This is a genomic window from Streptomyces sp. NPDC089799, from assembly GCF_040684755.1.
In the GTDB taxonomy this organism is placed as follows: Bacteria; Actinomycetota; Actinomycetes; order Streptomycetales; family Streptomycetaceae; genus Streptomyces.
The window spans coordinates 346,029-403,699 of sequence record NZ_JBFBGR010000001.1; the positions used below are offsets into that span (position 1 = coordinate 346,029).

Annotated in this window: 38 protein-coding genes and 1 tRNA gene (2 of these 39 cut by a window edge); 14 read left to right on the top strand and 25 right to left on the bottom strand. The window is 74.7% G+C overall.

From position 1 onward, the window contains the following. The 4 genes in view from AB0O36_RS01350 to AB0O36_RS01365 are tightly spaced (each overlapping or abutting the next) and all read left to right on the top strand, a layout consistent with a single transcriptional unit that may run on beyond the window. Positions 1–69: the 3' end of a nitrate- and nitrite sensing domain-containing protein gene (locus AB0O36_RS01350; RefSeq protein WP_365102310.1), read on the top strand. It extends 2,517 nt beyond the left edge of the window; the window shows 69 of its 2,586 coding nt (coding positions 2,518–2,586); its start codon lies off the left edge, out of view; the stop codon is at positions 67–69. Then, the gene (locus tag AB0O36_RS01355) at positions 66–479 is read left to right on the top strand and encodes a roadblock/LC7 domain-containing protein (protein WP_365102313.1); all 414 of its coding nucleotides are present in this window, start codon (positions 66–68) and stop codon (positions 477–479) included. Before AB0O36_RS01350 ends, AB0O36_RS01355 begins: the two co-directional genes overlap by 4 nt. Continuing rightward, a complete protein-coding gene (locus AB0O36_RS01360; RefSeq protein WP_365102316.1) occupies positions 479–1,024 on the top strand; it encodes a DUF742 domain-containing protein in 546 nt (181 codons plus the stop codon). The genes AB0O36_RS01355 and AB0O36_RS01360 overlap by 1 nt, the downstream gene beginning before the upstream one ends. Further along, positions 1,011–1,646: an ATP/GTP-binding protein gene (locus AB0O36_RS01365; protein WP_365102318.1), complete on the top strand. Its 636-nt coding sequence runs from the start codon at positions 1,011–1,013 to the stop codon at positions 1,644–1,646. Before AB0O36_RS01360 ends, AB0O36_RS01365 begins: the two co-directional genes overlap by 14 nt. Here AB0O36_RS01365 and AB0O36_RS01370 read toward each other — a convergent pair. Together AB0O36_RS01370 and AB0O36_RS01375 are read right to left on the bottom strand one after the other, a co-directional pair. Continuing rightward, positions 1,639–2,301 carry a response regulator transcription factor gene (locus tag AB0O36_RS01370; RefSeq protein WP_365102321.1) on the bottom strand — a complete coding sequence of 221 codons (663 nt, stop codon included), beginning with the start codon at positions 2,299–2,301 and terminating at the stop codon, positions 1,639–1,641. The genes AB0O36_RS01365 and AB0O36_RS01370 overlap by 8 nt on opposite strands. Positions 2,302–2,312: 11 nt before the next feature. Beyond that, complete coding sequence (locus tag AB0O36_RS01375; protein ID WP_365102324.1) at positions 2,313–2,939, bottom strand: response regulator transcription factor; 627 nt, start codon at positions 2,937–2,939, stop codon at positions 2,313–2,315. A gap of 345 nt (positions 2,940–3,284) precedes the next feature. On the opposite strand from AB0O36_RS01375, the gene AB0O36_RS01380 reads away from it, so the two are divergent. From AB0O36_RS01380 to AB0O36_RS01390, 3 genes are all read left to right on the top strand, one after another. After that, entirely contained in the window at positions 3,285–6,713 is a 3,429-nt protein-coding gene (locus tag AB0O36_RS01380; RefSeq protein ID WP_365102326.1) for a type 2 lanthipeptide synthetase LanM family protein, read from the top strand. Positions 6,714–6,841: 128 nt separating this feature from the next. Further along, positions 6,842–7,063, top strand: coding sequence for a hypothetical protein (locus AB0O36_RS01385; RefSeq protein WP_365102329.1), 222 nt, complete (start codon positions 6,842–6,844; stop codon positions 7,061–7,063). A gap of 73 nt (positions 7,064–7,136) precedes the next feature. Next, the gene (locus tag AB0O36_RS01390; protein ID WP_365102335.1) at positions 7,137–10,040 is read left to right on the top strand and encodes an AAA family ATPase; all 2,904 of its coding nucleotides are present in this window, start codon (positions 7,137–7,139) and stop codon (positions 10,038–10,040) included. Positions 10,041–10,110: 70 nt separating this feature from the next. Here the strand turns inward: AB0O36_RS01390 and AB0O36_RS01395 are convergent, their stop codons facing one another. The 16 genes from AB0O36_RS01395 to AB0O36_RS01470 form a co-directional block, all read right to left on the bottom strand. Further along, the gene (locus AB0O36_RS01395) at positions 10,111–11,283 is read right to left on the bottom strand and encodes a UDP-N-acetylglucosamine--N-acetylmuramyl-(pentapeptide) pyrophosphoryl-undecaprenol N-acetylglucosamine transferase (RefSeq protein ID WP_365102338.1); all 1,173 of its coding nucleotides are present in this window, start codon (positions 11,281–11,283) and stop codon (positions 10,111–10,113) included. Between the two features lie 109 nt (positions 11,284–11,392). Then, positions 11,393–12,049 (bottom strand): contact-dependent growth inhibition system immunity protein, encoded by a 657-nt coding sequence (locus AB0O36_RS01400; protein ID WP_365102341.1) that lies wholly within the window; start codon positions 12,047–12,049, stop codon positions 11,393–11,395. Positions 12,050–12,065: 16 nt separating this feature from the next. Beyond that, the gene (locus AB0O36_RS01405; protein WP_365102344.1) at positions 12,066–12,365 is read right to left on the bottom strand and encodes an RNase A-like domain-containing protein; all 300 of its coding nucleotides are present in this window, start codon (positions 12,363–12,365) and stop codon (positions 12,066–12,068) included. Beyond that, positions 12,359–13,111 carry a hypothetical protein gene (locus AB0O36_RS01410; protein WP_365102346.1) on the bottom strand — a complete coding sequence of 251 codons (753 nt, stop codon included), beginning with the start codon at positions 13,109–13,111 and terminating at the stop codon, positions 12,359–12,361. Before AB0O36_RS01410 ends, AB0O36_RS01405 begins: the two co-directional genes overlap by 7 nt. Positions 13,112–13,127: 16 nt before the next feature. After that, a complete protein-coding gene (locus AB0O36_RS01415; protein ID WP_365102349.1) occupies positions 13,128–14,990 on the bottom strand; it encodes an RNase A-like domain-containing protein in 1,863 nt (620 codons plus the stop codon). After that, positions 14,990–15,262: a WXG100 family type VII secretion target gene (locus tag AB0O36_RS01420; protein WP_365102555.1), complete on the bottom strand. Its 273-nt coding sequence runs from the start codon at positions 15,260–15,262 to the stop codon at positions 14,990–14,992. Before AB0O36_RS01420 ends, AB0O36_RS01415 begins: the two co-directional genes overlap by 1 nt. Positions 15,263–15,339: 77 nt before the next feature. Further along, entirely contained in the window at positions 15,340–15,771 is a 432-nt protein-coding gene (locus AB0O36_RS01425) for a WXG100 family type VII secretion target (protein ID WP_365102351.1), read from the bottom strand. A 120-nt stretch (positions 15,772–15,891) separates the two neighbouring features. Further along, positions 15,892–17,208 (bottom strand): MFS transporter, encoded by a 1,317-nt coding sequence (locus AB0O36_RS01430; protein WP_365102354.1) that lies wholly within the window; start codon positions 17,206–17,208, stop codon positions 15,892–15,894. 44 nt (positions 17,209–17,252) lie between these two features. Further along, a complete protein-coding gene (locus AB0O36_RS01435) occupies positions 17,253–18,590 on the bottom strand; it encodes a cytochrome P450 (RefSeq protein WP_365102356.1) in 1,338 nt (445 codons plus the stop codon). Then, positions 18,587–26,086 (bottom strand): amino acid adenylation domain-containing protein, encoded by a 7,500-nt coding sequence (locus tag AB0O36_RS01440; RefSeq protein WP_365102358.1) that lies wholly within the window; start codon positions 26,084–26,086, stop codon positions 18,587–18,589. Before AB0O36_RS01440 ends, AB0O36_RS01435 begins: the two co-directional genes overlap by 4 nt. A gap of 231 nt (positions 26,087–26,317) precedes the next feature. Continuing rightward, entirely contained in the window at positions 26,318–32,764 is a 6,447-nt protein-coding gene (locus AB0O36_RS01445) for an amino acid adenylation domain-containing protein (protein ID WP_365102361.1), read from the bottom strand. Positions 32,765–32,995: 231 nt separating this feature from the next. After that, positions 32,996–35,317: a lantibiotic dehydratase gene (locus AB0O36_RS01450; RefSeq protein ID WP_365102364.1), complete on the bottom strand. Its 2,322-nt coding sequence runs from the start codon at positions 35,315–35,317 to the stop codon at positions 32,996–32,998. Between the two features lie 10 nt (positions 35,318–35,327). Beyond that, entirely contained in the window at positions 35,328–35,570 is a 243-nt protein-coding gene (locus AB0O36_RS01455) for an acyl carrier protein (RefSeq protein ID WP_365102367.1), read from the bottom strand. A gap of 262 nt (positions 35,571–35,832) precedes the next feature. Then, positions 35,833–36,858, bottom strand: coding sequence for a pyridoxal-phosphate dependent enzyme (locus AB0O36_RS01460; RefSeq protein ID WP_365102370.1), 1,026 nt, complete (start codon positions 36,856–36,858; stop codon positions 35,833–35,835). 524 nt (positions 36,859–37,382) lie between these two features. Next, positions 37,383–38,888, bottom strand: coding sequence for an amino acid adenylation domain-containing protein (locus tag AB0O36_RS01465; RefSeq protein ID WP_365102372.1), 1,506 nt, complete (start codon positions 38,886–38,888; stop codon positions 37,383–37,385). Then, the gene (locus AB0O36_RS01470; RefSeq protein ID WP_365102375.1) at positions 38,888–41,287 is read right to left on the bottom strand and encodes a lantibiotic dehydratase; all 2,400 of its coding nucleotides are present in this window, start codon (positions 41,285–41,287) and stop codon (positions 38,888–38,890) included. The genes AB0O36_RS01465 and AB0O36_RS01470 overlap by 1 nt, the downstream gene beginning before the upstream one ends. Before the next feature lie 182 nt (positions 41,288–41,469). On the opposite strand from AB0O36_RS01470, the gene AB0O36_RS01475 reads away from it, so the two are divergent. The 3 genes from AB0O36_RS01475 (at position 41,470) to AB0O36_RS01485 (ending at position 43,891) form a co-directional block, all read left to right on the top strand. Next, the gene (locus AB0O36_RS01475; protein ID WP_365102378.1) at positions 41,470–41,685 is read left to right on the top strand and encodes an MbtH family NRPS accessory protein; all 216 of its coding nucleotides are present in this window, start codon (positions 41,470–41,472) and stop codon (positions 41,683–41,685) included. A gap of 149 nt (positions 41,686–41,834) precedes the next feature. After that, entirely contained in the window at positions 41,835–43,109 is a 1,275-nt protein-coding gene (locus AB0O36_RS01480) for a VWA domain-containing protein (protein ID WP_365102381.1), read from the top strand. Further along, positions 43,109–43,891, top strand: coding sequence for a hypothetical protein (locus tag AB0O36_RS01485; protein WP_365102383.1), 783 nt, complete (start codon positions 43,109–43,111; stop codon positions 43,889–43,891). Before AB0O36_RS01480 ends, AB0O36_RS01485 begins: the two co-directional genes overlap by 1 nt. 137 nt (positions 43,892–44,028) lie before the next feature. Here the strand turns inward: AB0O36_RS01485 and AB0O36_RS01490 are convergent, their stop codons facing one another. Then, positions 44,029–46,221, bottom strand: a complete 2,193-nt coding sequence (locus tag AB0O36_RS01490) for a M4 family metallopeptidase (protein WP_365102386.1) — start codon at positions 46,219–46,221, stop codon at positions 44,029–44,031. 135 nt (positions 46,222–46,356) lie between these two features. Here AB0O36_RS01490 and AB0O36_RS01495 point away from each other — a divergent pair, with 135 nt between their 5' ends. Then, complete coding sequence (locus tag AB0O36_RS01495) at positions 46,357–47,322, top strand: LysR family transcriptional regulator (RefSeq protein ID WP_365102389.1); 966 nt, start codon at positions 46,357–46,359, stop codon at positions 47,320–47,322. Positions 47,323–47,356: 34 nt separating this feature from the next. Here AB0O36_RS01495 and AB0O36_RS01500 read toward each other — a convergent pair whose 3' ends face one another. Then, positions 47,357–49,096, bottom strand: coding sequence for a DUF4157 domain-containing protein (locus tag AB0O36_RS01500; RefSeq protein ID WP_365102391.1), 1,740 nt, complete (start codon positions 49,094–49,096; stop codon positions 47,357–47,359). A 348-nt stretch (positions 49,097–49,444) separates the two neighbouring features. Between AB0O36_RS01500 and AB0O36_RS01505 the strand changes: the two genes are divergently transcribed. The 3 genes from AB0O36_RS01505 to AB0O36_RS01515 all read left to right on the top strand — a co-directional run bounded on the left by AB0O36_RS01505 (position 49,445) and on the right by AB0O36_RS01515 (position 53,666). Next, positions 49,445–51,505, top strand: a complete 2,061-nt coding sequence (locus AB0O36_RS01505) for a phosphocholine-specific phospholipase C (RefSeq protein WP_365102393.1) — start codon at positions 49,445–49,447, stop codon at positions 51,503–51,505. Between the two features lie 254 nt (positions 51,506–51,759). Beyond that, positions 51,760–52,512, top strand: a complete 753-nt coding sequence (locus tag AB0O36_RS01510) for an alpha/beta hydrolase (protein ID WP_365102396.1) — start codon at positions 51,760–51,762, stop codon at positions 52,510–52,512. Positions 52,513–52,688: 176 nt separating this feature from the next. Next, positions 52,689–53,666 (top strand): class I SAM-dependent methyltransferase, encoded by a 978-nt coding sequence (locus tag AB0O36_RS01515; RefSeq protein WP_365102399.1) that lies wholly within the window; start codon positions 52,689–52,691, stop codon positions 53,664–53,666. A gap of 97 nt (positions 53,667–53,763) precedes the next feature. Here AB0O36_RS01515 and AB0O36_RS01520 read toward each other — a convergent pair whose 3' ends face one another. The 5 genes from AB0O36_RS01520 to treZ all read right to left on the bottom strand — a co-directional run. After that, positions 53,764–54,879: an alpha/beta hydrolase-fold protein gene (locus AB0O36_RS01520; protein WP_365102402.1), complete on the bottom strand. Its 1,116-nt coding sequence runs from the start codon at positions 54,877–54,879 to the stop codon at positions 53,764–53,766. Positions 54,880–55,012: 133 nt separating this feature from the next. Further along, positions 55,013–55,085 (bottom strand) — tRNA-His (locus AB0O36_RS01525). A 211-nt stretch (positions 55,086–55,296) separates the two neighbouring features. Continuing rightward, a complete protein-coding gene (locus AB0O36_RS01530) occupies positions 55,297–56,055 on the bottom strand; it encodes a hypothetical protein (RefSeq protein ID WP_365102405.1) in 759 nt (252 codons plus the stop codon). A gap of 101 nt (positions 56,056–56,156) precedes the next feature. Then, positions 56,157–57,023 (bottom strand): LysR family transcriptional regulator, encoded by an 867-nt coding sequence (locus AB0O36_RS01535; protein ID WP_365102408.1) that lies wholly within the window; start codon positions 57,021–57,023, stop codon positions 56,157–56,159. 369 nt (positions 57,024–57,392) lie between these two features. Further along, positions 57,393–57,671: the 3' portion of a malto-oligosyltrehalose trehalohydrolase gene (treZ, locus tag AB0O36_RS01540; protein ID WP_365102558.1), read on the bottom strand. The gene runs 1,527 nt beyond the window's last position; only the last 279 of its 1,806 coding nucleotides appear in the window; its start codon lies beyond the right edge, outside the window; its stop codon occupies positions 57,393–57,395.

Here is a 57,671-nt window from a genome sequence, read left to right on the forward strand (position 1 = left end):
GACGCCTGGGCGGACTACGAACACGGGACCCAGACAGTGGAAGAAGAGCTCCGACAGGATCAGGGATGACGACGACACCCAACGACATGATCTACAGCGTCCTGGACAACAACCTGAGCAGGATCGCCGGCATCCAGGGCGCCGTGCTCCTGTCCAACGACGGGATCGGGCTCAGTGCCTACCTCCTCGAACGGGACCAGGCGGAGCGCGTCGCCGCGGCCTGCTCCGGCGTCGCCTCCACCATGAAGGCGATATCCCGGGAGATCGACGGCGGCCGCGTGATCCGCCAGCTGGTCGAGATGGACGACCGCTACCTCTGCATCGTCGGGTGCGGGGAGGGCAGCACGCTCATCGTGGTGACCTCCCGGAAGGCGCGCCTGGGCGAGCTGGGCGGGGAGGCCGTACGGACGGCCCAGGCGCTCGGCGAGTGGCTGGGCACCCCGGAGCGGGGGCAGACACCTCCCGCCTCCACCGCGTAATGCCGGACGAGGACCCGACGGGCGGCGTCGCCGACGCCGCCCCGGAGGGTGCCGCCGGGCCGGGTGACACCGCCGGACCGGACGGAGGCGCCGACCCGGAGGACACCGTGGAGTTCCGCCAGCCGGACGAGCCGCAGCCGGACGATCGGCAGTCCGACGAGCCGCTGCCCGACGAGCCGCTGCCCGACGGGCAGCGGCCCCGGGCGCGGCGGCGGACGCGCCTGTACGCCCTCACCGACGGCCGTACCGCCGCGCCGCAGACCGTCCTCACCATGGACACCACGATCACGGCGGCGGTCGGCGAGGACGCGTGGAGCGGGCTGCCCACCGAGTGGCGGGCCATCCTCGCGATGTGCCCGGCACCGGACGGCCGGGCGGTCGCCGAGATCGCCGCGCGGATGCACATCCGCCTCACCCCGATGCTGCTGCTCCTCGGCGAACTCGCGGAGCGCGGCCTGGTCCACCACCGGCCGCCCCTGGACGGGGCCGAGACCACCAATGTCCACCTGCTCATGAGAATCAGGGACAACCTTGCCCGGATATGACCAGTCCGCCTCCACCCAGGCGGCCCCCGTCAAGATCCTCATCGCCGGGGGGTTCGGAGTCGGCAAGACCACCCTCGTCGAGACGGTCTCCGAGATCGAGCCGCTGCGCACGGAGGAGCGGCTGACGGCCGCCGGGGTCGGCGTCGACGACCTCGACGGCATCGAGTCCAAGGCGGTCACCACCGTGGCCATGGACTTCGGCCGGATCACGCTCACCGAGGCCGGGGTGGTGCTCTACCTGTTCGGTACGCCCGGCCAGGAGCGCTTCTGGTTCATGTGGGACGACCTGCTGAACGGGGCGCTCGGCGCGGTCGTCCTGGTCGACACCCGGCGCCTGGACCGCAGCTTCGCGGCCGTCGACTTCTTCGAGAGCCGGGGCCTTCCGTTCGTGGTCGGCGCCAACTGCTTCCACGGCGAACAGCCCTACACCGCGGAGGAGATCGCCGCCGCCCTCCACCTGCGGAACCCGGACACCCCCGTGCTGATGCTGGACGCCCGCGACCGCGGCGACGTCCGCGGGATCCTCCTCGCCCTGCTGGACCTGCTCATCGCCGCGGCGAGCGCAGGCGCGGGGCCGCCGGGCGCCGGAACGGGCGCGGTGGCCGGAGCCGCCGCTAGATGAGGCTGTGGCGCACCGCGCGGGCCACCGCGTGGGCGCGGTTGCGGGCCTGGAGGCGGCCCATCAGCTCGTAGATGACGTTCTTGACCGTGTGCTCCGAGCAGGACAGGGTGCGGGCGATCGCCGCGTTGGGATGCCCCTCCGCCATCAGCTGGAGGACGGCCGTCTGGCGTGCCGTCAGCAGGGGAGCCTCCGGAAGGGCCGAGGCACGGGGAACCGCCGGGGCCGGTCCGGAGCCCAGGAGGCGGACCAGCGCCGCGTACGGCATCCGGCCGTCGCCCTGGTGCGCGCAGTGCACCGCCGCGACCAGCTGCGCCGGGGTGAGGTCGTCCGTACGCAGGATCGCCAGCACGCCGGCCTCGATGGCCCGGCGCAGTCCCGCCGGGGTGACCGTGTCGCAGATGGCCAGCAGCCGGTGCCCGCGGCCGGCGGGGCAGGCCGCGAGGGCCTCCTCGACGGTCGCGGCCACCGCCACCACCACGGTGTCCGGCTCCGGTTCGGCGGTCGGGGCCAGGCCGATGCCCGGCGCGGCGAGGATCCGGGCGAGCGGCTCGGGGGCGGTGCCGCCGGGACCGCCGGCGACGACGTGCACCCGTACGCGGTCGGCGGCGGGGCCGTCCGGACCGGTGACGGCCGCCGGTGCGGCTGCGGGCGTCATGACCGGGGCGCTCACAGCAGGCCCGTCCGGAGCGCGTAGGCCACGGCATGGGCGCGGTTGCGGAGCCGGAACCGCTGGGTGATGTCGTGGACGACGGTGGTCACGGTGCGCGGCGAATAGCACAGCCGCTGGGCGATCTCGCTGGTCTCGTGCCCGTCGGCGACCATCCGCAGCACGGACCGCTCGCGGTCGGTGAGGCCGGCGTCGGCCCACGGGGCGCCGGCCGGGTCCTCGTCCCGCCCGCCCGCGCCGGTGTGTCTGAGCAGCAGGTCGAGCAGGTCGGGGGGCAGGGTGCAGTCGCCCCTGGCCGCGGCCAGCACCGCCCGGGACAGCCGGGCGGGGTCCGCCTCCCGGCGGCGCAGCAGCCCGCGGGCGCCGGCGGCTATGGCGTGCAGTGCGCCGCCCGGGGCCAGTTCGGCGGCGACCAGGACCACGTCGGGGCGGTGCGGGGCCTCGCGGATGGAGCGCAGGACGTCGAGCTCGGGGTGGCCGACCTGGTCCACCGTCATGACGACGACCCGCGGCTCACCGCCGGGCGGTGCCAGGGACACCTCGGGGCAGCTGAACAGGGTGGACTTGGTGCCTGCCTCCAGCACCGGGTCCAGGGCGACGACGTCGACAGGGACGGGGTTTCCCACCGGGTCCTCCGTGTGGTCATGGGTGAGGGGTGACGGGAAGCAGACTGGCCGCGGACGCCGGGCCGTCGCATCGGGCCCCGTCCCCCACATTTGTGAAGGAGGCGTGAGAGGGCCCCGCAGATCGCGTGCGGGGTGGTCGTACGGGCTCGGTGCGGGTACGGGGCGGGGGCCGCGCGCCGGCGCGGCACCACGGGCGGACACGGTCCAGGGCGGGGCCGGCGGGGCCGTGGAGGGGGCCCGCGCCCCCGGGTGCGTACGTACGTGGGGGCGGGTGGGGGAGGGCTCGCAGAATATGGGGGAGTTCCCCCCATGTGGGGGGCGGCGGGCTCTGCGAACTTTCTTCACGTGACTGATACCGCCACTGACCGAGAGACCCGGGTCGGCGCCCTCCCCCGCTGGTGGTGGGCCCGGGGCCTGACCCTGAGGGAGAGGCTCGACGCCCCGGACGCGCCCACCGCGCCGGGCGCCGGAGCGGCCTCCGCCGGGGGCCGGCCCGCGCCGTGGGACTGCGGGGACCCGGCAGGGTTCGCCGCCAGGCTCGCGAGTCTGGGGATCGACGAGCAGGTGGCGCACGCCCTCGCGGAGGAGTCGCCGGCCCGGCTCGGGGCCCGCGCGGCGGAGCCGCACTGGGCGGCGTACATCGAGCGGGCGGTCGCGGCGGCCCAAGGGGCCGAAGGGGCCGATGGGGCCGAAGGGGCCGATGGGGTCAATGGGGTCGAAGGGCTCCACCGGCCGGGGCAGTCCGCCGACTCGACCGGGTCGGGCGGGTCGGCCGGTTCCACCGCGTCCGCCGGTTCTGCTCAGTCCACCGAGGCCGTTCGGCCGGGCGTCGCGGGGGCGGCCGGCGGGGACCGTACGGAAGACGCCGACGGGGCCGCGCTGTTCCTCCCCGTCCTGTACCCGCTCATCGGCCTCGCCTGGGCCGGGGTGGCCGCGGCGCCCGGCGCCTCCGGCGCGACCCCGGCCGAACTGGCCGCCGTGCGCGCCGGGTTCGAGCAGCGCCTCGGCGAGCAGCTGACCCGGCAGGCGGCCCGCACCCTGGTCCGCGAGCTCAACCTGGCCCGCGCCGAAGGGCGGTTGCCGGGACGGACCCCGCAGGACCGGTTCGCGTCCTTCCTCGACGGCCTCCGCACCGGCACCGGCCTGGCCGGCCTGTTCACCCGCTACCCGGTGCTCGCCCGGATGCTCGGCCAGGCCTGCGCCTACGCCGCGGAGGCCACCGCGGAGCTGGTCGACCGGTACACCGCCGACCGCCCCGAGATCGTCAAGGAGCTGCTCCACGGCACCGACCCCGGCCCGCTGGTCCGGGTGGACCTCGGCCGCGGCGACGCCCACCAGGGCAACCGCTCCGTGGCGGTCCTGCACTTCGCCGACGGCGCCGCCGTGGTGTACAAGCCCCGCCCGCTCGCCCAGCACGCCCTGCTCGACGGGGCGGTGGCCTGGCTCAACGCGAAGGTGCCCGGCCTGGGCCTGCGGACCCCGCGCTCGGTGCACGGGACCGGCCACGGCTGGCTGGAGTTCATCGAACACAGCGGCTGCGGCACGGTCACCGAACTCGACCGCTTCTACCGGCGCCAGGGCGCGCTGCTCGCCCTGCTCTACGCGGTCGACGGCGTGGACATGCACTACGAGAACGTCATCGCCTGCGGGGACCAGCCGGTCCTGGTCGACGCCGAGACCCTGCTGCACTCCGGGCTGCCGCCCGCCATGACCGCCGGGCCCGACCCGGCAGCGGAGGCCCTGGCCGCGTCCGTGCACCGCACCTGCCTGCTGCCCAGCCTGCTGATCGGGGAGAACGGCGCCCTGGACATCTCCTCCCTCGGCGGCGGGGACGGCGGCGCCTACCCCAGCGACGAGGTCTGCTGGGAGGGCGCCGGCACCGACGAGATGCGCGTCCGCCGGGCGCCCGTCACCTGCGGGGCCGGCAGGAACCGGCCGGAGGGAACCGGCCCGGCCACCGGCCACGCCGACCACCGGGCGGCGCTGCTCGAAGGCTTCCGCGCCGGGTACGAGGCGATCGCCGGGCACCGGGACGAGCTCCTGGGCTCCCCGGCCGCCGGCACCGACCGTACGGGTGCGGCCCGCGCCGCCCGCGGCGGTCTGCTCGACCGCTGGGCGGAGACCGGTGCCGGCCGGCTGATCGCGCGGTCCACCCGCCTGTACGTAACGCTGCTGGAGGAGTCCGCGCACCCGGACGTGCTGGGCGACGCCCTGGCCCGCGAGTCGGTGTTCGCCCTGCTGTGGTCGGAGTCCGCGTACGACCCGGCCCGGCAGCGGCTGATCGAGGACGAGATCGCCGACCTGTGGTGCGGGGACGTGCCGCTGTTCTTCCACCTGCCGGCCGGGACCGCGGTGCTCACCGCCCGCGGCCGGCGCCTCGACGGGGTCCTGCCGGTCGCCGGACTCCGCGCCGCACGCGACAAGATCGCCGCGATGAGCGAGGTGGACCGCTACGACCAGGAGTGGGTGATCTCCGCGACGCTGGCGGTCACCGGGAGCAACCTCGGTTCGTCCGGGCCCCGTTCGGAACTCGCCGGCTCGTACGCGCCCGCCGCGGTCCCCGAGCCGTCCCGGCTGCTGACCGCCGCCTGCGGGATCGCCGACGAGATCGCCGCCCGTGCCGTACGCGGCTCCGGCCGTGCCAACTGGCTCGGCCTGGAGCAGGTGGCCGGCGAGCACTGGGCCGTACTGCCGATGGGCGGCGGACTGGCCCAGGGGTACTCCGGCGTCGCCCTGTTCCTGGCGCAGATCGGAGTCCTGGCGGGCGCGGAACGGTACACCGTGCTGGCCCGGGAGGCGGCCCGCCCGCTGCCCGCCCTGCTCTCCGCCCTCGCCTCCGACCCGGAGCTGAGCGCGGCCGTCGGGCCGGGCGCCCTGCACGGCATCGGCGGCATCGTCTACGCGGTGGCCCGGCTGTCCGCCCTGCTGGACGGAGAGGACGCGGAATCCGCCGGCGGGGACCCCATCGGCCGGTGCCTGCCGGACGCGCTGACCGCGCTCGGCCGGGCGGCGCTCGGCGAAGCCGGCGACGGTGACGGTGCATACGGTGCCGACGACGACGGTGCCGACGCCGCGGTCCCCTGCGACCTGGCCGACGGCCTGGCCGGCGCGCTCGCCGCCGCCGTCGCGGTGTGCGGCACCCCCGGCCGGGCCGGGGAAGCCGCCTCGGCCCTCGCGGCCCGCATCGCCGACCGGCTGCTCGCCCGGCTCGGCGGGCACACCCCGGCCCCCGGCTTCGCCCACGGTGACGCCGGCATCGGCTGGGCGCTGCTCCGGTACGCCCGGACCCTCCCCGGGACGGACGCCCGGCCGTACGCCGAACAGGGCGCGGCCCTGCTGCGGTCCGCGCTGGACACCGCCCTGATCCGCCCGGGCGAAAGCGACCCCGGCTGGTACGCCGGCCTCTCCGGCACCGTACTGGCCGCGGCGGACGCCCTGCCCTCCGCCGGAGCCGAATTCGAGCGGTGTACGCAGCTGCTGGGCGAGGCGCCGTACGCCTCCGACCTCGGCCTGCACAGCGGCGTCCTCGGCGCCCTGGAGCCCCTCTCGGTGCTCGCGGCACGGGGCCGTGCCGGAGCGCGCAGCGCCCTCACCCGGCGCACCGCGCACGTCCTCGGCCGGCTCCTGGAGCACGGCCACCGGTGCGGCACCCCCGACCGGGTGCCGTCCCCGGGACTGCTGACCGGACTGTCCGGCATCGGATACGGGCTGCTCCGGCTCGGCTTCCCGGAGTCGGTCCCCTCGGTACAGCTCCTCGACCACACGCCCCGCTGAACCACACGGCCCGCTGAACCGCCCGCGCCATCCGAACCGCCCGCACCACCCGAGCGCCGGCACCACCCGAACCGCTCGCGCCATCCGTCCCGTTCCGCCCGGCTCCACTCCACGGAAGGTCCCACACCATGCAGAAGCACACCGTCTCCGCCGAGTCCGCCGCCACCTCCGCCACCGCCTCCACCCCCTCCGCCGAGGACGGCATGGGCGCCGGCCGGATCACGCTCTCCGGCCGGAACAAGATGTGCGCCCGCGCCCGCGCCCTCTCCGGAATGGTCCTGGCCAGCGGAATCGTCATCAGCCTCGGTCAGCTCGACACCTCGGTCTCCTTCATCAAGGCGAGCGCGTGACGCAATTCCGACCTCGGGGAAAAGGCCAACTTCGGCGGGACATCGAACAGTTCGTATGAACTAGCATCGCGCCATGCGTTCCCGTGCGCGGTACCTCGTGGGTCGCGACCCCCAAGTCGCCGAGATCAGACAGGTTCTGTCCGATGCGCGCGAGGGGCGTGGCGGAGTCGTCTTCCTCGTCGGGGAAGCGGGCATCGGCAAGTCCCGGCTCGCCGCCGAGGCCGTGGGAATCGCCTTCGACTCCGGCATGAGCGTCCTGCGCGGCCGGAGCAGCACCACCGGGCCGACCGTGCCCTTCCGGCCGCTGACCGAGGCACTGATGTCGCTGTTCCGCAGCGGGCGGCCGATGGACGACCTGCCGCTCGGACCCTACCGGCCGGCCCTCGGCCGGCTCATACCGGACTGGAGCAGCGAGGCCCAGGACAGCAGCTCGATGATCATCCTGGGGGAGGCGGTGCTGCGGCTACTGATCGCCACGGCCCCGCCCGAGGGGCAACTCCTGCTCCTGGAGGACCTGCACGACGCCGACCCCGAGACCCTCGCGGTCGTCGAATACCTGGTGGACAACCTGGAGTACACACCCGTCGTCCTGCTGGCCACCATCCGCTCCGAACCGTGCGACGCGCTCGACATGGCCGACTCGGCCCGGCGGCGCGGCACCGGCGCCGTCCTCGAACTGGCCCCGCTCACCCGCCCCGAGGTGGGCGCCGTGATCGCCGCACAGCTCGGGACCGAACCCGACGGGGTGCCGGCGGCAGCGCTGGAACGGCTCTGGGACGACAGCGCCGGCAGCCCGTTCCTCGTCGAGGAACTCCTGCAGAGCATGATCAGCGGCGGGGCGCTGGTGCAGGGCGAGGACGGCTGGCGGGTCGTCGGCGACCTGCGCAGCGACGTGTCGACCGCACTGGCCCGGGGCATCCTCCGGCGCATCGACCGGCTCGGCCCGCAAGGGCTGACGCTGCTCTCCGCGGCCGCCGTGATCGGACGGCGCTTCCCGCTGACCGTGCTCCAGCGGATGACCGGCGTGGACGACCGCGCCCTGCTCAGCCACCTGCACGCGGGGGTCGCCGCCCAGCTCGTCGTCCCCGACGAACCCGCGCCCGACTGGTACGCGTTCCGCCACTCGCTCACCGCGGAGGCCCTGCTCACCCAGCTCACCCCGGCCCGGCGGGCCGCCATGGCCGGGCACGCCGCGGACGCCGTACAGGCCCTGTACCCCGACCTTGCCGGGGACTGGTGCCCGCTCACCGCCGAACTCCGCTCGCAGAGCGGCGACCTGGACGAAGCGGGACGGCTGTTCGCCGAAGCCGGGCTGCGGGCGCTCGCCGCCGGAGCGATCGGCTCCGCGATCACCCTGCTCGGCCGGGCCGAGCGGATGCTCGCGGGCAGCACCGACCCGGCCCGGCGGGCCGAGGTGCTCGAAGCGCTGCTGCCCGCGCTGGCCGAAGCCGGCCGTTTCAACGAGGCGTTCGGCTTCGCGGAGAACCTGCACGCGCTCGGCAGCCTGAACGCCGTACGGCTCGCCGCCCTGCACACCCGGCTCGCCAAGGTGGCGCACACCGCCGGCCGGTGGGAGGACGGCAACCGCCAGATCGACCGGGCCAGAGCCCTGATGCGGGCCGAACCCGACGAGCGCAGCAGCGCCCCGATCGACGTCACCGCCGCCTACCTGGCCCTGGACACACCCGGCCAGGACCGGACCCAGCTCGCCGAGAAACTCGCCCGCAACGCCCTGCAGGCCGCCGAACGGCACGGCCTGCCGACCGTCGTCTGCCAGGCCTGGGAACTCCTCGCCACCCTCGCCCGCGAACGCGACTTCGACGAGGCCACCGCCCTGCTCGAATCGGCGCTCTCCACCGCCGAGAAGCACCGGCTGCCGGTCCAGCGGATGTACGCGCTCACCCGGATCGGCGGCAACAACTGGCTCACCGAGGGCGACACCGGCCCGCTGCTCGCCGCCCGCGGCGAGGCGCTCAGGCTCGGCTCCGCCACCATCGTCTACACCATCGACGGCATCCTGATCCTGGACAGCGTCCTGCGCGGCCGGTTCGCGGAGGCCGAACGCAGCGCCGCGGAATGCCTCACCGTGGTGCAGCGCCTCCGGCTGGCCCCGGCCACCCGCTACGTCCTGATGGCGGGGGCGACCCTCGCCGCGCACCACGGCGACCGCCCGGCGATGGACCGGGCGCTGTCCGCGTTCGCGGACTGGGACGGCGCCGGCTCGCAGGAGGAACCACTGACGCTCGGGCTCGCCCGGGCGTTCTGCGCACTCATGGAGGAGGACCGGCCGGGGGCGGTGGCCCAGCTCCGCGCCGTCCGGGAACTGGAGGACGCCAACCCCAGCACGTACTACCTGAGCGGCCGTTACGGGGTGGGGCTGCTGCTCGACGTCCTGTCGGGGGAGGTCGGGCGCGGCCCGTACGAGGAGGTGGCCGCGACCGCGCCGGGCCGGATGCGCTGGAACCGGCAGTTCGTGCTGTTCGCGGGCGCGGTGCTGCTGGGCCGGGAGGGCCGCCGGGAGGAGGCCGCGGCGATGGCCGCGGAGGCGCTGCGGCTGGCGGAGTCGTACCCGACCGCCCTGTACCTGGGCCTCCGCCTGATCGCGGAACCGGCGCACGCGGACGGCTGGGGCGACCCGGTGACCTGGCTCCGCCGCGCCGAACACCACTTCCACCAGAGCGGCGTGTCCCAGGTGGCCAACGCCTGCCGGGCGGCCCTGCGGCGGCTGGGAGCCCCCGTCCACCAGCGGCGCAGCGGTTCGAGCGCCATCCCGGACGAGCTCCGCGCGCTGGGCGTCACGGTCCGCGAGTACGAGGTGTTCCAGCTGCTCCCGGAACGCCTCGGCAACAAGGAGATAGCGGACCGCCTCTACATCTCCCCGCGCACGGTGGAGAAGCACGTCGCCGCCCTGGGCACGAAGACGGGCCATCCGTCGCGCGCCGCCCTCTGCGAATTCGCGGCCTCGGTCCTGGGCTGAGACCGTCCCGGCCCCGGAGGGCTGAGCGGCGGCCGGCCGTCGCCGGGACGGCCGCCGCTCCGCCGCGGGGTCAGGCCGAGGCGGCGGACAGGAGGACGTCCACGAGGCGTTCGGCGGCGTCGGGCCGGCCGTACGCCCGCGCGCGGTCGGCCATGGCCGCACGGCGGGCCGGGTCGGTCAGCAGCGGGCCGACGGCCTGCTGGAGGGCCTGCGGGGTGACCTCGCCGAGCAGGGCCAGGGCGGCGCCGGCGTCGGCCAGGTGCCGGGCGTTGTGGGCCTGCTCGTTGCCGGCCGAGGTGGCCAGGGGGACGAACACGGCCGGCTTGCCCAGGGCGGTCAACTCCGCGAGGGTGCCGGCGCCGCTGCGGGAGATCACGATGTCGGCCAGGGCCAGTACGTCGGGCAGCTCGGGCCCGACGAAGCCGGTCAGGTGGTAGCGGCCCGCCAGGACCGGGTCGAGGCCGGAGGCGGCGGCGCGGAGCTCGTCCACGTTGGCCGGGCCGCACTGGTGGATCACGTTGGCGTGGCTCAGCAGCCAGGGCAGGACGTCCCGGACGACACCGTTGATCTGCTGGGCGCCCTGCGCGCCGCCCGTCACGTAGACGGTGGGCAGGCTGCGGTCGAACCAGGCGAGGTTCAGTGCCTGGACCGCCTTGTCGGGGTGGCCGGAGAGGACCTCGGGGCGGACCGGGTTGCCGGTGACGACCGCGCGGTCGCGGACCTCGGCGGGGAGCAGCGGGAGCGAGGAGTCCGAGGAGACCGCGATCCGGGTCGCGGAGCCGGCCAGCTTGCGGTTGGCCAGGCCCAGCCGGACCGTCTGCTCGTGCAGGACGAGCGGACGGCGGCACAGGCGGGCGGCCAGACCGGCCGGGACGGCGACGTAGCCGCCGGTGGCGAGGACGACGTCCGGGTGGAACTCGGACACGATCGTCCGGGCCTGCGCCACACCGAGCGGGACGCGGGCCATGTCCTTCATGTTCGCGGCGGACAGCATCTTCAGCGGGTTCGCCGACCGGCGGATCTTGCCGGTGGCCACCGTCTTGAAGGGGATGCCCTCGGCGGGGGCGATGCGCGCCTCCAGCCCGTCGGCGGTGCCGATCCACAGCACGTCGAGGGACGCGCCCGCGGACGCGAGCCGCTGCTGCAGCGTACGGATCGCCGTCAGCGCGGGATACGTGTGCCCGCCGGTGCCTCCTCCCGTCACGAGCAGCCGGAAGGGACGCGAGAGCGAATGAATGTCCACACGGCCACCCTACTGTCAGCCCCGCCCGGACCGGTCCCCCGGTCGCCCCCGGCCCTCCCGGGTCACCCCTGACACCCCTGACAGCCCGGCCACACCCGGTCGGCGCCGGTCAGCCCCGGAGCGCGTCCTCCGCGATCGCCTCCAGCCACGCGCGGTGGGTGTACGGGGCCGGCGGGTCGACCTCCAGGCCGAGTGCGGCCAGGCCGAGGGCGCAGTCCGATTCGTCGAGGCCGAGGGCCAGCAGCTCGCGCGCCTCCCCGCACAGGCGGGCGACCAGCGAACGGTCCGTGGTGTCCAGGTAGTCCCGCAGCGCCTCGTCGTGGTCCGTGAACTCCGTGCCGGAGTCCTGCGAGAACCAGCCGCCGAGCAGCTGCCCGAGCTCGGGGAACCGGGCCTGCCACTCCCAGCGGGTGAGCGGCGCCCCGGGCGGCTGGATGCCGCCGTCCGTCAGGCTCCGGCGCAGGTGGTCGGCGACGGTCAGCAGCCAGCCCTGGACGGCGGAATCGTCGAGGCCCGGGTCGGGCAGCGGGTAGACCTCGCCGAGGCGCAGCCGGAGCGGCCCCGGGGGAGTGCGGGCGTATTCGCGCAGCTGGGTCTCGGCGATGCCGATCGCCCAGGGCCGGGTGTGCCAGGTGTGCCGCAGGTAGGCGGTGAGGGCCTCGCTCGGCTTCTCCTCGGTGTCGTCGGCGGGCAGCCCGGCGTACGCCCGGAGCACCTGGTCCATCTCGCCGTACCGGTGGTCGTGCTGCAGCGGCGTCAGAGGCATCGGGGTGTGTCCTGTTCTACACGTGGATGGGGAAGGTGGCGTGCACGGCGAAGCCGAGCGGGCTCTCCGGCGCCCGCTTCAGCACCACCCGCGCGGCCCGGACCTCCACCGGGCCCAGCCCGGCCAGCATCATCGCCTGGAGGAGCACGGTGCCGACGGGCTCGGGCCGGGACGGCCAGGACGCCTCGATGGTCAGCCGCTGCCGGGTGGCCTGGGCGAGCCAGCGGTGCACCAGCTGTTCGTTCTGCGTGACCACCGCCTGGGTGGCCCACTGGGCGGTCTCCCGGTCGGGATAGGTCGCGGAACGGGTCAGCACGCGGACTGCTCCTCTCGGCCGCCGGTCCAGGGCATGGGCCCGTGCTCGCGGCGCAGGTGGTCGGTGAGGGTGTCGGAGATCAGGGTCAGCCAGACGGTCCAGGAGTCCTGGGAGGCGGATCCGAGGCCGAGCTCGCCGGCGAAGAAACGGCGGAGGGAGTCGTCGTCGGTGAAGAGGGCGAGGGCCTCGGCGCACTCGGCGACGATCCGTGGCAGTTGCCACGGGCAGACGCTGATGCGGTCGTGGCAGTCGGCGACGTACAGCTCGATGCGCTCGGTGTCCGTCAGGTCCTCGTCCTCCAGGGCCAGGCCGTCCTGTCCGAACCACACCACCAGCATCTCGTGGAGTTGCGGGAAGCGGCGGCTCAGCTCCCACGCGGTGGGGACCATGCCGGGGAGCCGGGCGGTCAGGCCGATCGGCCAGTCCTCGACGCGCTCGGCGATGTCGAGGAAGACGGCCGGTTCGCCGCCCGGGCCGGACTTCTCGGCCAGCTCCCGCAGGTCGTCGGGCAGGCGCTCGGCGCCGGCCGGGCCCGCCGCGAGCGACTCGCCGATGTCCCGGACCTCGGCAGCCACCTCGTACACCGTCAGCCCGCCCCGCTCGGCCCTGTCCCACAGCACCCGCAGGGGCGCCTGGAGTGCGGCGTTCCGGGCGTCCGGATCGGCCGGGATCCCCGGGGAGGCGGGGGCGAGGAACGAGGTGAGCAGGGTGCGGGCCGCGGCGTAGCGGAAGTGACGCTGGAGCACGAGCGGTTCCTGAGGACTAGGGGGTATCAGGGTATGCGGTGATGAGGACGAACGGAGGGTGCCCGTTGGGGACTCCCTTGAAGGTGAAGGTCACGCTCTTCACGTCCTGGGCATGGCCGGTGACCGACGTGACCGACTTGCCGGTGACTTCGGCGAAGGACGCCTTGAGCGTGAACTGACCGGTGTCGTCGTTGAGCAGTTTGGCCGTGATGTCGTTCTGCTTCTGGTCGATCGCCGCCTGGACGAGCCGCTGTGCGGTGACGAGGTCCGGGAAGGTCGAGGCGGCCGAAGGGTTCTGGTCCCGCATGCGGTGCTGCAGCTGCACCTCGGTCAGCCCCACGTGGCGGTCGATCGGGTGGGTGACCCCGCCGACGTTCCTGTCCTCCTGATTGGCCAGGTCGATCGGGTACATGTGGTTCGTCGGCCGGTCCCACGGCACCGTCCACTTGTGCTTCGGGTCGAATCCCGTGATGCTGCGGGCGCCGACGGCCTGGGCGCGGGCCTCCTCGGCCTTGAAGGTCGGGACGCTGTCGGAGGCCTGTTGCAGGACGGGCTTGAGCGCGTCCAGTCTGCCGGCGAGCTGGCGGGTGTTGTCGTTGTACCGGTCCACTCCCGCGTTGAGGTCCTGGGTGTCGAGGTTCTCGATGAACTGCTCGGCGAGACCGACGACGCCGCTGACCAGGATCCGGAAGATGTCCTCCGCCGCGTTCTTGACGCTGTCCAGCTCCATGCATTCCCTGGCCGCCTCGGCGTATTCGTTCTCGATCAGCCGGCGTACGCCTTCGACCTCCTTCTTGAAGAGGTCGAGGATGTCGGCGATCTCCCGTGCCTTGTCGATGAGGATCTGGAGCACGGGCTGGCGAGCGCCGGAGTTCGCGGTGGGGTGCTTCCAGTTGTAGTTGTGGGCGTATTGGTTCCCCGGACCTTTCCCCCAGGGCCGGGTTCCCCACAGGCTGCTGGTGAACTGCAGCATGGCCGCCTGCCATTCCCCGTTCGCCGCGGCGGGGTCGGGGTTGGTCAGATAGCCGATGGCCGCGTCCAGGTCCTGGCCGGACTTGAAGGCGTCGTCGGCGACCTTCCGCCAGGCGGCCGCCACCTGCGGGAGTTCCTTGTCGTCGCCGCCGGGCGTGATGTCGGCGACCTTGCCGTGCCGGAGGGCCTTTCTGAGGGCCTGCTGGAACACCCAGTGGAAGAGTTCCCCGATCTCCCCCAGCACCTTGTTGATGATGCCGTTGGACCATCCGCGGTCGCCGCCGCCCCGCCAGGCGAGGTCCGGGACCTTGCCGTACCAGGGAGGGCTCTGGATGACCTCGGGGATCGGTTTGAGGGTGGTCGGGAACCCGAGGACCGGGTTGGAGGCGTACTCCGCCATGACGTAGTTGTTCGCGGTGATCGTCAGCCCGGTGGACACGCCGCCCACGGCGGCCACCGCCTTCGCCCAGACCTCCAGGTAGAGGGTGGTCACGGCCTCGTAGGACCTGGCGAACGCCATCGGTCCCGAGCCGATGCCGCACACGCCCGAATGGTCGGCCAGGCCGTCCAGCAGGTGTCGCGGGGCCTGGTGGAAGGCCGTCTGGTGGTTGCGGATCAGGTATGAGGTGTACCAGACGTGCGGGGGATTCACGTCGAAGCCCATGGGCCAGCCGCCGGGGTCCATCGACGGCTTCATCGCCTGGACCTCTTTGTTCGGGTCCGGCTTCGGTTTCGGCTGGCCCTGAGAGATGTCCTTGCCGTCGGGGTCGAACAGCTTGCCCGGGGCGGGCGAGGGCTGTGACGGCACGGCGGGCTGGGTGCCGCCGCCGCCCGGGGGCTGGGTGGGTGTCCCGCTGCCGGGCGGGGGCGGGGTGGCACCGCTGCCGGGCGGGGGAGTGGCGCTCATCAGGCCGCCCCCCAGCCGCGCAGCACTGCCCGGTGGGCGGCGGTGTAGTTGGCGTGGGCGGTGGTCACCGACTCGTGGAGCCACGCCTGGCGCGCCTTGAGGTCGGCCATCTCGGCGCTCCACCGGTCCAGGGTGAGGACGAACGCGTCGCGCGCCTCGCCCTGCCAGCCGAGCACCACCTTCTCCGTGCGTGCGTAGAGCAGGGTCAGCTGCTCGTTGAGCTTGCGGAGGATCTCCTCCAGTTCGCCGGCCATGCCCTGTAAGGCATCCATGTCCACGGCTATGTGGTCGTCGTCATTCGGCACCGTGCTCTCCCCCTCCCCCTCGCCCCCCGTCTCCCGGGGGTCCCCTAGAGGTCTTCGACGCGGCTGCGCGGGCCGGCGGCGGGTGCGGCGGGGCCGTCCGCGCCGGGGGCCGCGCCGGCCGGCGGTGCCTGGAGGGCGGCGGCCTCCCGTGCCACGTCGATCTCGGCCTGCACCCGGCGCATCTGTTCCAGGACCTCCAGGTCCTGGCTGTCGAACCCGTCCCGGCCGAGCCGGACCGCCTCCTCCAGCAGCCGCAGGTGCTCCCGGATCCGTACGGCGTCCTCCGCGGCCTTGAGGTGCAGGGCGCGGAAGGCGTCGCCCGTCGTCCCGCGCCAGCGCGCCTGGATCCGGTCTACGATCCCGTCCATCCGCCGCACCTGGTCGTCCAGGTGGCGCTGCATGGCGTCGAGGTCGTCGGCGAGCCTGACCAGCCCGTCGTCCTCGGGCATTGCCAGATCCGGGTTGTGCACAGCCATGACCGGGCTCCGTCCCGCCGTCCGCCACGCCACCTGACTTCGAGTCGCGTCGAAACCTATAACCGGCCCTGATCTACAGATAGTTGATTAACAGTCAGATGACAGGAGCGGTGGCGCGAATCAGCGCATCTCGCGGACGTGCCGGGAGGCGAGGACACCTGCCGCCGTCACTCCCAGGATGACTGCCGTCAGCATGAACATCGGGGCCGTGCCCTGCTGGGCCATGGCCCCGCAGACGACCAGGGAGAGCGGGGCGACCGCGTAGCCGAGGACCATGTCCACCGAGATCACCCGGCTCAGCACCGAGCCGTCGATGTTGCGCTGGATCCAGCTGAGGCCGAAGACGCCCTGGAAGCCCATGCCGAAGCCCATGGCGAAGACGGTGGCCAGGGCGGCGGGGGTGTTGCCGACCGTGCCCAGCAGGGCCGTGCCGAGCGCCAGCCAGCCGGCCAGGGCGCTGATCAGGAGGCCGACGCGGGGACGGCCGCCCGCGGCGCCGCCGGCCAGGGTGCCCAGCATGGCACCGCCCGCCAGGGCGCCGTTGAGCAGGCCCAGGGTGGTCGAGCCGCCCTGCAGGTCGACCTTGGCCAGGGTGGCGAAACCGACCGTGAACGGACCCGCCTGGCAGAAGGTCACCGCCATGTCGATGGCCAGGATGGTGCGGATGCGCGGGTCCTTGAGGGCGTAGCTGATGCCCTCCTTGATGCGGGCGCCGAGGGAGGGGCCCTTGGCCGCCGGGGCGGCTGCCGGAGCGGCCGCCACGGCCACCGCCCCCGAGTCCGCCCCCGAGTCCGCCCCCGGCTCCGCCGTCGCCGGCTTCGGCGTCCGCGGCAGGGTGCGGATACGGGACACGCACAGGCCGCACAGGGCGAAGCAGACGGCGTCCACCAGGAAGGCGACATGGGCGTCGGAGAAGGCCACCACCATGCCTCCGACGGCCGGGCCGAGCACCGCCGAGACCTTGGTGCCGACCCCCAGCAGGGCGTTCGCCGGGGCCAGTTGCTCCTTGTCGACCACCGAGGGCAGGATCGAGGCGCGGGCCGGCTGGAAGAACGCGTCGACCGCGCCGAAGGCCGCCGCCGCACAGCACAGCAGCCACACCGTCAGGGTGCCCGTCATCCCGGCCACGCCCACCGCGGCCATCAGCGCGGCCCGGGCCCAGCTGGAGAACTGCATCAGGGTCCGGCTGGACCACTTGTCGCTCAGTGAGCCGCCGACCAGGGTCAGCAGGGCCCGGGGTACGGCCTGGAAGGCCAGGACGTACCCCAGGGTCAGGGTGGACCCGGTCAGACCCAGGGTGATCCACGAGAACGCGATGTAGCTGAAGCCGTCGCCGAGCAGGGACAGGGACTGGCCCAGCCACAGCAGGCGGAACGACCCCTGCCGGGCGGGTGTCCAGAGCCGGGCGCCCGCGCTCGTGAGCGTGCTGCTAGCCATGGTCTTTTCTTCCTTTGCGGTCGGGTGCGGCGACGGGCGCGGTGTCAGTAGCGGACCGGGAGGGCCGTCAGGGCGCGGTTCAGGAGGGAGAGCTGCCAGGTCAGCGGCTGGTCGACGAGCCGGAGGTCCGGGTATTCGCGGACCAGTACGTCGATCACCGTGCCGGCCACCAGCCGGGCCAGGGCCGCGCCGATGCAGAAGTGCGCGCCGAAGCCGAAGCCCAGGTGGGAGGCGCTGCCGCGGCGGACGGCGAACGCGTCCGGGTCGGGGAACCGGTCCGGGTCCCGGTTCGCGGCGGCCGTCACCAGGAACATCCGGTCGCCGGAGCGGACGGACCTCCCGTCGAGGGCGAAGTCCCGGGCGGCGGTGCGGATCGACATCTTCGACGGCCCGTCGAAGCGCATCGCCTCCTCCACCACCATCGGCACCAGCCGCGGGTCCTCCCGTACGGCGGCCAGCTGGTCCGGGTGCCGCAGCAGGGCCAGCACGGCGTTCACGATGAGGTTGCTGGTGGTCTCCCCGCCGGCGAACGCCATCTGCGTCAGCATGCCGACGAACTCCTCCTCGCTGACCGTGTCCCCGATCCGGCCGCCCGCCAGCACCTCGCTGATCAGGTCGTCCTTGGGCTCGGCACGCCGCTGCCGGACCAGGTCGGCGAGGTAGTCCTCCAGGTTCACCAGGGACTGCAGGGAGGTGCGGTACTCGCGTTCCTCCTGGGCCGCGCCCAGCACCAGGTCCCCGACCCGGGCGTTCCAGTACCAGAAGGACGGGCCGTGGGCCTGCGGGACGCCCAGCCAGCGGGCGAAGACCAGGGCGGGCAGTGGCCGGGCGATGTCCGCGAGCAGGTCGCCGGTCCGGCCCGGCACGGCCCGCCGGGCCAGCATGGCGCGGGTGGCGCGCTCCACGAAGGTCTTGTAGCGGCCGATCGCGCGGGCGGCGAACTGTTCCTGGAACACCTGGCGCAGCCGGCGGTGCTGGGGAGGGTCGTTGAAGACCATCCAGCGGGAGAGGATCGAGAAGGCGCGTTCGGCGTCCTCCCGGGCCCCTTCCGGCACGGCGTCCATCAGGGGCCGCACCCGCTCGGCGGAGACCGCCGGGTCGCGCAGGCAGTGCATCAGCTGCGCGTGCCCGGTGACCAGCCAGGCCCGGTGCATGGCGCTCCAGTACACGGGGTCGTGGTCGCGGAGGGAGTTGAGGTAGCCGTACGGGTCGGCGTTCACGGCCGGGTCGAGCAGGTACCGCTCGGTGAACGGGCCCCTGGCGGTGGGCGCGGCCTCCGTCTCCCCGGCCGGGGTTGAGGGGGCCGGTGCCGCCGGCACGGTCGCGCTCGCGCCCGTCACCGGGCAGGTCATGGTGGTCGTCTCGGTGTTCAGCAGCGTCATCGCCGCACCCCCGCCTTGATCGTGTCCAGCAGTGCGGCCGTCTGCGGCATCAGACGCTCCGACATCATCGACATGTGGTCTCCTTCGGTCACGTGGAGCGTCAGCCCGCCCAGGGCCAGTTCGCGCCAGCGTTCGACATAGGTCCGGTAGTCCACGTCCAGGCCGGGCATCGGCTCGCCGTCCGGCAGTCCGGCGGCGACCGAGCCCACGACCAGGTGGACGTGCCCGGGGTAGGGCCGCACCTCGTAGCCGGCCAGGGCGACCAGCAGCGAGTGCCACACCTCGATCGGTGCGTTCTCCACGAGGGCGGCCTCGCTCGGGCTCATGCCCGCGCCCAGCAGCAGGGCGGTGAGTTCGGCCACGGCCGCCTCCCGCTCCGCCGACGCGGGCAGGGCGCGCACCCGGTCGCGCATCCGCAGGCCGGTCTCCATGTCCCGGCCCACGGCGGCCAGCCGGTCCCGGGCGGCCGGGTTCGGCAGGTACGGCTCGATCAGCACCAGCGGCTCGACGGTGTGTCCGGCCCCGTGCAGCTGGGCGGCCATCTCCAGGGCCAGGTTGGCGCCCATGGACCAGCCGAGCAGGTCGTGCTCCGTGGTCCCGCCGTGCCCGAGGATCTCCGCCACGTAGTTGGCGGCGATCCCCGCGACCGTGGTCGGGTCCACCCCGCCGAGCAGGCCCCGGGCCTGGAAGGCGCGGACCGGGCGCCCCGGTTCGAGCATCCGGGCCAGCGGCACGTACCAGGCGGCGCTGCCGCCCGTCGGGTGCACGCACCACAGCGGAGCGCCGTCACCCTCCCTCAGCCGTACCTCCGAGCGCACCTCCGCGGCCGGGCGGCCCACCCGGCCGTCCGCCGCCCGGGCCGCTCCGTCCGCCGCCGCAGCGGCGGCCGCCGCCTCAGCCCGCTCCGCGAGCCCGGCGACCGTCGGCAGCTCGATCAGGTCCCGCACCGACACCGGCAGGCCCCGCGAGCTCGCCTGCGCGGCCACCCGCACCGTGGACAGCGAGCTCCCGCCCAGCCGGAAGAAGTCGTCGTGCACGCCGACCTCGTCGATGCCCAGCACGTTCCGCCACACCTCGGCGAGCTCCTTCTCGGCCGCCGTCCGGGGCGCCACGTACGGCACCCCGCCGTCCTCCCGGTCCGCCGAGGCCGGCGGCAGCGGCAGCGCCCGCTTGTCGGTCTTGCCGCTGCTGTTGACCGGCAGCCCGTCCAGGAACACGTACCGGGCCGGGACCATGTACTCGGGCATCTCGGCCCGCAGCGCCCGCCGGAGCTCCTCCGCGCCGGCCGCGGCGCCGTCCCGCAGGACCACGTACGCCACCAGGGCGGCCTCGCCGCCGGGCAGGTCGCGTCGGAGCAGCACCACCGCCTGCCGTACGGCGGGCAGTTCGCGGAGCCGGTGCTCGATCTCGCCGAGCTCGATCCGGTAGCCGCGCAGCTTGATCTGGCTGTCCCGGCGGCCCAGCCACTCCACGGTGCCGTCGGGCCGCCGCGCGCCGATGTCACCGGTACGGCACAGCCGGTCGCCGGGGGCGCCGTAGGGGTCGGGCAGGAAGGTGGCGGCGGTCAGCTCGGGCCGGTTGAGGTAGCCGGGGCCGACGCAGACGCCGCCGAGGTGGATCTCTCCCGGCACCCCGACCGGCAGCGGCCGCATCGCGTCGTCGAGGACGTACATCGTGGTGTTGCGGATGGGCCGGCCCACCGGCACCCGGCGGGTCGCCGGGGTCAGATCGGCGGACACCGACCAGACGGTGGCCTCCGTCAGCCCGTAGATGTTGATGAAGCGGCGGCCGCGCGACCAGGTCCGGGCCAGTTCGGCAGGGCACGCCTCGCCCGCGACCTGGAGCACCGCCAGGTCCGGGAAGCGGTCCTCACCGAGGACGGCCAGCGCGCTCGGCGGCAGCATCGTCCCGGTGATCCCGTACGCCAGCAGGGTCTCCGCCAGATCGGGGCCGGGCCGCAGCGCGTCCTTCGGCGGGGTGCACAGCCGGCCGCCGTTCCCCAGCGACCAGGTGAGCTCCAGGACGGAGGCGTCGAAGCTGAGCGAGGCGAACTGCAGCACCCGGTCGGCGGCCGTCGGGGCGAACACGTCGCGCTGCCCCTCCAGCATGTTGGTCAGGCCGCGGTGCGCGATCGCGGTGCCCTTGGGCGTGCCCGTGGAACCCGAGGTGTAGATCAGGTACGCCGTGCCGTCCGGGTCAGTGCCGGACGCGGGCTCCGTGCCGGACGCGGGCTCCGTGCCCCCCGCGCCGTCCGCGTCCGCCTCCGCCGCCCACACCGCCGGGTCGTCGAGCAGCACCACCTCCCCGTCGAACGGCACCCGGCCGGCCAGCGGCGACTGCGTCAGCAGCACCCGCATCCCGCTGTCCCGGGCCGTGAACTCCAGCCGCTCCGCCGGGTGCTGCGGGTCCAGCGGCAGGAAGGCACCGCCCGCCTTCAGCACGCCGAGCACCGACCGCACCCAGTCCGGCCCGCGGTCCACGCAGATGCCGACGACCACCTCCGGGCCGACCCCCAGCCCGCGCAGCCGGCGCGCCAGCCGCCCGGCCGCGTCGTCCAGCCCGGCGTACGTGATCTCACCGCCGGCGTGCGCCACGGCCACCGCGTCCGGGGTCCGTACGGCATGGGCGGCGACCAGCTCGTGGAACGCCAGCGGGGTGTTCTCCAGCTCCGGGCCGCGCCCCCACTCCCGCAGCTCCCGGTCCCGGGCCGGGCCGGTCAGCGCGGGCGGAACCACCGCCGCCCCCGGATCGGCGGTCATCGCCTCCAGCACCCCGCACAGCAGGTCGGCCAGCTGGTCGGCGGTGGCCGGTGCCAGGTACTCCGGGTCGGCGTCGAGCTGGAAGCCGTCCACGCTCGCGTTCACCAGCAGCGGGAACATGGTCCGGGCGATCTCCAGCGACTCGTCCCAGCTGTCCCCGGACAGACGGTGGAAGTTGACGAAGTTGAAGATGGCCTCCACCAGCCCCGGCTCGCCGGGCCGCAGCTGCTGCAGCCGGACCAGCGGCACCCGGCGGTGCGGCAGCATCTCCTGCTCCGCGCCGAACATGTCCCGCACGTACTCCAGCCAGCTGCCCGTGGGCCGCCGCACCCCGAACGGCACCGTGTTCAGGAACAGTCCGCGCATCCGGTCGCCGCCCGCGACCTCCGGCCGGCCGTTGGTGGCCAGGCCGATGGAGTGCCCCAGCACCCCGCCCTCGTCGTCGCGCTCCGCGAAGAGGCTCATGGTGTGGTGGAAGGCGGTCAGCAGCACGGTCCGCCGCGGCACCCCCGCCTGCCGGGCCAGCCGGCCGATCGGCTCGGCGAGGCGGGCGTAGGACCGCTTGATCTCGTACACCGGCTGCTCCGCGGCACCGCCGGGTTCGCCGTGCCGGGGGAAGCGGACCGGGCGCAGTCCGGCCAGCGCCGACCGCCAGTGCGCGAGCGCCTCCCCGTCCTCCAGCGCGGCCCGTTCCAGGGCGACGTACTCGGCGAAGGCGGGAGCGGCCGGCAGCTCCGGGACGCGGCCGTGCGCGACGGCCTGCCGGTGCAGGTCGAGCAGGTCCGCGATGAGCGAGGTCAGGCTCCACCCGTCGAGCACGATGTGGCAGTCGGTGAGGGTGAGCCGCAGCTCGGTGTCGGTGATCCGGTGCAGGTGGATGCGGATCAGCGGGGCGGCGGCCAGGTCGAACCGCCGGCCGAACTCCTCCTGTACGAACTCCCGCAGCCGGGCCCGCTGTTCCTCCTGCGGCAGCCCGCGCAGATCGGTGTGGCCAACGGGGACGTGCGCGGTGCGGTGCACCAGCTGCAGCGGCTCGGAGAACGAGACGAGGTCGACGGAGGTCCGCAGGATGCCGTGCCCGGCCACCACGGTGTCCACGGCCGCCTGGAAGGCGGCGGGGTCGAAGCCCTCCGGGACGCTGATCTTCAGATCGGTGACGTTGTGGTAGGCGCCGCGCTCCTCGTCGGCGAGCATCTCGTGCAGCATGCCCGCCTGGAGCATGGTCAGCGGGTACGCGTCCTCCAGGCCCTGCGGGAGCCGGGCCCGGTCGGACGGGTCCAGCTGGGAGAACGGCGCCACCGGCGCGGGCCCTTCGTCCCCGTCCGCCGTCGCCGTCGCCGCCCGGGCCAGGTCGGCCAGGGTGCGGGCGCGGAACAGGTCGGGCACGGTGAGGGCGAGTCCGGCCGCGCGGGCCTTGCCGATGACCCGCAGGCAGAGGATGGAGTCGCCGCCCAGGTCGAAGAAGTTCGCGGTGCTGCTGACCTTCTCCGCGCCGAGCACCTCCGCCCAGATCGCGGCGAGCGCCTCCTCGGCAGGGCCGGCCGGGGCGGTGTACCCCTCGGGCACGGCGGCTCCCGCGTCCGCCACGGCGACCAGGGCCTTCCGGTCCACCTTGCCGTTGGCGGTGACCGGCAGCCCCGGGTGCCGGACGAACAGCGCCGGGACCATGTACTCCGGCAGGTTCAGCCGCAGCCGGTCCCGCAGGTCCGCCGCGTCCAGCGGCCGGCCCTCGGTCAGCACCACGTGGGCGACCAGCCGGGCCCCGCCGTGCCCGTCCGGGCGGGCCACCACCGCCGCGTCCCGGACCCCGGGCAGGCCGCGCAGCGCGGTCTCGATCTCGCCGGGCTCGATCCGGAAGCCGCGGATCTTCACCTGGTGGTCGGCGCGCCCGCAGTACGCGAGCTGCCCGTCCGGCAGCACCCGTACGAGGTCACCGGTGCGGTACATGCGGGACCCCAGCGGCCCGAACGGGTCGAGCGGGAACCGCTCGGCGGTCAGCTCGGGCCGGTTGCGGTAGCCGCGGGCCACACCGCCGCCGGCCACGTACAGCTCGCCGACCGTGCCCTTGGGCACCAGCCGCCCCGCCCGGTCCAGCACGTAGCCGTGCTGCCCGGCCAGCGGGCGGCCGATCGGGGAGTACACGGCCGAACCGGGGTCCTCCTCGGTGATCAGCCGGTACGTGACGTGCACGGTGGTCTCGGTGATGCCGTACATGTTGACCAGCGCGGGCCGGCGGCCGGCCGGAACGGCGAACCAGTCGCGGTAGTCACGGGTGTCGAACGCGTCCCCGCCGAAGACCACCGTACGGAGCGCCAGCTCGCCGAAATCCGCTCCCTGTGCGGCGAGATGGGCGCGGAGGCCCTTGAACGCGGCCGGGGTCTGGTTGAGGACGGTGACCCGCTCCTCGCGCAGGACGCCGTGCACGGCCGCGGGGTCCCGGACCTCGTCCTCGGTCAGCACGACCACCCGGCCGCCGGAGGTCAGCGGACCCCACAGCTCCCAGACGGAGAAGTCGAAGGCGGGGGAGTGGACCAGGGTCCACACGTCCCCGGGCCCGAAGCCGAAGTGCCGGTCGGCGGCGTCGAACAGCCAGGCGGTGTTGGCGTGGGTGATCTCCACGCCCTTGGGGCGGCCGGTGGAGCCGGAGGTGTAGATGACGTAGGCGAGGGTGTCGGGGCCGGGCCGCACGGAGGCGAGGGGGGCGGCTTCGGCACCGGGGGAGGCGTCAAGGGCTGCGCCCGGGGCATCGTCCAGGGCGTCGTCCGGGGCATCGAGGCCGATCACCCCCACCGGGAGGCCGTCCACGGCTGCCCGCCCCACGGCATCGGCGACCACCCACTCCACCCCGGCGTCCGCCACGGTGAACTCCCGCCGGGCCCGCGGGTGGGACGGGTCCAGCGGCAGGTACGCCGCCCCCGCGCGCCACACGCCCAGCAGGGCCACCGCCAGGTCCACCGACCGGCCCAGGCACACCCCGACCAGCGACTCCGGGCCGATCCCGGCCGCGCGCAGCCGGCCGGCCAGGGCCCGGGAGGCCGCGTCGAGTTCGCCGTACGTCAGGCTGCGCCCGCCGCCCGACACGGCCACCGCGTCCGGGGTCCGGCGGATCCACTCCTCCACCCGGTCCAGGGCCGGGCGGGGCGCCGGCGCCGGCGCGGGCTCGGGCAGTTCCTCCCCGGCGGGGCGGTTGGCGGGGCCGTCGGGGCCGAGCAGCTCGGTGATCTCGGTGTCCGTCAGCAGCGCCATCTCGCTGAGCGGGACGGCCGGGACGCGGACGAAGGCCCGCAGCACGTTGACGGTGTGCGCGGCCAGCCGGGCCACCGACTCCTCGGTGAACAGGTCGGTCCGGTAGACGAACTGGAGCGCGAGCTCGCCGCCGCCGCCCTCGCAGAGGTCCAGGGTCAGGTCGAACTTGGCGGTGGTCAGGTCCACGCGGAGGGGGGTGCCGGCGGCGGCGCCGAGCGCGTACCCGCCGGCGGGCTGCCCGGTGGCGGTGTGCTGGAACAGCACCTGGAACAGCGGGTTGCGGGACAGGTCCCGCTCCGGGCTGAGCTCGTCGACGACCCGCTCGAAGGGCAGCGTCTGGTGCGACAGGGCGCCGAGCACGCTGTCCCGGGTGCGGGCGAGGAGTTCCGCCGGGGTGGGGTCGCCGGCCAGGTCGGTACGGATGACCAGGGTGTTCACGAAGAACCCGACGAGCTGCTCGGTCTCCGGCCGTTCGCGGTTGGCGACCACCGTGCCGATCGCGATGTCGTCCTGGCCGCTGTGGAAGGCGAGCGCGGCCTGGAAGGCGGACATCACGGTCATGTACGGGGTGGTGTCGGTGCGGCCGCCGAGCTCGGCCAGGGCCGCGGTCAGCGCGCCGGGCAGCTCGACGCGGTGCACCGCGCCCTCGTACGAGCGGACGGCCGGCCGGGGGTGGTCGGCGGGGAGCTCCAGGGGAGTGAGGCCGGCCAGGGCGGTGCGCCAGTGGTCCAGGTCGGCGGACTCGTCCTGGGCGCGCTGCCAGACGGCGTAGTCGGTGTACCGGACGGCGGGCGGGGCGGCGGGCGGGATGTGTCCTGCGGCACGGGCGGAGTGGAAGGTGCGCAGGTCGCGCAGGAGGATGTCCAGGGACCAGCCGTCCGACACGATGTGGTGCATGGCCAGCACCAGCACGTGGTCGTCCTCGGCGACCCGCAGCAGGGTGGCGCGGAAGGCGGGCTCGGCGGCGAGGTCGAAGGGGCGTACGGCGATCCCGTGCACGGCGGCGGCGACGCCGGCCTCGCCGCGGGCCCGGTCGGCGGCGGGGAGGTCCACGAGGTCCAGGCCGGGGACGGCGTCGGCGGGCAGCACCTTCTGCGAGGGGACGCCGTCCTGCTCGGGGAAGACCACGCGGAGCTGCTCGTGGCGCTCGACCAGATCGGTGACGGCGGCGCGCAGCGCGGGCACGTCGAGCGGGCCGGTGAACCGCCAGGCGGAGGGCATCAGGTACTCGGCGGTGCCGGGGGCGATGCGGTCGAGGAAGTACAGCCGCTGCTGGGCGGCGGACAGCGGGACGTGCTCCGGGAGGGGGTCGAGACGCGGGATCCCCGCGGGGGCGGCGGCCTTGCCGCGGAGGCGGCGCTCCAGGAGGGCTCTGGCGGCGGGCGACAGCCCGCGCTGCGGCGCCGGCGCGGTCTGCGCGGGCTTGGCCTGCGTTGCCTCGGCGGCGGGGGTCGTGGTGGTGGTCGGGCGCTCGACGTGCGAAGTGGTCATGGCAGTTCACGTCCCATCGGAAGAGTCGATCAAGTCGTTTGTCGGCCGATGCCCCGGCGGGGCGGGGCTGGGCGGCCGTACCGCGCCGCGGTGTGCGTGCCGGCCGCTGCCGCCCCGGCCGTGGTGGGCTTGGCGGCGCTACGCCGCGCCGTGGGGGCAGGCGTGCCGTCCTGCGGAACGCCTGCCCCCACCTCGGCTGAGCGGGGCCGGGGTGCGCCCGCCGGGGGAGGGTCAGTACAGGGCCAGGTCGATTTCGTCGTCGCTCATGCCGGCGATCTCGTCGATCAGGCGCCGCTCCACCTCCAGGGCCAGCGCTTCGACCGTCGGATGGTCGAACAGGTCCCGCACCTGCACCGCGCAGTCGAACGCCGCCCGCAGCCGCGACGCCGCCGCGACCGCCCGCAGGGAGTGACCGCCGAGGGCGAAGAAGTCGTCGTGGACGCCGACTTCGGGAATGCCGAGCACCTCGGCCCAGATCTGGGCCGTCACCACCTCGGTCGGGGTCCGCGGCGGCACCGCCGCCACCGCGGCCGGCAGCTCCGGATCGGGCAGGGCGGCCGCGTCCAGCTTGCCCTGCACCGTGCGCGGCAGGGCGGCCATGAGGACGAAGAACGACGGCACCATGTAGCCGGGCAGTTCCGCCCGGCACCACGCGGCCAGCTCCTCCGCGTCGAGCCCATCCCCCGCCGCGTAGCCGACCAGCGTGCGGTCCCCGCGCGGAGCGCGCACGAGCACCGCCGCCGCGTGCACCCCGGGATGGCGTTCCAGGACCGCCTCGATCTCGCCGAGCTCGATCCGGAAGCCGCGGATCTTGACCTGGTGGTCCGTCCGCCCGAGGAAGTCCAGCTCCCCGGACGGCAGCCGGCGGACGATGTCGCCGGTGCGGTAGAGCCTGCCGCCGCCCCCGGCCGGGTCGAAGGGGTCGGGGATGAAGCGTTCGGCCGTCAGGGCTGGCTGCCCCAGGTAGCCGCGCGCCAGCTCCGGCCCGCCCACCAGGAGTTCACCCGGCACGCCCACCGGCACCAGCTGGTCGTGCGCGTCCACCACGTACAGCCGGCGCGCACCCCAGGCCGTGCCGATCGGCACCCGCCCCTCCACCGGCCCGGTGACCAGGTGGGAGCTGCAGGAGATCACCGACTCGGTCGGGCCGTAGGTGTTCTGGAACGGTACGTCGGGCAGGCGCGCGAACCAGCGGGCCAGCGGCGCCGACGGCAGCGTCTCACCGCCGGTGACGGCCAGCCGCAGGCTCTTGAGGTCCCCGGCGACCGCCTCGTCGGCGTCGACCCGGGCGATGATCTCCTCCCAGTAGGAGGGGGTGGCCTCCATGACGGTGACGCCCTCCGCCCGTACCCGGGCGGCGAGTTCCTCCACCGACCACACCTCGTCCGGCCGGATCACCACCGTCGCCCCGGTCGTCAGCGCGGGCAGCACCTGCTCCAGCGAGGCGTCGAAGGAGAACGAGGCCAGGTTCATCACCCGGTCCGCGTCGGTGAGGCCGAACCGCTCCCGGGTGGTCAGCGCGTGCGCGGCCACCGCGTGGTGCTCGACCGCGACCGCCTTGGGCCGGCCGGTGGAACCGGAGGTGAAGATGACGCAGGCCAGGGCCCGCGGATCGGGGGTGTGGCGGGGTGCGTCCGGTGCCGGCCCGACCCCGTCGAAGGAGACCGCCGGCACGCCCAGCCCGGCCGCGAGGCCGGCGGTCGCGGATTCGGTGACCACGCACCGCACCCCGGCCTGCTCGACCATGTACCGCAGCCGGTCCTCGGGCAGCTGCGGGTCCAGCGGCACGTACACCCCGCCGGCCCGCCAGACGGCCGCCATCGCCGCCACCGAACGCACCCCGCGGCGCAGGCACACCCCGACGGGGACCTCCGGACCCGCCCCGGCCGCGGTGAGCGCCAGCGACAGGCCGCCGGTCAGCGCGTCCAGTTCGCCGTACCGCAGGGAGTCGTCCCCGCAGACCAGCGCCACCGCGTCCGGCTGACCGGTGATCGCGTACGGCGGCACCTGCGCCACCGTGGTGTCCCCCTGCACGCCCGGCGGGACCGCGGTCAGCGCCTGGTACTCGGCCGGGGAGAGCAGTTCCAGCCGCCCGACCCGCACGGCCGGGTCCGCGAGCACGGATTCCAGCACCCGGCCCACGTGTCCGGCGAACCGGGTGACCGTGGCGGGGTCGAACAGGTCGCTCGCGTACTCGACGTTCAGCGCGAACCGGTCCGGGTAGAGCAGGAAGGTCGCCGTCAGGTCGAACTTGGCGGACCCCCAGGGCAGCGGGAAGTACTGCACGTCGAGCCCGGGCACCCGCGGGCCGCCCGTCGCGCTCTCCTGTACGTCGAACATCACCTGGAAGAGCGGGTTGCGGGCGGGGTCGCGCTCCGGCCGCAGCTGCTCCACCAGCCGTTCGAAGGGCACCTCCTGGTGGTCGAAGGCGCCGAGCACCGATTCCCGGACCCGGCCGAGGTACTCCTCGAAGGTCGGCTCCCCGGTCAGGTCGCCGCGCAGCACCACCGTGTTGACCAGCAGGCCGACGAGCCGTTCCAGCTCCAGCCGGCCGCGCCCGGCGACCGGCGTGCCGACCGCCACGTCCTGCTGCCCGGACCAGCGGCCCAGCACCACCTGGGTCACGGCCAGCAGCACCATGAACCGGCTCACCCCGTACCGGCGGGCCAGCGCGTCCAGGCCGTCGGCGAGCTCCGGAGCCAGGTCCACCTCGACCGCGCCGCCCCGGCCCGACCAGCCCGCAGGGCGCGGCCGGTCGGTGGGCAGCTCCAGCACCGGGACCCCGGCCAGGGCCCGCTCCCAGTAGGCCAGTTCCTCCTCCATCGCCCCGCCGGCCAGCCGGTCGCGCTGCCAGACCGCGTAGTCCCCGTACTGCACGGGGACCGGCGGCAGCCCGGACGGGCGGCCTTCGGTGCGGGCCGCGTACGCGGCGGACAGTTCGCCGATCACGATGTCCTTGGACCAGCCGTCGGTGGCGGCGTGGTGGAAGGCGATCACGGCGACGTGGTCGCGCTCGCCGAGCTCCCACACCCCGGCCCGCAGCAGCGGCGGTCCGGCCAGGTCGAAGCGGCGGGTGGCGAAGGCGACGGCCAGCTCCCGGACCCGGTCCAGCCGCTCCTGCCCGCCGTCAATTCCGTCACCGCCGTCACCGCCGTCACCGCCGGAGGCCACCGGGCCCGCGGCCGGGGCCTGCTGCCAGTCCACCGGCACGCCGATCCCGTCGAGGACCCGCTGGACGGGCCTGCCGTCCACCTCCACCAGTGCGGTGCGCAGCACCTCGTGGCGGGCCACCACCTCGTCCAGGGCGCCCTGCCAGGCGTCCCGGTCGAGTCCGCCGTGCACCCGCCACGAGTACCAGAGCACGTACTCGTCGCCGACGTCGGACATCCGGTCCAGGAACCACATGCGCTCCTGGGCGAAGGACAGCGGCAGCGGGCCGGAGCGGTCCACCGGCACGACGGTGTCGGTGCCCGCCTCCCGGGCCGCGGCCACCACCGGCCCGAACTCGCGGATCCGCGGGTTCTCGAACAGGGTGCGGAGCTCGACCTCGCGGCCGAGGCGCTCGGCGATCCGGGACACCGCCATGGTGGCGAGCAGCGAATGCCCGCCCAGGTCGAAGAACCCGTCGTCGATGCCGACCCGGTCCACGCCCAGCACCTCGGCCCAGATCTCGGCCACGACCCGCTCGGTGGCGTCCCGCGGTGCGATGAACTCGGCGCCGCCGAGGGCGGCCGACCGGTCCCGGTCCGCGGACGGGGCCGGCAGCGCGGCCCGGTCGAGTTTCCCGGAGGCGTTCAGCGGCAGCGCGTCCAGGACGACCCAGTCCGCGGGGACCGCGTGGTGGGGCAGCCGGTCGGCGCACCAGGCGCGCAGGGCGGCGGGCTCCGGCGGGGTGGCTCCGGGCGCGGCGACCAGGTATCCGGCCAGCGCGGTGCCGCCCGCGGCGTCCGGGACGGCGGCGACGGCCGCCGCGGCCACGCCGGGGCATTCCCGCAGCACCGACTCGACCTCGCCGAGCTCGATCCGGAACCCGCGGATCTTGACCTGGTCGTCGGTACGGCCCAGGAACTCCAGGGCGCCGGAGGGCAGTCGGCGGACCAGGTCACCGGTGCGGTAGAGGCATCCGCCGGGCGGCCCGAACGGGTCGGGCACGAAGCGTTCGGCGGTCAGCGCGGGCCGCCCGAGGTAGCCGCGGGCCAGCTCGGGGCCGCCGATCAGCAGCTCGCCCGGGACGCCCTCGGCGACCGGCTCACCGTACCCGTCCACGACGTAGGTGCGGCGGGAGCCGAGGGAGCGGCCGATGGCGATGGGCCCGCCGGTTGCGTCCAGGTCCTGGGTGGTGGCGGTCACCGTGGTCTCGGTCGGGCCGTAGGCGTTGACGACCCGGGCGTGCGGTACGGCGGCCAGCCAGGCGGCCAGCGCGCCGGCGGGGACGGCCTCCCCGCCGAGGATCAGCAGGCGGAGGGCGGCCAGGCCCGTCGGGGCGGGGCTGCCGGTGGCACGGGCGGCGGTGCCGGTGCCGTCGCGGTCGTCGAGGGAGAAGGCGAGTTCGGCCCAGTAGGTGGGCGGAAGGTTGAGCACGGTGATGCCGTGCTCGGCGACCACCTCGGCGACCTTGGCGGGGAGCCACTGCTCGTCCGGGCGGATCACCACGGTGGCGCCGCAGCCGAGGGCGGTCAGGAGCTGGTCGAAGGAGGCGTCGAAGCAGAAGGAGGAGAAGGCGAGGACGCGGTCGGCGGGGGTGATCCCGAACTCTGCGCGGGCTGCGGCGACGTGGGTGTCGAGGGCGCGGTGTTCGACGCCGACGGCCTTGGGGCGGCCGGTGGAGCCGGAGGTGAAGATGACGTAGGCGAGGTCGTCGGGGGCGGCGTCGGCGGCCGGAGCGGCCGCTTCGGCGGTGCCGGGTTCCGGAGCCGGGGCCGCGGCCGTGGCTCCGGGGGGGCCGGAGCTACCGGCTGAGCCGGGGGCTGCGGATGAGGCGGACGCCTGCCCACGACGGGCAGGGACGCCCAGGCTCTCCGCCACGGCGGCCGTGTCCTCGTCGGTGATGACGAGCTTGAGGCCGGCCTCTTCCGCCATGAAGCGGAGGCGGTCTTCGGGGAGGGTGCGGTCCAGGGGGACGAAGACGGCGCCGGTGCGCCAGACGGCGGTCATGGCCGCCACCGCCGGGATGCCGCGGCGCATGCAGACGCCGACCGGGGTGCCCGGCGTGATCCCGGAGGACTTCAGGTCCGCCGCCAGGCCGGCCGTCAGGGCCTCCAGTTCGGCGTAGGTGACCGACTCCTCGCCGCAGATCAGGGCGGTGGCCTCCGGGTCGCCCGAGACCGTGAAGCGGGGGGCCGGCCCCTCGGCCGGGGCTTCGGCACGGCCGGCCAGGGCCAGCAGGCGGGCGCGTTCGCGGCCGGGCAGGGGGGCGACCCGGGCGGTCAGCTCGGCCAGCGGCCGGTCCGGTTCCGCGACCACCGCGCGCAGCAGCTGCACGTACCCGTCGGTGAACTGCCGCATGGTGTCGGCGTCGAACAGGGTCGTGGCGTACTGGAGGCGGGCCGCGATGCCGCCGTCCGCCGCCAGGCCCAGGTCGAGGAACACGTCCAGCGGGGTGCCGCGGAGCGGCGTCCGGACGAGCGAGGCGTCCAGGCCGTCCAGCCGGGCCGGCTCGGGCACGGTGTTGAGGAGGGTGAAGGAAGCCTGTGCGAGCGGGTGCCGGGACAGGTCCCGCTCACCGCCGACCACGGCGGCCACCCGGTCGAAGGGGGCCTCGCAGTGCGAGAAGTCCTGGAGGGCCCGCCCGCGCACCCGGCCCAGCAGCTCGCCGAACGTCGGCCCGCCGCCCAGGTCGGTCCGCAGCACGATGGTGTTGACGAACGGCCCGATCACGTCCGCGACCCCGGCCTGGCCGCGGTCGGCGAGGGTGGTGCACACCGCGATGTCGGACCGGCCGGAGTAGCGGCCCAGCAGGGCCTGGTAGACGGAGAGCAGCAGCATGTAGCGGGTCGCGCGGTGGGTGCGGGCCACCCGGTCGACCTCGCCGACGAGCTCGGCCGGCAGGTGGAACCGTACGACGTCCCCGGAGCCGTCCCAGAAGGCCGGGCGGGGCCGGTCGGTGGGCAGGGCGAGCGGGGACACCCCGGTCAGCCGGTCCCCCCAGTACCCGAGCAGGCGTTCCATCCGGGCCCCGCCCAGCCGCTCGGCCTCGGCGCGCGCCACCTCGGCGTACTGCGTCCCGGGCGCCGGCACCTCCTCGCCCCGGTAGCCGGCGGCGAGTTCGCGCAGCAGCACGTCCCAGGACCAGCCGTCCACGGCGATGTGGTGCACCACGACCAGCAGCAGGTGCTCCTCGGGGCCCAGCCGGGCCAGGGTCACCCGCATGGGGTGCTCCGCGGCCAGGTCCAGCGGCCGGGACAGCTCCCGCTCGAACAGCTCCTCGGCGCTGTCCGCCCGGGTCCGTACGACGGTGACCGCACCCGGCGCGTCCACCGTCGGCACCGGCTCCCCGTCGACCGCGACGAACCGGGTGCGCAGCACCTCGTGCCGGTCCGCGATCCCGGTCAGGGCGCGTTCGAGCGCCGGTACGTCGAGTGCGCCGCGGATGCGGAGCGCCAGCGGCAGCAGCGAGTCCTCGGACCCCCCGGCCAGCTGGTCGAGGAACCACAGCCTGCGCTGTGCGAACGATGCCACCCGGTCAACCATCTGTGCCTGCCCCTCCACGCGGTGTTTTCCCCCACACTGCTGGCCGGGCGGCCCGCCCAGTAGGGAAGAAGACGCAGCGGCGGAAGCGGAAGAGCAGGGAAGAACGCGCAACGCAGGCTCGGGGAAAGCGCTACGGCGGCCCGCCCGGCGGGGTCCGAGCCCCTCCGGGTGTGCCGCCGTCGCGCTTCCCCCCGCCCCGGGACCCCTTGCCCGCCCCGCCTACCGCTCGTCGTCCACCGCGACGAACCGCAGCTCGGAGGTGTAGCTCTCGCCCCGGTCGTCGGTCAGCCAGACCTCCTCCGGGGAGGGCAGCATCTCGGTGATCACGGCCCTGCCGTCCGGGTCCTTGCGGGCCAGCCGGCGCAGCGCCTTGGCGAGGATGTTGACGTAGACCGGGCTGTCGAAGTCCACGTAGAACGGCCGTGTCTCGGTGGGCAGGACCGCGAACACGAAGCGGGGCAGCCCGTGTTGCTCGCGCCACCGCCGGCCCCGTACAAACCGCTTCGCCTCGTCCTTCTCGTCGGCGAAGGCGGCGCCGGAGGCGGGCAGCCGCCAGGTCTCCCGGGCCACCACGAGCCGGTCGACGGTGACCCGCGGCGAGTGGTCCGTGCCGTCCGGCAGCAGCTGGAACAGGTCCATCGCCAGTGTGGTCAGGACGTGCGAGAACACGTCCACGGCGGCGAACTCCGCACCGTCGGGCAGTACCACGCGCAGCTTGCCGTCCCGTTCGGTGACGGTCACGTCGGAGCTGAGGTGGGTGCGCGGACGGGCCGGGTCGGCGGTGAAGTCGAGCAGGGCCACGTGGTGGTCCTCGGGCCGCACCAGGGCGTGCCGGATCCGGGCGGAGAGCCGGGAGCGGTGCTCCTTGGGCAGCAGCGGCAGCAGCCGGGGGCCGGGGTGGTCCCGGTCGGTGAGCCGGTGCAGTTCGGCCGGGTCGGGGTGCTGGTTGACGAACAGGGAGGCGCCGAGGGTGTTGGCGGCCACGTGGAGTTCGCCCAGGACCAGTTCGAAGTCCCCGCGGGCCACCGCGTCCGCACCGGACGCGGCGATCATGATGTCCGGGCTGAGGTAGCGGGCCGCCGTCCATCCGGCCCCGGAGGCTGCTGCGGCTCCCTCCCGCCCCTCCGGACCGCCGAAGGCCGCCGCCACCGGCCCCGCGATGTCGTCGAGGGACAGCCGGACGTGCCGTTCACCGGGTGCCGGTGCCACGATCCGGTCCCACCGCGCCCGGAACTCCTTCTGCAGCGCTGCCGCGTCCGACCGGGCCGCCCCGTGCAGGACCGGCATGCAGGCGAACCAGAACGCCGCCAGGTCCACCGGGCCCCGCCCGGCCAGTCCCGCGTACACCTCCTTCGCCCGCGCCATCACCGATTCCGCGAGCCGGGCGGTCAGCCAGCCCGCACTGGTCAGCAGCGGCTCCAGCGGGGCGAGCGCCTCCCGCACGGAACGGCCCAGGGTGGCGGTCGCCGCCCGGCGGCAGTCGGAGTACACCAGGGCCCGGCAGGGCGCCGTCCCGGCCGATTTCTCGCGGACCGCAGCCGTCTCCGTGAGCGCGGTGAACTCCTGCTCCAGGGCCGTCAGTTCCTCGACCAGGCGGTCGGCGTCGGCGGCGTCCGAGGCGGCCCGGACCCGGTCCCGGCCGGCCTCCAGCGCGTCCAGCGCCGCCAGACCGCGCCGGCGCGGCTCCGGGTCACCGACCCGCTCCAGCCACTGCCGCAGCCATCGCTCGGGCCGGGCGTCCGCGGGCACCTCCAGCCGCCACACCGCCCAGCGGCGGGCCACCAGGCCCTCCAGGGCGGCGTCCACGTCGACCTCCGGGAGCGCGGCCCGGATCTCCCGGACCGGCCGCACCCCGTCGCACAGCGCCAGTACGGCGGCCTCCCCGGCCCCGGCCTCGACGGGCGGGCGGCCCGGCACGGACACCCGCCGCCCGTCCGCCCGTACGAAGGGCACCCGGCGCGGCGCGATCCAGTCGCGGGCCGCCGGGTCGGCGTCGACCAGGGCGGCCAGCGCGTCCACGGCCCAGCTGGCGAAGTACACCTCGGTGGCGGCGGTCAGGCCGGTGCCGGGGTCCACCGCCACCCCGTCCGCGGACGGGTCCCAGCGGCCCCAGCCGACCGGCCCGAAGAAGCCGATGGTGTCGTTCTTGACGCAGAACCGCTGCCAGTAGTGCGCGACGAGTTCCTCGCGCTGCCGCGGCATGCTGGTGCGGCCGGCGGCGCTGGGCGTCCAGTTGAGGAACGGGGTGATCCCGGAGGCCAGCACCGGGCGGTTCTGCCAGGCCACCGCCTCCCGGAAGGCGGGCAGCCGGGCGATGTCCTGGAGGACGTGCGCGGTCTCCACCGAGGCGTGCGCGAACACGTCGGCGAAGTCCCGCCAGCCGTCCCCGTCGAGGGGCTCCTGCGGCCCGAACTTGTCGGCGGCCGGGGCCAGCCCGTCCGGGGCCAGCCGCAGCACCCCGCGGGCCGGGAAGCCGGGTCCGCGCAGTGCGAACTGCTCCCAGAGCCGCCAGCGTCCGCCGGGCAGGTACACGTCGGTCATGGCCTGCCCCTCACACCCGGACGAGGTCGGACTCGACGACCGCCGCGAGGTCGGCCGGCGTGGGGTAGGCGAAGACCAGCGCGACCGGGACCTCCGTGCCGAGGGCCTCCTCCAGGCGGGCGGTGATCCGGAAGGCGGTCAGCGAGTCGCCGCCCCACTCGTAGAAGTCGCTGTTCTCGTCCAGCGCGTCCACCCCGAGGGTCTCCCGGTAGGCGTCGGTCACCAGCGAGGTCAGGTCCTGGGTCGTGGTCATGGGGGTCCTCCTGTGGGTTCGTGGGTCGTCTGCCGTGCAGTTGGTCGTCGTGCGGTGAGCCGATGGCGTCGCCGCGGCCGTGCAGGCCGTGCAGGCCGTGCCGGCTGTCTCGGTCGTGTTGGCCGTGCCTGTCGTGCCTGTCGTGCCTGTCGTGCCTGTCGTGTCGGTCGTGTCGGCCGGGTTGGCCGTTCCGGTCGCGTCGGCCACGTCGGCCACGTCGGCCGTGTTGGCCGTGTTGGCCGTGCTCGTTGTGCTCGCGGTCCTACTCGTGCTTGCCGTGCTCGCCGCGGTCGCCGTTCCTGCCGTGCTCGGCGAGGTCCCCGGCCGCCGCGGCCAGTGCCTCCGCCGTGTTGCCGCCCGAGACGACGGCGACGGCCCGCCCCGCGTCCCGGCCCGCGCGCAGCGCCCCCGCCAGGGCGACCGCCCCGCTGGGTTCCGCGGCCACGCCGCGGCGCCGCAGCAGCGCCGCCGCCGCGAGGACCTCGGCGTCGGACACGGCGATCAGTTCGTCGACCCGGTCGCGGACGATCGGATAGGTCACCACGCCCGGCGCCTGTGCGCGCAGCCCGTCGGCGACGGTGTCGCTGGGCGCCAGCCGTACCGGCCGTCCGGCGGCCAGCGAGCGTGCGTACCGGGGGGTCGCCGCGGGTTCCACGCCCACCACCCGCACGGGGTGCTCCCGGGCGGCCAGGCACACCCCGGCCAGCAGCCCGCCGCCGCCCACCGGGACGTACAGGGTCCGTACGTCGGGCACTTCGGCGAGGATCTCCCGGCCGACGGTGCCCTGCCCCGCCACCACCAGCTCGTGGTCGGAGGACGGCACCAGCAGTGCCCCGGTCTCCTTGGCCAGTTCCTCGGCGCGGGCGTCCCGGTCGGCCACCCCGCCCGACACGCTCACCGTACGGCCGCCCAGGGCGCGGATCGCGGCGGCCTTCACCGGGCTGGCGCCGGCCGCCAGCACCACCGTCACCTCGATGCCGAGCGGCCGGGCCAGCCGGGCCAGGGCGAGCCCGTGGTTGCCGGAGGAGCCGGCGACGATCGCGCCCGCCCCGAGCGCGAGCACCGCGTTCGCGGCACCGCGCAGCTTGAACGAGCCGCCGTACTGGAGGTGTTCGGCCTTCAGCAGCAGCCCCCAGCCGGACCTGCGGCGGCCCGGCGCGGGCAGCCCCGGCAGCAGCGGGGTGCACCGCACGTGCCCGGCGATCCGCGCCGCGGCCTCGGCCACGGCCCCGGCCGCCACGGCGAGGGAGGACGGTCCCGGGGGTCCCGGCGGAACCGCTGCGGACACCCGCGGGGTGTCCGGGCCGCCGGACGACGGCGCAGGTACCGGCGAAGCCGCCTGCGCCGCAGGCCGCGCCCGCCGCGGAGCGGGCACGCGCGCCCCCGCCGGCGCGCACCCGGGTCCGCCTCCGGGGCCGGACCCGGCAGCGGATCCCGCGGCCGGCCGCCGACCGGGCGCCGACAACGGCGCCGCCCCGGATGCGGACCCTGACACGGGAGTGGCAACGGACCCGGGCGCGGAGACGGAACCGGTCACGGAGCCGGGGACGGGTGAGGGAACGGGCGCGGACACGGACCCGGGGGCGGAGGTGGGAACGGGCGCGGAGGCGGACCCGGTCACGGATCCGGTCACGGATCCGGTCACGGACCCCGTCACGGCCCCGGACCTGGACACGGCCCCGGCGACGGATCCGGGAACGGGCGCGGAGGCGGACCCGGGCGCAGGCGCCGGGACGGACACCGGTACGGGCGCGGCGACGGGCGTCGGCACCTCCGCCGGGCGGGGCGGGCGCAGGACGGACCCGGTGCGGTTCATCGGCGGCCTCCGGTCTCGGTCAGGGCACGGCGGTCCGCCTTGCCGCTGCGGGTGGTGGGCAGCCGGTCCAGCCGCTCGAACCGGCGCGGCATCAGGTGCGGCGGCAGCGTGCTGCCCAGGTGGGTGCGGAGCGCCGCGTCCGGGGTGTCCGCCAGGTCACCGGTCACATGGGCGACCAGGAACACGCGCCCCTGCCCGTCCGTGCCGGGCGTCACCACCGCCCCCGTCACCCCGGGGTGGGCCAGCAGGGCGCCCTCGACCTCCGCCGGGTCCACCCGGTAGCCGCGGATCTTCAGCTGCCTGTCGCCCCGGCCCAGGTACTCCAGGTTGCCGTCCGGCAGCCGCCGGGCCCGGTCACCGGTCCGGTACATGCGCGCCCCCGGCGGCCCCCACGGGTCCGGCACGAAGCACTCGGCGGTCCGTCCCGGCCGCCCCCGGTAACCGCGTGCCACCCCGACGCCGCCGATGTGCACCTCCCCGGCCTCCCCCTCGGGGACCGGCGCCAGGGCCGCGTCCAGCAGGCGTACGGCGACCCCGTCGATCGGGGTCCCGACCAGGTCGGCGCGGGTGTCCGGGTCGGCCGGGACGGCGTACCGGGTGGAGGTCATCGTGCACTCGGTGGGCCCGTACTGGTTCACCAGTGCCCCGCTCAGCAGGGACCGCCCGCCGGCCGCCAGGAACGGCCGCAGCGACTCCCCGCTGGACACCACCAGCCGTACGCCGGGAGGCAGTCCGGCCGCTCCCGGCTGACCGGCCAGGAAGGACAGGAAGGACGGCGTCACGCTGAGCAGGGAGTTCACCCCGTGCTCCCGTACGGTGGCGGCGAACTCCTCGGGCCGCAGCAGTGCCGAACGCGGTACGAGGACCAGCCGGCCGCCCGCGAGCAGCGGAGCGAAGGTGTCCCGGACGGAGGCGTCGTAGCCGGCCGGGGCCAGCTGCAGGGTGACCGTGTCCGGCCCCAGCCCGTAGGCGCGGACCACGAACCGCAGGTAGTTGTCCAGGCCGCGGTGCTCCACCAGCACGGCGCTGGGCTCCCCGGTGCTGCCCGAGGTGTGGCTGACGTACGCCAGCGTCCGCCCGTCCGGGGGGCCCGCCGGGCCCGGGCCCGGCGGTACCGCGCCGGGCCGGTCCAGCAGCACCGGCTCCCCGGGCACCAGCGGGGCGAAGCGGGCGGCGCCGGCCGAGGTGGTCAGCAGCAGGTCCGCGCCGCCGCTGCGCACCAGCGCGGCGAGCCGGGCCGGGGGCTGTTCCACGTCCAGGCCGAGGAAGGCCGCGCCGGAGCGCACCACGGCCGCCAGGGCGACCACGGCGTCCACGCCGCGTTCCACGGCCACCGCGCACACCGTCTCCGGGCGGGCGCCGCGGGCGTGCAGCAGCAGGGCGAGGGCCTCGATCCGGGCGGCCAGGGCGCCGTAGGTGACGTCGCCGCCCGGGGTGGTGACCGCGATCCGGTCGGGTGTGCGGCGGGCGTGCGCGGCGATGTCGTCGACGAAGGTGCGCATCACGCCTCCCGGGGCGGCTCTGCGGGAGCCTGCCCGAGCGCCGTCTGGTCCACGGCCACGAAGCGCAGCTCCGAGGTGTACGTGCGGCCCTCGTCGTCGGTCAGCCAGGCCTGCTCCGGCGTCGGCAGCATCTCGCTGACCTTCAGCCGGGCCCCGGGGTCCTTGCGGGCCAGCCGGCGGGCCGCCTTGGCGAGGATGGTCACGTACACCGGGCTGTCGAAGTCCACGTAGAAAGGCCGGGGTTCGGTCGGCGAGACCACGAACACGAAGCGCGGCAGGTCGTGTTCGCGCTGCCAGTGCCGGGCCCGTACGTACCGCTTGGCCTCGGACTTCTCCTCCGCGAAGGCGAGTTCGGACACCGGCAGCGACCAGGTCTCGCGGGCCACCACCATCTTGTCGATGCTGATCCGCGGGGTGTGCTCGCCGCCGGGGCGGAGGGTGAACTTGTCCATCACCCGCTGGGTGAGGGTGTTGGCGTACACGTCGAGCACGTCGAAGGCGGCGCCGTCGGGCAGGACCGCGACCAGCTTCCCGGCCCGTTCCTCCACCGCCACGTCCGCACCGAGCACGGTGCGGGGCCGGTGCGGGTCGCCGGTGTCGTCGATCACGGCGACGTAGTAGTCCTCCGGCCGGTCCAGCGACGGGCGGCTCCGCGTCGACCAGCGCAGCGGCAGCTCCTTGGGGAGCTGCGGGAACAGCCGGGGGCCGGGGAAGTCGCGGCCGGTCTCGGCCAGCAGCTCGTCGCGGTCGGGGTGCTGGTGGACGAAGAGGGAGGCGCCCATCGTGTTGAGCGCGCAGTGCATCTCGCCGAGGACCAGCTCGAACTCCCCGCGGGCCACGGCCGCCCGGTCCTCGGCGACGACCAGCACGTCCGGGCTGAAGTAGCGGGCCAGCGACCAGCCGGCGCCCGGCTCCTCGAACTCCTCGCGGACCCGCTCGGCGATGTCCGCCGAGGACACCCGGACGCTGCGCGCGCCGTCCGGCACGTCCAGGATCCGGGCCCACTTGGCCCGCAGTTCGGCGTGGGCCTCGTCGATGATCCGGCCGGCCTGCGGGTGCGGGGACGGGAGCGTGGCCATCCACAGCTGCCCCAGGTCGACCCGGCCGCCGGGGCCGGCCGCCGCGCGCAGCGTCCCGTACGCCTCGCCGATGAGGGCGCCGATGGCCCGGGTGACCCGGTTGGTCATCCAGCGGGCCGCCGTCAGGCACAGGGCGAGCGGGGTCAGTTCGCCGAGCAGGCCGGTGCCCAGGGTGGCGGTGGCGGCCCGGCGGGCGTCGGAGTACACCAGGCCCCGGCAGGGCGCGGTCCGCGAGCCCTTGGAGCGCTGTGCGTCGGTCGCGGTCAGCGCGGCGAAGTCCGCCTCCAGGGCGCCGATCGCGGCGGTGAGGGCCTCGGCGTCGAGCCCGGCGTCCGCCACCGCGTCCCGCCCGCGCTCCAGGACGGCGAGTTTCGCCAGGGCGGGCTCCCGGACCTCCGGGTCGCCGATCCGGCTCAGGATGGCGCGCAGTTCCCGGTCCGGGTGGGTGCCCGACGGCACGTCCAGCCGCCAGTACGCCCACCGTTTGGCGACCAGGGCTTCGACCGCGGCGGTCGCCGCGTCCGCGGTGAGGCCGGTGGCGGCGGCGATCCCGGCCACCGTCCGCCTGCCGTCGCAGAGTTCGAGCACGGACCGCAGCACCGGGTCGATGTCCTGGGGCGGCCGCCCGGGCATGTTCACCCGGGCACCACGGCCGGCGCCGTTGTCACTGCCGTTGTCGCTGCCGTCACCGTCGATGCGTACGAAGGAGACCCGGCGCGGCGGGATCCAGGCGCGTACCGCCGGGTCCGCCCCCAGCGTCTTGGCGAGCGCGTCGATCGCCCAGCTGGCGAAGTACACCCGGGAGTCGGCGAGGAAGCCGGAACCGGGGTCCACGGCGATGTCCCGGGTGCCGAGGTCCCAGCGGCCCCAGCCGACCGGCCCGAAGAAGCCGATGGTGTCGTTCTTGACGCAGAACCGCTGCCAGTAGTGCGCGACGAGTTCCTCGCGCTGCCGCGGCATGCTGGTGCGGCTCTCGGCGGTCGGCGTCCAGTTCAGGAACGGCGCGATGCCGGTGCGCAGCACGGCAGGGTTCTGCCAGGCGACGGCGGCACGGAACCGGGGCGAGGCGGCGATCTCCTGGAGCCGGACCGCGGTGGCCACGGCGCCGGAGCCGAAGGACTCCGCGAAGGCGTCCCATTCCTGCCCGGCGAGCGGATCCCCGGGCCCGAACTTGTCGGCGGCGAGCGCCAGCCCGGGTGGGGCCATGCGCAGCACCCCCTCGGCGGGGAAGCCCGGCCCGCGCAGGGCGAAGTGCTCCCACAGGCGCCACCCCCCGCTGGGCAGATGCACGTTCTCCGGGGTTTCCGGGCTCTCCGGCATGACGGAACTCCTTCCAGGCTGGCGTGGTCAGAACCCTGCCGGGGCGGACACCCGGCCGGACAGGGAAGGAGCGGCAGCATCCTCCGCCGGTCCTGCTGCGCGTTTGTCTCTGTGGCCGGCCGGTCCCGGCGGGGCACGCTGGCCCCGACCACGACAGCGGGCGAGTGCGGGAGGACGGACAGATGACTCACGGCGACGGCGACGAGGCCGGTTACCGGGTCGTGCGCAACGACGAGGAGCAGTACTCGATCTGGCGGACGGACCGGGAACTCCCGGCCGGCTGGCACGCCGAGGGGACGGAGGGCACCCGGCAGGAGTGCCTGGACCACATCGGCCGGGTGTGGACGGACATGCGGCCGCTCGGCCTGCGCCGGCGGATGGCGGACGCGGGCGTCTGACCGTCCGCCGAGGCGGGCGCGGGCGTCTGACCGTCCGCAGCTGCGGACGCGACGGCGGGACGCCGAGGGGTGGGCGGGGCCGACACGGTCCCCGCCCACCCCTCGGTCCTTTTTTGGCCCGGTGGGACGATCCTCAATACGATCCGGCGATGATCACAAGACAACGGCTGGCGGCAGGAGTGTGCGGACTGCTCGCCGCACTGGCCGTCGGACTTCCCCCCACCCCCGCCGCGGCCGACGCCCCGGCGGCGAAGGAACCCCCCAAGGTCGAACTGGTCCTCGACGTCAGCGGCTCCATGCGCGCCACCGACATCGACGGCAAGTCCCGCATGGCGGCCGCGAAGCAGGCGTTCAACGAGGTCATCGACGCCGTCCCGGACGAGGTCCGGCTGGGCATCCGCACCCTGGGCGCCGACTACCCGGGCCAGGACCGGCAGCAGGGCTGCAAGGACACCCGGCAGCTCTACCCGGTCGGGACGCTGAACCGCACCGAGGCCAAGACGGCGGTGGCCACCCTCGCCCCCACCGGCTGGACCCCGATCGGGCCCGCCCTGCTCGGCGCGGCCCAGGACCTCGAAGGCGGCGACGCCACCCGCCGGATCGTGCTCATCACCGACGGCGAGGACACCTGCGCCCCGCTCGACCCCTGCGTGGTGGCCCGGGAGATCGCGGCCAAGGGCATACACCTGGTCATCGACACCCTCGGCCTGGTCCCGGACGAGAAGACCCGCCGGCAGCTGGTCTGCATCGCCGAGGCGACCGGCGGCACGTACACCTCCGTACGGCACACCGACGAACTCTCCGGGCGGGTCAGACAACTCGTGGACCGCGCCGCGGACCCGGTCGTCAACCCCGTCGCCACCGAGGGCGGACGGCAGTGCCAGGGCGCCCCGCAGCTGAAGCCCGGCCTCTACAGCGACCGCGAGTCCTTCGGCGAGCACCGCTGGTACCGGGTGGACGTCAAGCCCGGCCAGGAACTCCGGGCCTCCGTCAGCGTCGCGGCCGACCGGGCCGTCAACAACGACTACGGCGTGCTGATCCGCGCCACCACCACCCACGGACGGGAGATCGTCCGCGGCTCGGAGGCCGGCGACGGGCGCACCGACGTGATCTCCGCCGGCCTGCGCTACCCCAAGGGCGAGGTCGACGACGAGGAGGACGAGTCGGGCTCCGGCACGGAGACCGTGTGCCTGCAGGTCAGCAACTCCTTCTCGGCGCCCGCCGGGGTCAAGACCACGCCCGGCATGCCGCTGGAGCTGACCGTCGACCTCGTCGACGGGCCCGGCGACGCCTCCGACGCGGCCTCCTTCGGGCTGGGCCGCGGCTGGTGGCTGCTGCTCGTCCTGGTACTGGCCGGGCTGCTCGCCGGCCTCGTGTGGGGCTGGCTGTCGCGCTGGCGCGTTTCCGTCTGGAGGACCAACTGATGCGGGCCGTACGCACACTGACCGCCGGCCTGCTGGCCGGGACCGCGCTGCTCGCCGGCGTCTGCGCCGGGCCGGCCCTGGCGGCGACCCCGTCGCCCGGCGCGCCCACGGACGGGTCGAAGGACTCCGCCGCCCCCACCGAGGCGGGCACCGGCTTCCGGACCGCGGCCGCGTTCCGGCCCGGCCAGAAGGCCACCGCCTCGGCCTCCACCGGCGACTACCTGTACTGGGTGGTCCCGCTGGACGCGGGCCAGCGGGCCACCGTCAAGGCCACCGTCACCCTGCCCGAGGCGGCCTCCCGGCACGGCGCCTCGACCTGGCGGCTCGACGTGTACGACGGCCTGCGCCGCCGCCAGCCCTGCACCTACGGCGCGCAGACCGCGTCGGCCGCGAAGGAGGCCGGGTCGGTCCAGGTGTCCTGCACCCTGCGCACCGTACGGACGGGCGCCGAGGCATGGTCGAACGACCCGCTGCCGGGCAGCTACTACGTGCGGCTGACGGCCACCGGCGGCCCGCAGGAGGACCTGGGCCTGCCCGTGCAGGCGGCCGTCGAGGCGTCCGTGCGGGACACGGGCGGCGCCCACGCGGTGGACGGCGCCCTCGGGGCGCCGCTGGTCCCGGGCGCGGCACCGTCCTCGGGCTCGCTGCGTGAGCCCGAGGACGGCTGGTCAGGCGGCTGGTGGTCGGACCGCTGGCTCTGGACGGCGGCGGGCGGCGTACTGGCCGCGATGGCCGGCGTCTTCGGCTACTCCCTCACCCGGGGATCGGGCCGCCGCGCCTGACCCGGCCGGATCGCCACGGCCGGGGCCGTCCGGGGGAAGGAGCCCCCGGGCGGCCCCGGTGCGTTCGGACCCTCCGGCCCACGTACGCCCCCCGGCGCAGGTGGGCCGGAACGGCCGGGCTCACGGGGAGTACGGGCCTACGGGGCGCTCAGGCCCAGGGTGTAGGCGCCGGACCCGCTGTACGCGTGGACCAGGTAGCGGTAGTAGCCGGCGGTCCCGTTGTAGCTGATGTCCTCGTCGGCGCCTGCGTCACCGGAGACCGCGACGTCGACCCAGCCGGAGCCGTTCCACTTCTGCAGGTAGAGGTCGAAGTCGGTGCCGGCCGGGCCGCGCAGGCAGCCCGTGTGGGCGCCGGACGTGGCCGAGTGGTAGTACGAGCCGTCCGGCTGGACCTGGGCCTGCCCGGAGGCCAGCGTCCCGCGGTACGTGTACTCGCTGTTGTCGCAGCCGGTGGGCGGGGTGGTGGTGCCCACGGCCAGGTTGTAGGTGACCGAGTGGGTGGCCGACCCGGTGCCGGTGACCGTGATCGGGTAGGTCCCGTCGGCCGCCGAGGCGGAGGCCGCCACGGTCATGGTGGCCGACTGGCCGGAGGTCACCGAGGAGGGGCTGAAGGAGACCGTGACCCCGGCCGGGGCGCCGCTCGCGGTGAGCCGCACGGTCTGCGCGCCGCCACCCGTGGTGGAGGTGTTCACCTTGGCGGTCACCGAGCCGCCCGGCTGGACCGAGCCGGAGGCCGGGTCGAGGGCGAGGGAGAAGTCGGGCGTGTTCGTGCCGCCGCAGTCGGTCTCACCGGACTGGGCGGGGACCCGGATCGCGTCCCAGGCGGCCTTGACCGCCTGGCACTCGGCGCTGCCGTAGGTGTTCTTGGCGGAGGCCAGGGTGGCCTTGCGGGCGGCGGGGTGGTTCCAGCCGGAGGTCTTGGCGAGCAGGGCACCCATGAAGATCTTGCCGGCCTTCTGGACGCCGATGCCGGTCACCGAGGACGGGCCGCCGGAACATATGGGGCTGGCGGGCTTGCCGCCACCGGGGTTGGACCCTTCCGCCAGCAGGTAGAACCAGTGGTTCTGCGGTCCGGCGGCGGCGTGCACCTCGGTGCCCGAGGTCAGCTGGTTGTAGCAGTTGGGGTCGTTGTTGGCGAGCGAGGGGTTGTACATGTAGCGGATCGGCTTGTTGTCGCCGAGGAAGTTCAGCTTCTCGCCGACCGTGTAGTCCGGGGTGTCGTTCGGGTTGTTGGCGAAGTGCTCGGTGAGAGCGCCGAATATGTCCCCGGTGGACTCGTTCATCCCACCGTTCTCGTTGCTGTTGCCGGCGCTGCCGGGCGTCTTGTCGAAGATCTCGTGGCCGTACTCGTGCGCCACCACGTCGATGCCGGTGAGCTGGTTGGTGCCGTTCTGGTTGCGGCCGAAGGTGGTCTTGGTGCCGTCGTAGTAGGCGTTGACCTCGCCCAGGCCGGCGCGGGCGGGGACCATTCCGCCCTGCCCGTTGATCCCGTTGTAGCCGAACCACTGGTTGAGCATGTCCGATTCGCGCTGCGCCCCGTACATGATGTCCACGCAGGCAGTGACCAGGTCGTTGGCGCCGCCGTTGCCCCACGGCGAGGAGCCGGTGTACGTGCTGCCGTTCTGGCCGCCGCAGCGGAAGCCGGAGCGGTTCGGGTCGGTCATCGAGGAGGCGGCGGTGTCGATGGTGACGTTGCCGTTGTGGTAGCCGCGGCCCTCGGCGTGCCGGACCTTGTCGTTCGCCTGCACCACCTTGCCGGTGTTGGCGTCCACGTACGTGTCCAGGCCGGCCGGGGCGTTCTTCGCGGTGCGGCCGGTGACCAGGGTGTGCCAGGCCAGCACCGGCCGGCCGTCCTTGACCAGCACGGTCAGCTCGGGCTTGGTGGCCCCCTCCACGGAGGCCAGCTGTCCGCGGGCGGTGGCCTCGGCGGCGGCCGCCGAAACCCTGTTGCGGGTCGACAGGCCGAGGGCCGGGGCGGGGGCCGCGGTGATGTCGCGGACCTTGCCCGCGCTGTCCGCGAGCACCACGGCGTCGCCGCCGCCGTGCACCGGCAGACCGCGGTAGGTGCGCTGGTACGCGGTGTAGAAGAGGCCGTTGGCCCACGGGGTCACCGAGGTCCGTACGAGCTTCTCGTCGGCGCCGTGGCGGAGGGCGTCGAGGCCGTTCGCGGCCGCGGTGTCGGCGGCGGCGAGGGCGAGGGACCGGCCGCGCTCGGGGGGCGCGGGCTGCGGCTGCGGGGATGCCGCCGAGGCCGTTCCGGCGACGACGCCGGCCAGGCTCGCGGTCAGCGCGAGGGCTGCCACGGCCGCCGTCATTCTGGTGCGCTGCAACGTCTGCTCCGATCAGGTGGGGGGAGATGGTGGGTCGCGCCGAGTATCAGCGTGTGCATGACCAGACAGGGACATCTCTGCAGGCATAAGACCGGGGTTATGGTGCGCCGCCCGCACCTTGCATACGCTGCCGAAATGCAGCTGGAGTTGAGACATCTGGAGGCCGTCTGCCGGATTGCGGAAGCGGGCAGTCTGGGGCGGGCGGCGACCCGGCTGGGGGTTTCCCAGCCGGCGCTCTCCGCCCAGCTGCGCCGGATCGAGCGGGTCGCCGGCGGCGAGCTGTTCTTCCGCGGCCGCAACGGCGTCGAGCCCACCCCGCTGGGGGAGTTCGTCCTGGAGCGGGCCCGCCGCGTCCTGGGCGAGATGGACGCACTGGCCGCCGGCGCGCGGGCCGTCGCCCAGGCCGCCGGGCCGCTCCGGCTGGGCTGCATCCTGCTCGTCCTGGTCGACGAACTCCTCCGCCTGCTCGACAACATGACGGACGGCCAGGGGATCTCGGTGGAGCTGGAGCACTCGGTCACGGTGCTCACCCGGATGCTGGGAAACGGCCAGTACGACGTGATCGTCTACGGCGAGGTCGGCGACCACGAGGTCCCGCTCCCGGAGGGCACGCTGGCCCGCACCCTGATCGCCCGGGAGCCGTTCTGCGTCCGCCTCGCCGAGACCCACCGGCTGGCCGGGCGGCAGCGGATCGACCTCGCCGACCTGGCCGGGGAGCCCTGGATGACCCTGGTGGAGGACGACGACGGCGGCCCCGAGGCACTCGTCGCCGCCTGCGCCCGGGCCGGCTTCACCCCCGATCTGCGGCACCGCATCACCGACCGGAAGATGCACTACGACCTGGTCGCCGCCGGCCGTGCGGTCTCCCTGACCCAGCCCACCGCCCCCGCCGCCCCCGGCACCGTCCTCCGCCCCCTGACCGGCGACCCCGTCACCGGCCGCATCCGCCTCGCCTGGAACCGCTCGGCCGTCTCCACCGCCCAGGCCGCCCTCCTCTACGGCGCAGCCGGCCGCGCCTACCTGGCGAACCTCGACAACAACCCGTTCCACCGCACCTGGTGGGACGCCCGCCCGGAACTCCACCCACGACTGGACCCGTAACCCTCGGCGACGCGCAGACGGCACAGCGCGGCAATCAGTCGAACGCCCGCCCGATCCGCCCCCCGACCGCCCCGCCCCCGACCGCTCCGGCCACCCCCAGCCCCAACCCGATCAGCACCAGCGCCACCCCACCCGTCGCAACCCCCAGCCCCACCACCACCCCCGTCCCGAACGCCGCCAGCGCCGTCCCGCCCACGAACGACCCGGCAGCCCTGCCCTGCGTCTCCCGCCGCCCCGGCCCCCGCGCCGTCACCACCTCGGCCGTCGTCAGCGCCGCGCCGAGCACCAACAGCGCCTTGCCCGCGAACCGGAGCCCCTTGCCGACCGCACCGGCCAGCGGCGCGCCCTCGGCCTGGTTCGCGGTCACCGAGAGGATCTCGGGCCCGCGCGGACCGGCACCGGCCGCGAGGTCCAGGGCCACCAGGACCTCCTGTTCCGCCGCGAGCCCGGCCTTCCCGGTCCGGGCGAGGATCTCGTTGACCCGGACGACGTCCTTCGGGTCGATCCGCACCCGCACCACGTACGTACGCGACCTGGCCACCGGCGGCAGCAGCTTGAGGTTCTCCGCCGTGGGTTCGAGCTCGGTCAGCGAGATCAGCGGACTGACCGCGGTGGCGTTCTCCACGGCGTGCGCGGAGGTGACCACCCTGAGCAGCGCGGCCTCCTCCGCAGTGAGCGCGCCCACCCCGCCGGCCTTCAGCCGGGCGGCCAGCCGCGACAGGTCGCCGGGCTGTACGCCCTTCCGCCTGAAGTACTCGAAGCCCTTGATCCGCTCCCCGATGTCACCGGCCTGGTCCAGCCGGGGCCTGAGTTCGCCCGCCCCGGGGTGGACGAACCGGGTGTACACGTTCGGGGCCCCCGGCGCCCCGGAACCGGGCAGCGGATCCACGTACCGCAGCGTGGAGAGCCCCGCGGAGGACAGCGCCCCGGTCGCGTACGGCAGCACCTCGCCGGCCGCGTCCGGATCGAGATCGGTGCCGGGCCCCGGCCCCGACGGCGGCGCGTAGGCGAGCGGCGCGACGATCTCGTAGGTCACCCCGACCGGGACGACCTGCTCGCCGCCCGCCCGGGCCGCCGCGTCCGGAGCCGCACCCGGCCCGGCACCCGGCCCGGCCGACGGCCCCGGAGCGGCGCCCGCTCCCCCGGCCGGTTCCGGGGCGGCGGTACCGCCTCCGGCCGCCGCCCGGTACCGGGCCAGCAGCGCGTCCCGTTCCGCGCCCAGCCGCAGCAGTTCCGCCTGCGGCAGGCTCCGGTCGGCCGACTTCCTTTCGTTCTCCAGCAGTTCCCGTTCCAGGTCCGCCGTCCCCGGCAGCGGCTGCCGGCGCAGCACCGGCCCGGCGGCACCCCGTCCCCGCCCCTGCTGGTGCTGGGCCACGTGGGCCAGTTCGTGGGCCAGCAGCCTGCGGCGGCCCGGCGCGTCCCCGGACCGGTCCGACCGGCCCAGGACCACCTGGTCGCCCACCGTGAACGCCCCGGCCCCGACCGAAGCCGCGGCCGCCTCGGCGGAGGTCCCGCTGTGCACCCGTACCCGCGACAGGTCCAGCCCCAGCCGCGAGCCGAACACCTCCAGGTCCGTCCCCGTTCCGCCCGGCGAGGGACGTACGTGCTCCGGCACCAGCAGCCCGGCCAGCCGCTCCGCCTCGCGCTCCAACGGGTCGTGGACCGGCCCGACCACGGATCCGGCCGCGGATCCGACGGGCTGCGGCAGCGGCACGTGCCGCGCCGGTGTCGGCACCTCCCGGGCGCCCCGCAGTCCGGTGCTCACCTCGTGCATCGGCGCCTCCCGGACCGTCCCGAACCGTCGACCGCGTCGGCCCGCTCCTACCCCGCCGCCGCACACGGAAAGCGGGCGCGGACCCGGTCCACGGGGGCACGGGCGGGGCGCAACGCGTGCGCACGCCCCACCGGGTGGCGACGCCCTGTCACATCGCGGCAAGCGGTGGCACGACCGCCGCCGAGGGGTCGCCACCGCGCACCGCGAGGGTGAACCATGCCGTCATGCCCGTCGTTCGCCGGTTGTACGACGGGCCGTCATGCACGGGCCGCCGGGTGGTCCCGATGGGGCGCTGTTCTGTACGCGCCCCTCGTACGCCACCCCCTCACCCCCCGAGGTTCGTCACCCATGGCTGAAGTCAATCGCCGCCGGTTCCTGCAGATGGCGGGCGGTACCGCCGCCTTCGCGATGCTCTCGGAGAGCATCGCCCGGGCCGCCGCGATCCCCGCCCAGGGCACCACCGGCACCATCCAGGACATCGAGCACATCGTCGTACTGATGCAGGAGAACCGTTCCTTCGACCAGTACTTCGGCACGATGAAGGGCGTCCGCGGATTCGGCGACCCCCGCCCGGTGCTGCAGGACAACGGGAAGTCCGTCTTCCACCAGTCCAACGGAACCAAGGACGTCCTGCCCTTCCACCCCCAGGTCAACGACCTGGGCATGCAGTTCGTCGAGGGGCTGAACCACGACTGGGCCGGCGGCCACCAGGCGTACAACAACGGCAAGTACGACAAGTGGGTGCCCGCCAAGACCGCCACCACCATGGCGTACATGACCCGGAACGACATCCCGTTCCACTACGCCCTGGCCGACGCCTTCACCGTCTGCGACGCCTACCACTGCTCCTTCATCGGCGCCACCGACCCCAACCGCTACTACCTGTGGTCCGGCTACACCGGCAACGACGGCACCGGCGGCGGCCCGGTCCTCGGCAACCAGGAGGCAGGCTACGGCTGGAAGACCTACCCCGAGCGCCTGGAGTCGGCCGGGGTCTCCTGGAAGGTCTACCAGGACATCGGCGACGGCCTGAACGCCGCCGGCTCCTGGGGCTGGATCAACGACGCCTTCCGCGGCAACTACGGCGACAACTCCCTGCTCTACTTCAACTCCTTCCGCAACGCCCAGCCCGGCAGCCCCCTCTACGAGAAGGCCCGCACCGGCACCAACGCCAAGGCCGGCGACGGCCTCTTCGACCGCCTCCGCGCCGACGTCACCGCCGGCACGCTGCCCCAGGTCTCCTGGATCGCCGCTCCCGAGGCGTTCAGCGAGCACCCGAACTGGCCGGTCAACTTCGGCGCCTGGTACATCTCCCAGGTCCTCGACGCCCTGACTTCCAACCCGTCCGTCTGGGCCAAGACCGCCTTCTTCATCACCTACGACGAGAACGACGGCTTCTTCGACCACGTCGTGCCGCCGTACCCGCCGGCCTCCGCCTCCTGGGGCCTGTCCACCGCGGACGTCACCGGCGACCTCTACAAGGGCAGCAGCGGCTACGCGGCCGGCCCCTACGGCCTGGGTCCGCGCGTCCCGATGATCGTCGTCTCCCCCTGGAGCAAGGGCGGCTACGTCTGCTCCGAGACCTTCGACCACACCTCGGTCATCCGCTTCATGGAGAAGCGCTTCGGCGTGTCCGAGCCGAACATCTCGCCCTGGCGCCGCGCCGTCTGCGGCGACCTCACCTCGGCCTTCGACTTCAGCGTCTCCGACGCCGCCCCGGCCGCCCTGCCCTCCACCACCGGCTACCTCCCGCCGGACCACGACCGGCACGCCAGCTATCACCCCACCCCGCCGGCCACCGGCGCCCTCCCGGTGCAGGAGGCGGGCTCCAAGCCCTCCCGCGCCCTCGGCTACGCCCCCTACGTCGACGGCGCCCGCACCACCTCCACGGGCAAGTTCACCCTGACCTTCTCCTCCGGGCCCGCCCTCGGCGCGCACTTCCACATCACCTCGGGCAACCGCACCGACGGCCCCTGGCCCTACACCGTCGAGGCGGGCAAGACCCTGTCGGACACCTGGAGTACCTCCAGCTCCACCGGCAACCAGATCGACCTGACGGTCTGGGGCCCCAACGGCTTCCTGCGCACCTTCCGCGGCCCGGCGAAGAAGACCGGCCCCGAGGTCACCGCCCGCCACAACGCGACCACCGGCAACCTCGACCTCACCCTCAAGAACGGCGGCAGCACCGCCGTCAACCTCACCGTCACCAACGCCTACGGCGGCACCTCCCAGACCCTCCGCGTCGCCGCAGGCGCCACCACCACCCACACGGTGGACCTCCGCACCACCGCCCGCTGGTACGACGTCAAGGTCGTCTCCGACCTCGACACCACCTTCCTCCGCCGCTTCGCCGGCCGCGTGGAAACGGGCGCCCCGGGCATCTCCGACCCGGCCATCAGGACCGCCTGACCCGGTCCCGGGAACACGCAGCAGCCGCCGCTCCCACACCGGCAGCAGGTCGGGGCGGCGGCTGCGCGCATGCCGGAGCAACGGGTTGCGGGTGGTGTACCGGCGCACGGCCGCCGGCCTGCCGGGGTCATGCGGGGGCCGGGGGCCGGCCGCGGAGGACTCCTGAACGAGGGGTGAAGGGCGGTATGGCACGGCGCCGGCTGGGCAGGACGTACGGCGTTGGTTCCGTCCGGACCGCCCCGTGAGGAGAACGCATGCCCATCGCCCACCGCAGGATCGGCACCGGCCCCGTCCGCGTCATCGTGCTGCACGACTGGTTCGGGACCTCGGCCAACTGGGGCTCCGTACTGGACTACTTCGACACGGACGCCTTCAGCTACGCCTTCCTCGACTACCGGGGCTACGGCGAGCGCCGTGAGGTCCCCGGCCGGTTCGATGTGCCCGAGATCGCCGAGGACGTGCTCACCCTCGCGGACGAGCTCGGCTGGGACAGCTTCTCGCTCATCGGGCACTCCATGGGCGGCAAGGCCGTCCAGCAGGTACTGGCCCTCGCCCCCGAGCGGGTCGAGAAGCTGGTCGGGCTCACCCCCGTCCCGGCCGGCCCGTACGAGATGGACGCGGCGACCCTCGGCCTGTTCCGGGGCGCGGCCGGGTCCGCCGGCAACCGCCGCGCGATCGTCGACCTGATCACCGGGAACCGGGCGAGCGGGCACTGGGTCGACCGGATGGTCGCCCACTCCCTGGAGATCTCCGACGAGGGCGCCTTCGCGAGCTACCTGGAGAGCTGGCGGACCCTCGACCTCAGCGATGCCGTCAAGGGCAGCCCGGTCCCGGTGCTGGTCCTGGTCGGTGAGTACGACGCCGCGCTGACCGCCGAGGTCATGCGGGCCACCTGGTCCGTCTGGTACCCCAACGCCCGCGTCCACACCCTCCCCGGGGCCGGCCACTACCCGCCGCAGGAGACCCCGGTCGCCTTCGTCACGGAGGTCGAGTCCTTCCTCCGCTGAGCCGGGGCCCGGCCGGTCCTTCACCCGCCCTCCCCGGATCCCGCCGCCCCCGTGACCCGCCCGCCGATCAGGCGTGTCGGGGGACCGGACCGGTGTGGGAGACCAGGGGACGCCGCCCCAGGTGCTTTCTTGGTGCGGATGTGACCGACGGGGCGGGGAAGGGCTGGTGGGTTTGCGTGGAGAGTGGAACGAAGACGGCCTACAACGGCACGAGGGCGACCGACAGGGGCGCGAAGGGCGCCTACAAGGGCACGTCCACCCGGGCGATTGTGCACCAGTACGACTACCTGGGTGACTTCTACCAGCTGCTCCTGGGGGAGCGGCTGGTCTACTCCTACGGCATGTGGGAGGACGGCGACACCCTGGAGAAGGCCCAGCTGCGCAAGCTGGACCACCACGCCGAGGCGGCCCGCGCGACCGGCGCCGCACGCGTCCTGGACGTCGGCTGCGGCTACGGCAGCCTGCTCCAGCGCCTGGTCGAAGACCACGGGGTCAAGCACGCCGTCGGCCTGAACATGAGCCCGACCCAGACGGCGTGGGCCCGTGACCAGAACTGGCCGGGCTGCGAGGTCCGGGTCGAGAACTGGTTCGACCACCGCCCCGAAGCGCCGTACGACGCGATCATCGCGATCGAGGCGGTGGAGCACTTCGCCGGCAACACCCTGTGGCGCTCCAAGCGGGTGGCCCGCTACCGGCAGTTCTTCGAGCGCAGCCACGCCTGGCTCCGCCCCGGCGGTCGGATGTCCATCCAGGCCAACGCCTGGGACGACCGCGGCTGGCTGCCCTCGCTGGTGCTGCCGCCCGCCGGTCACCGCCGGCCCGGCGCGGCCGCCCTCTACGACGGCGCCCGCAACGTGTGGGAGGGCTGGCAGGCGTCCCGCAAGGTGTACCCGGAGACCTGCCTGCCCACCCTGTCCGAGCTGAACGAGGCCAGCAGCGGCCTGTTCCGGCTCATCGAGACACGGCGGGACCCGCAGGACGGCGTGGCCACCGTCACCGCCTGGACGCAGCGGGCCGAGGCGAACCGGCAGCGGGGCGCCGGCCTCATCGGGGCCAAGGCGGTCTCCGACGTCATCAGCGAGCAGCGGACCGCGCTCCGGTTCCTCCGCGAAGGACGGTTCACCCTGATCCGGCTCGTCCTCGAACGCCTCTGAGCTCGGCTCTGAGATCGTCTCTGGGATCGCCTCTGATGTCGCCTCTGATGTCGCCTCTGACGTCGGCTCCGGGAACGACCCCCCACCCGCCCCGGCGTCACCGCGTGTGCAGTCGGCCCACCAGCCACCCCAGGGCCGGCCGCACCTCGCGGTTCCAGGTCTCGTAGTTGTGCCCGCCGCTGGGGAGGACGATCGAGGAGACCCGGGCCGGCGGGCGCACCGCGTCGATGAAGGCCCGCGTGTCGGCGTACTGGTTCTCACCGCGCCGGCTGCTCGCCACCAGCAGGGAGACCGGCGGCTGCGGCATGTTCCGCAGCCGCCACAGCAGGTCGTTCTCCCTGCGGTACCGGTCGTCGCCCCCGAAGAGGTCGCCCGTCGTGGAGTCGCTGGCCGCGTGGTACGACGCCGAGAGGCCGGCCGCGGCCCGGTACGACTCCGGTGCGCGCAGGGCGAGTTTGAGGGCGCAGTAGCCGCCGACCGAGTTGCCCATCACGCCCCAGGCGCGCGGGTCCCGGCTCAGCCCGTAGTGATCGGCCACCGCGGCCCGCAGGTCCTGCGCCAGAAACGTTTCGACCTGCGGTCCGTCCGGAACGTCCATGCACTCGGTGTCGCGCGGGGCCACCACGTTCGGGGTGAGCATCACCAGCACCGCGGGCCGCATCGTCCCCGCCCGGACTCCGTCCAGGGCGACCTGCGGGTACTTGAACAGGTCGATCAGCACCCGGGTGGTGCTGGGGTAGCCGCTGAGGGCGACCACCACCGGGAACCCGGCCCGGGCGGATGCCGGCGCGCTCAGGTATTCCGGGGGGAGGTGGACGTACGCCCGGGTCGAGATGCCGCTCCGGGCCCCGTGCAGCGTCACCGAGTCGATCCGCCCGATCACGGCCGGGTCCGAGGAGCCCCGGTGGCGCCAGGAGTGGGTGCCGTCGACGCGGACCCCCTCCGCGGCCGTGCCGCCCGGCCCGGTCGTCCGTTCCTCCCGGGCCAGGGCCACCAGGTCGCCCCAGGAGGAGTAGAAGCCGTACGAGGAGTTCACCGCCAGCAGCAGCGGAACGCCCAGGGTCAGGGTGACCGCCAGCTGTAAGGCGACGCGGCCGAGGACCGGGCGCGGGCCGCGGGCCGACAGCCGCGGCCAGACCCAGACCGTCAGGGCGAGCACCGCGAGGGCGAGGAGGGAGGCGGCGGTGAGCGTCGGCCAGGTATCGATCGCCATCCGCTCAGCCAACCGCGCCGTGGGCCGTGAGATTGCTGCTCATGACCTTGATCCTGCCAGGCCCGGGGTGAGGACGGCGTCGGGAAAAGCCCGTGGGGCGTACGAGGAACCTCGTACGCCCCACGGGACGAAGGGTGAGTGACGGGACTCGAACCCGCGGCCACCTGGACCACAACCAGGTGCTCTACCAACTGAGCTACACCCACCACGAAGGGCGGCGGACCACCCGTTCGATGTGCACGCACAGCATAGCGGATCAGCGGGGGTGTCCCGCGCCGGGTTTTCCGGTGAGGGCCGGGCGGCCCGGGCCCGGGCCGGGGCGACCGGTCGGGGTGGCCGGTCGCCCCGACCGGTCGCCCCGACCGGGCCGGGCGGACCCCCGTCCCGCCCGGCAGCCGGACGCCCCGGCAGCCGCAGTCAGACCGCGGCCGCCCGCTCGGCCGGCTCCGCCCGCTCCGCCCGCGCGGCCGCATGGCCGACCGCCGCGGCGGCCAGCGCGCGGACCGCCGGATGCGGCCGGGTGCCGTCCCCGTAGAGCTCCGGCTGGAAGAGCGTGGCCAGGAAGAAGGGGTGCCCGGGCAGCTCGGCGATCCGGACCTGCCCGTCCTCGTCCCGCCCGGACAGCCGCAGGCCGTGTGCCGCGAGCACCTCCAGCCCGCGCGGGTCGGGCCCGTAGTTGCAGTGGTAGCGCTCCATGGACCGCTCCGCCCCGAGCACGCTCTCGGCCAGCGAGCCCGCGTCGGCCCGGACCACGCCCTGGTGACCCACGAGGGAGCAGGCGAGCGGGGCGATCAGCGGCTCGTCGGCCGAGGGGTCGTTCTCGGCGTGCGCGGCGTCGGTGAGCCCGCAGACGGTGCGGGCGAACTCCAGCAGCGCGTGCTGGAACCCGCCGCAGGTCCCCAGGAAGGGGATGCCCTGCTCCCGGGCGGTGCGCACGGCGGCCAGCGCGCCGGCTTCGCTGGCGTACGGGCTGCCCGGCAGCAGCCAGACGGCGTCGAACCCGGCCAGGGCCCCGGACCGGGCCTCGGCCTCGGCATCGGCGGTGGGGATCCAGTAGGCGTCGAGGACCAGCTGCTCGCGCTCGGCGAGGGCGTCGAGCAGCAGCGGGATCCGGTTGTGGGAGGTGACGTGCGGGGAGCGGTCGCCGACGAGGGCGATGCGTGCGGTGGTGTTCATGAAGATCATGCTCCCGGCGCCACGGGTTCACGTCCAACGATCATTCCTGCACGCTCCATAAGCAGAACTGATCCCGGGCCGGGCCGTGGGCTGTGGCAGGGCTAATGGAGCAGGGCGGCGACCGAGGCGGCCGCCCCGGACGGCACCCCGGACGAGACCAGCTCCGTACGGTGCACCAGTCGCGGGGCGGCCAGCGGTACGGCCACCCCCGTGCCGGCCGCGGCGGAGGACTCGGCCGTGCCGCGCGGCAGCAGGACCAGTCCGTGCCCGGCCGCGGCGAGGGCGCAGACCGCGCGGACGTCGGTACCCGTGCAGCGGAGCGCGGCCCGCGGCCGGTCCGACCCGACGGCCGCCCGGACCGAGGCGAGGGGCAGCCCGGCATCGGGGGCGTCCAGCCAGCGCGCGTCGGCCAGGTCCGCCGCCCGGACGGAGTCCCGGCCGGCGAACGGGTGCCCGGCGGGGAACAGCACGGCCAGACCCTCCTCGGCCACCCCCACCACGGTGAGCGGAGCCACGTCGGGCAGCCGCAGCGGGTCGCTGGGCGCGGCCAGCCCGTCCACCAGCCCGAGATCGCAGCCGCCGGTGGCGACGGCGGCGGGCACCGCGTCCGGGGGCATCACCGCCAGGGTCGCGCCGGTCGGGGGCAGTGCGGCGAGCAGCCGGGGGCCGACGGCGAGCGGCGAGGCGGCGACGGTGACCCGCTGCGACGGCGCCCCGGCCAGCCGCAGCACATCGGCGCGTGCCGCGTCCAGCCGGAGCAGCAGCGGCCCCGCGTGCTCCAGCAGCCGCACCCCGGCGGGCGTGGGTCCCACGGGCCGCCGGGTCAGCAACTCGGCCCGCAGATCGCCCTCCAGCGCGGCGATGTGCTGCGACACCGCGGACTGCGTGTAGCCGAGCTCACGGGCGGCCGCCGAGAACGACCCCAGGCGCGTCACGGTCACGAACGTACGGAGGAGGTGCGGATCCATCCCGCAAGCATGTCCCACGCCCGGCCCCGGGACGCCCCGCCCGTCCCCGCCCGCACCCGGCCGCCCGCGTACCGCTTTGACCGGGTACGGGACCGCGAACCGCACGGCAGGCCGCGGAGTGGTCGGGAACCGGCCGGGAAACGGCCGAAAACAGCCGCTGTACAGGGCAACCGGATCCGGGGGTCCGGTGGTCAAAGAGAGGCAGGGGCGCCGCGGCGGCCGTCCCGGGAGCACAGGGGACTCCCGGGCCGCCCGCCGCGCGCCCGTCGCCCCTCGGTCCGTCGCCCGTCGGCACACCGCCCTCCGCGCGCCCGTCGGCCCTCCGCCCGCCCCGTGCCCTCCGCCCGCCGGTCTCCCGGCGCGGGCGGATCAAGGGCCCAGGATCACCGCCGACTCGGGCGGGAGGTGGACACGGCCGTCGGGGCCGGGGTGGTCCACCGGGTCCCAGGCGGCCAGTACGCGGACGCCGTTGCGGCCGAGGGCGATGGTGACCGGCTCGGGGGAGAGGTTGACCGCGATGCGGATGTCACCGCGCCGGAAGGTGAGCCAGCGGCGCTCCTCGTCGAAGGCGACCCGGACCGCGCCCAGGTCCGGATCGCGGAGGTCCGGCTGGGTGCGGCGGAGCGCGATCAGGGTGCGGTACCAGGC

Coding starts and splice junctions, on each gene's coding strand:
- AB0O36_RS01355 (WP_365102313.1), top strand. CDS start 66: ATGACGACGACACCCAACGACATGATCTACAGCGTCCTGGACAACAAC.
- AB0O36_RS01360 (WP_365102316.1), top strand. CDS start 479: ATGCCGGACGAGGACCCGACGGGCGGCGTCGCCGACGCCGCCCCGGAG.
- AB0O36_RS01370 (WP_365102321.1), bottom strand. CDS start 2,301: ATGACGCCCGCAGCCGCACCGGCGGCCGTCACCGGTCCGGACGGCCCC.
- AB0O36_RS01385 (WP_365102329.1), top strand. CDS start 6,842: ATGCAGAAGCACACCGTCTCCGCCGAGTCCGCCGCCACCTCCGCCACC.
- AB0O36_RS01390 (WP_365102335.1), top strand. CDS start 7,137: ATGCGTTCCCGTGCGCGGTACCTCGTGGGTCGCGACCCCCAAGTCGCC.
- AB0O36_RS01400 (WP_365102341.1), bottom strand. CDS start 12,049: ATGCCTCTGACGCCGCTGCAGCACGACCACCGGTACGGCGAGATGGAC.
- AB0O36_RS01415 (WP_365102349.1), bottom strand. CDS start 14,990: ATGAGCGCCACTCCCCCGCCCGGCAGCGGTGCCACCCCGCCCCCGCCC.
- AB0O36_RS01420 (WP_365102555.1), bottom strand. CDS start 15,262: ATGGATGCCTTACAGGGCATGGCCGGCGAACTGGAGGAGATCCTCCGC.
- AB0O36_RS01425 (WP_365102351.1), bottom strand. CDS start 15,771: ATGGCTGTGCACAACCCGGATCTGGCAATGCCCGAGGACGACGGGCTG.
- AB0O36_RS01430 (WP_365102354.1), bottom strand. CDS start 17,208: ATGGCTAGCAGCACGCTCACGAGCGCGGGCGCCCGGCTCTGGACACCC.
- AB0O36_RS01435 (WP_365102356.1), bottom strand. CDS start 18,590: ATGACGCTGCTGAACACCGAGACGACCACCATGACCTGCCCGGTGACG.
- AB0O36_RS01440 (WP_365102358.1), bottom strand. CDS start 26,086: ATGACCACTTCGCACGTCGAGCGCCCGACCACCACCACGACCCCCGCC.
- AB0O36_RS01450 (WP_365102364.1), bottom strand. CDS start 35,317: ATGACCGACGTGTACCTGCCCGGCGGACGCTGGCGGCTCTGGGAGCAG.
- AB0O36_RS01455 (WP_365102367.1), bottom strand. CDS start 35,570: ATGACCACGACCCAGGACCTGACCTCGCTGGTGACCGACGCCTACCGG.
- AB0O36_RS01465 (WP_365102372.1), bottom strand. CDS start 38,888: ATGCGCACCTTCGTCGACGACATCGCCGCGCACGCCCGCCGCACACCC.
- AB0O36_RS01470 (WP_365102375.1), bottom strand. CDS start 41,287: ATGCCGGAGAGCCCGGAAACCCCGGAGAACGTGCATCTGCCCAGCGGG.
- AB0O36_RS01475 (WP_365102378.1), top strand. CDS start 41,470: ATGACTCACGGCGACGGCGACGAGGCCGGTTACCGGGTCGTGCGCAAC.
- AB0O36_RS01480 (WP_365102381.1), top strand. CDS start 41,835: ATGATCACAAGACAACGGCTGGCGGCAGGAGTGTGCGGACTGCTCGCC.
- AB0O36_RS01485 (WP_365102383.1), top strand. CDS start 43,109: ATGCGGGCCGTACGCACACTGACCGCCGGCCTGCTGGCCGGGACCGCG.
- AB0O36_RS01495 (WP_365102389.1), top strand. CDS start 46,357: ATGCAGCTGGAGTTGAGACATCTGGAGGCCGTCTGCCGGATTGCGGAA.
- AB0O36_RS01500 (WP_365102391.1), bottom strand. CDS start 49,096: ATGCACGAGGTGAGCACCGGACTGCGGGGCGCCCGGGAGGTGCCGACA.
- AB0O36_RS01505 (WP_365102393.1), top strand. CDS start 49,445: ATGGCTGAAGTCAATCGCCGCCGGTTCCTGCAGATGGCGGGCGGTACC.
- AB0O36_RS01510 (WP_365102396.1), top strand. CDS start 51,760: ATGCCCATCGCCCACCGCAGGATCGGCACCGGCCCCGTCCGCGTCATC.
- AB0O36_RS01520 (WP_365102402.1), bottom strand. CDS start 54,879: ATGGCGATCGATACCTGGCCGACGCTCACCGCCGCCTCCCTCCTCGCC.
- AB0O36_RS01530 (WP_365102405.1), bottom strand. CDS start 56,055: ATGAACACCACCGCACGCATCGCCCTCGTCGGCGACCGCTCCCCGCAC.
- AB0O36_RS01535 (WP_365102408.1), bottom strand. CDS start 57,023: ATGGATCCGCACCTCCTCCGTACGTTCGTGACCGTGACGCGCCTGGGG.